This is a genomic window from Aeromonas sp. PS2Canimalfood6, from assembly GCF_048276795.1.
GTDB lineage: Bacteria > Pseudomonadota > Gammaproteobacteria > Enterobacterales > Aeromonadaceae > Aeromonas > Aeromonas caviae.
In genome coordinates, this window is record NZ_JBLUXC010000014.1 from 1 (window position 1) to 57,671 (window position 57,671).

At 64.4% G+C, this 57,671-nt stretch carries 45 protein-coding genes, 3 tRNA genes, 1 pseudogene and 1 riboswitch (1 of these 50 running past the window's edge); of the genes and pseudogenes, 29 read left to right on the top strand and 20 right to left on the bottom strand.

The features are described from left to right. Positions 1-26: 26 nt before the first annotated feature. Positions 27-114 (bottom strand) — tRNA-Ser (locus ACNPAA_RS08220). A gap of 270 nt (positions 115-384) precedes the next feature. Further along, the gene (gene dauA / locus ACNPAA_RS08225; RefSeq protein ID WP_041212899.1) at positions 385-2,121 is read right to left on the bottom strand and encodes a C4-dicarboxylic acid transporter DauA; all 1,737 of its coding nucleotides are present in this window, start codon (positions 2,119-2,121) and stop codon (positions 385-387) included. Between the two features lie 551 nt (positions 2,122-2,672). On the opposite strand from dauA, the gene ACNPAA_RS08230 reads away from it, so the two are divergent. The 18 genes from ACNPAA_RS08230 to ACNPAA_RS08315 all read left to right on the top strand — a co-directional run bounded on the left by ACNPAA_RS08230 (position 2,673) and on the right by ACNPAA_RS08315 (position 20,913). Then, a tRNA-Asn gene (locus tag ACNPAA_RS08230) sits at positions 2,673-2,748 on the top strand. A 2-nt stretch (positions 2,749-2,750) separates the two neighbouring features. Next, a tRNA-Asn gene (locus ACNPAA_RS08235) sits at positions 2,751-2,826 on the top strand. Positions 2,827-2,999: 173 nt separating this feature from the next. Beyond that, a complete protein-coding gene (locus ACNPAA_RS08240) occupies positions 3,000-4,010 on the top strand; it encodes an AraC family transcriptional regulator (protein WP_041212882.1) in 1,011 nt (336 codons plus the stop codon). Between the two features lie 178 nt (positions 4,011-4,188). Next, a complete protein-coding gene (locus ACNPAA_RS08245) occupies positions 4,189-4,323 on the top strand; it encodes a hypothetical protein (RefSeq protein WP_257707510.1) in 135 nt (44 codons plus the stop codon). Then, complete coding sequence (locus tag ACNPAA_RS08250; RefSeq protein ID WP_039038935.1) at positions 4,320-5,159, top strand: oxidoreductase; 840 nt, start codon at positions 4,320-4,322, stop codon at positions 5,157-5,159. Before ACNPAA_RS08245 ends, ACNPAA_RS08250 begins: the two co-directional genes overlap by 4 nt. 349 nt (positions 5,160-5,508) lie before the next feature. Then, positions 5,509-6,945, top strand: a complete 1,437-nt coding sequence (locus ACNPAA_RS08255; protein ID WP_041212881.1) for a circularly permuted type 2 ATP-grasp protein — start codon at positions 5,509-5,511, stop codon at positions 6,943-6,945. After that, positions 6,939-7,865, top strand: a complete 927-nt coding sequence (locus ACNPAA_RS08260; RefSeq protein WP_039038937.1) for an alpha-E domain-containing protein — start codon at positions 6,939-6,941, stop codon at positions 7,863-7,865. Before ACNPAA_RS08255 ends, ACNPAA_RS08260 begins: the two co-directional genes overlap by 7 nt. Next, positions 7,862-8,662: a transglutaminase family protein gene (locus tag ACNPAA_RS08265; protein ID WP_010674395.1), complete on the top strand. Its 801-nt coding sequence runs from the start codon at positions 7,862-7,864 to the stop codon at positions 8,660-8,662. The genes ACNPAA_RS08260 and ACNPAA_RS08265 overlap by 4 nt, the downstream gene beginning before the upstream one ends. Before the next feature lie 31 nt (positions 8,663-8,693). Then, entirely contained in the window at positions 8,694-9,395 is a 702-nt protein-coding gene (locus ACNPAA_RS08270; protein ID WP_417891677.1) for a peptidase, read from the top strand. An 82-nt stretch (positions 9,396-9,477) separates the two neighbouring features. Beyond that, complete coding sequence (locus ACNPAA_RS08275) at positions 9,478-9,963, top strand: YqhA family protein (RefSeq protein WP_010674393.1); 486 nt, start codon at positions 9,478-9,480, stop codon at positions 9,961-9,963. 118 nt (positions 9,964-10,081) lie between these two features. After that, entirely contained in the window at positions 10,082-10,531 is a 450-nt protein-coding gene (locus tag ACNPAA_RS08280; protein WP_412782191.1) for a hypothetical protein, read from the top strand. Positions 10,532-10,535: 4 nt separating this feature from the next. Then, positions 10,536-13,496 (top strand): YncE family protein, encoded by a 2,961-nt coding sequence (locus ACNPAA_RS08285; protein ID WP_043155620.1) that lies wholly within the window; start codon positions 10,536-10,538, stop codon positions 13,494-13,496. After that, the gene (locus tag ACNPAA_RS08290; protein WP_043155619.1) at positions 13,496-14,335 is read left to right on the top strand and encodes an FTR1 family iron permease; all 840 of its coding nucleotides are present in this window, start codon (positions 13,496-13,498) and stop codon (positions 14,333-14,335) included. Before ACNPAA_RS08285 ends, ACNPAA_RS08290 begins: the two co-directional genes overlap by 1 nt. A gap of 75 nt (positions 14,336-14,410) precedes the next feature. Then, positions 14,411-15,835 (top strand): FAD-dependent oxidoreductase, encoded by a 1,425-nt coding sequence (locus ACNPAA_RS08295; RefSeq protein WP_043155615.1) that lies wholly within the window; start codon positions 14,411-14,413, stop codon positions 15,833-15,835. Positions 15,836-15,882: 47 nt separating this feature from the next. Beyond that, the gene (locus ACNPAA_RS08300; protein ID WP_043155612.1) at positions 15,883-16,443 is read left to right on the top strand and encodes a hypothetical protein; all 561 of its coding nucleotides are present in this window, start codon (positions 15,883-15,885) and stop codon (positions 16,441-16,443) included. Between the two features lie 200 nt (positions 16,444-16,643). Beyond that, positions 16,644-17,906: a hypothetical protein gene (locus tag ACNPAA_RS08305; protein ID WP_417891686.1), complete on the top strand. Its 1,263-nt coding sequence runs from the start codon at positions 16,644-16,646 to the stop codon at positions 17,904-17,906. A gap of 69 nt (positions 17,907-17,975) precedes the next feature. Then, entirely contained in the window at positions 17,976-19,664 is a 1,689-nt protein-coding gene (locus ACNPAA_RS08310) for a hypothetical protein (protein ID WP_043155610.1), read from the top strand. A gap of 52 nt (positions 19,665-19,716) precedes the next feature. Next, entirely contained in the window at positions 19,717-20,913 is a 1,197-nt protein-coding gene (locus ACNPAA_RS08315; protein ID WP_010674385.1) for a Bcr/CflA family multidrug efflux MFS transporter, read from the top strand. A 59-nt stretch (positions 20,914-20,972) separates the two neighbouring features. Here ACNPAA_RS08315 and ACNPAA_RS08320 read toward each other — a convergent pair whose 3' ends face one another. The 3 genes from ACNPAA_RS08320 to ACNPAA_RS08330 all read right to left on the bottom strand — a co-directional run bounded on the left by ACNPAA_RS08320 (position 20,973) and on the right by ACNPAA_RS08330 (position 23,606). Then, entirely contained in the window at positions 20,973-21,539 is a 567-nt protein-coding gene (locus ACNPAA_RS08320; RefSeq protein ID WP_319874223.1) for a pyridoxamine 5'-phosphate oxidase family protein, read from the bottom strand. A 33-nt stretch (positions 21,540-21,572) separates the two neighbouring features. After that, positions 21,573-22,997 (bottom strand): sodium:proton antiporter NhaD, encoded by a 1,425-nt coding sequence (gene nhaD, locus ACNPAA_RS08325; RefSeq protein ID WP_417891678.1) that lies wholly within the window; start codon positions 22,995-22,997, stop codon positions 21,573-21,575. A gap of 135 nt (positions 22,998-23,132) precedes the next feature. Beyond that, positions 23,133-23,606 (bottom strand): DUF4357 domain-containing protein, encoded by a 474-nt coding sequence (locus ACNPAA_RS08330; protein WP_010674381.1) that lies wholly within the window; start codon positions 23,604-23,606, stop codon positions 23,133-23,135. Between the two features lie 152 nt (positions 23,607-23,758). Between ACNPAA_RS08330 and ACNPAA_RS08335 the strand changes: the two genes are divergently transcribed. The 3 genes from ACNPAA_RS08335 (at position 23,759) to ACNPAA_RS08345 (ending at position 28,110) form a co-directional block, all read left to right on the top strand. After that, positions 23,759-24,439: an ABC transporter ATP-binding protein gene (locus ACNPAA_RS08335; protein ID WP_041215391.1), complete on the top strand. Its 681-nt coding sequence runs from the start codon at positions 23,759-23,761 to the stop codon at positions 24,437-24,439. Positions 24,440-24,460: 21 nt separating this feature from the next. Continuing rightward, positions 24,461-26,896, top strand: a complete 2,436-nt coding sequence (locus ACNPAA_RS08340; RefSeq protein WP_417891679.1) for an FtsX-like permease family protein — start codon at positions 24,461-24,463, stop codon at positions 26,894-26,896. 173 nt (positions 26,897-27,069) lie between these two features. Continuing rightward, positions 27,070-28,110, top strand: a complete 1,041-nt coding sequence (locus ACNPAA_RS08345; RefSeq protein ID WP_417891680.1) for a lipocalin-like domain-containing protein — start codon at positions 27,070-27,072, stop codon at positions 28,108-28,110. Positions 28,111-28,806: 696 nt separating this feature from the next. On the opposite strand, the gene ACNPAA_RS08350 is transcribed toward ACNPAA_RS08345, so the two are convergent. From ACNPAA_RS08350 to ACNPAA_RS08370, 5 genes are read right to left on the bottom strand one after another with little or no spacing between them, the layout of a single operon-like run. Further along, positions 28,807-31,614, bottom strand: a complete 2,808-nt coding sequence (locus ACNPAA_RS08350) for an FAD-binding and (Fe-S)-binding domain-containing protein (protein WP_417891681.1) — start codon at positions 31,612-31,614, stop codon at positions 28,807-28,809. Next, positions 31,614-32,258, bottom strand: a complete 645-nt coding sequence (locus ACNPAA_RS08355) for a LutC/YkgG family protein (RefSeq protein ID WP_161646650.1) — start codon at positions 32,256-32,258, stop codon at positions 31,614-31,616. The genes ACNPAA_RS08350 and ACNPAA_RS08355 overlap by 1 nt, the downstream gene beginning before the upstream one ends. A gap of 1 nt (position 32,259) precedes the next feature. Beyond that, entirely contained in the window at positions 32,260-33,696 is a 1,437-nt protein-coding gene (locus ACNPAA_RS08360) for a LutB/LldF family L-lactate oxidation iron-sulfur protein (RefSeq protein WP_417891682.1), read from the bottom strand. Beyond that, positions 33,689-34,480, bottom strand: coding sequence for a (Fe-S)-binding protein (locus ACNPAA_RS08365; RefSeq protein WP_244812504.1), 792 nt, complete (start codon positions 34,478-34,480; stop codon positions 33,689-33,691). Before ACNPAA_RS08365 ends, ACNPAA_RS08360 begins: the two co-directional genes overlap by 8 nt. 12 nt (positions 34,481-34,492) lie before the next feature. Then, positions 34,493-36,190: an L-lactate permease gene (locus tag ACNPAA_RS08370; RefSeq protein WP_139700293.1), complete on the bottom strand. Its 1,698-nt coding sequence runs from the start codon at positions 36,188-36,190 to the stop codon at positions 34,493-34,495. 61 nt (positions 36,191-36,251) lie between these two features. Here ACNPAA_RS08370 and ACNPAA_RS08375 point away from each other — a divergent pair, with 61 nt between their 5' ends. Further along, a complete protein-coding gene (locus ACNPAA_RS08375; protein WP_080988704.1) occupies positions 36,252-37,229 on the top strand; it encodes a LysR family transcriptional regulator in 978 nt (325 codons plus the stop codon). A gap of 15 nt (positions 37,230-37,244) precedes the next feature. Here ACNPAA_RS08375 and ACNPAA_RS08380 read toward each other — a convergent pair whose 3' ends face one another. Then, positions 37,245-38,039, bottom strand: coding sequence for an alpha/beta fold hydrolase (locus ACNPAA_RS08380; protein WP_104452773.1), 795 nt, complete (start codon positions 38,037-38,039; stop codon positions 37,245-37,247). A 106-nt stretch (positions 38,040-38,145) separates the two neighbouring features. On the opposite strand from ACNPAA_RS08380, the gene ACNPAA_RS08385 reads away from it, so the two are divergent. The 3 genes from ACNPAA_RS08385 to ACNPAA_RS08395 are packed head-to-tail and all read left to right on the top strand — an operon-like array spanning position 38,146 to position 39,396. Next, positions 38,146-38,517 (top strand): MmcQ/YjbR family DNA-binding protein, encoded by a 372-nt coding sequence (locus ACNPAA_RS08385; RefSeq protein ID WP_039038958.1) that lies wholly within the window; start codon positions 38,146-38,148, stop codon positions 38,515-38,517. A gap of 3 nt (positions 38,518-38,520) precedes the next feature. Continuing rightward, on the top strand, positions 38,521-39,000 hold the full coding sequence (locus ACNPAA_RS08390) for a GNAT family N-acetyltransferase (protein WP_103243324.1): 480 nt from the start codon (positions 38,521-38,523) through the stop codon (positions 38,998-39,000). A gap of 60 nt (positions 39,001-39,060) precedes the next feature. After that, positions 39,061-39,396, top strand: a complete 336-nt coding sequence (locus ACNPAA_RS08395; protein ID WP_010674366.1) for a DUF3802 family protein — start codon at positions 39,061-39,063, stop codon at positions 39,394-39,396. 302 nt (positions 39,397-39,698) lie between these two features. Here the strand turns inward: ACNPAA_RS08395 and msrA are convergent, their stop codons facing one another. Then, on the bottom strand, positions 39,699-40,331 hold the full coding sequence (gene msrA / locus ACNPAA_RS08400; protein WP_010674365.1) for a peptide-methionine (S)-S-oxide reductase MsrA: 633 nt from the start codon (positions 40,329-40,331) through the stop codon (positions 39,699-39,701). 252 nt (positions 40,332-40,583) lie between these two features. Between msrA and argA the strand changes: the two genes are divergently transcribed. Both argA and lysC read left to right on the top strand, forming a co-directional pair. After that, positions 40,584-41,912 carry an amino-acid N-acetyltransferase gene (gene argA / locus ACNPAA_RS08405; RefSeq protein ID WP_041215931.1) on the top strand — a complete coding sequence of 443 codons (1,329 nt, stop codon included), beginning with the start codon at positions 40,584-40,586 and terminating at the stop codon, positions 41,910-41,912. A gap of 109 nt (positions 41,913-42,021) precedes the next feature. Then, positions 42,022-42,247, top strand: a riboswitch (Lysine riboswitch). Between the two features lie 87 nt (positions 42,248-42,334). Continuing rightward, positions 42,335-43,687, top strand: coding sequence for a lysine-sensitive aspartokinase 3 (gene lysC / locus ACNPAA_RS08410; protein WP_315627968.1), 1,353 nt, complete (start codon positions 42,335-42,337; stop codon positions 43,685-43,687). Between the two features lie 116 nt (positions 43,688-43,803). Here lysC and ACNPAA_RS08415 read toward each other — a convergent pair whose 3' ends face one another. After that, a complete protein-coding gene (locus ACNPAA_RS08415; RefSeq protein ID WP_161470427.1) occupies positions 43,804-44,898 on the bottom strand; it encodes a hypothetical protein in 1,095 nt (364 codons plus the stop codon). A gap of 251 nt (positions 44,899-45,149) precedes the next feature. Between ACNPAA_RS08415 and ACNPAA_RS08420 the strand changes: the two genes are divergently transcribed. Then, complete coding sequence (locus ACNPAA_RS08420; protein WP_417891683.1) at positions 45,150-47,420, top strand: LTA synthase family protein; 2,271 nt, start codon at positions 45,150-45,152, stop codon at positions 47,418-47,420. Between the two features lie 479 nt (positions 47,421-47,899). Here the strand turns inward: ACNPAA_RS08420 and ACNPAA_RS08425 are convergent, their stop codons facing one another. From ACNPAA_RS08425 to ACNPAA_RS08450, 6 genes are all read right to left on the bottom strand, one after another. Then, on the bottom strand, positions 47,900-48,217 hold the full coding sequence (locus ACNPAA_RS08425) for a heavy metal-binding domain-containing protein (protein WP_010674360.1): 318 nt from the start codon (positions 48,215-48,217) through the stop codon (positions 47,900-47,902). 378 nt (positions 48,218-48,595) lie between these two features. Further along, complete coding sequence (locus ACNPAA_RS08430; protein WP_010674359.1) at positions 48,596-49,888, bottom strand: NAD(P)/FAD-dependent oxidoreductase; 1,293 nt, start codon at positions 49,886-49,888, stop codon at positions 48,596-48,598. A 74-nt stretch (positions 49,889-49,962) separates the two neighbouring features. Beyond that, a complete protein-coding gene (gene ycfP, locus ACNPAA_RS08435) occupies positions 49,963-50,502 on the bottom strand; it encodes an alpha/beta hydrolase YcfP (RefSeq protein WP_417891684.1) in 540 nt (179 codons plus the stop codon). A gap of 184 nt (positions 50,503-50,686) precedes the next feature. Continuing rightward, the gene (locus ACNPAA_RS08440) at positions 50,687-52,495 is read right to left on the bottom strand and encodes a M3 family oligoendopeptidase (protein ID WP_417891685.1); all 1,809 of its coding nucleotides are present in this window, start codon (positions 52,493-52,495) and stop codon (positions 50,687-50,689) included. 78 nt (positions 52,496-52,573) lie between these two features. Further along, positions 52,574-54,364, bottom strand: a complete 1,791-nt coding sequence (locus ACNPAA_RS08445; protein WP_041212857.1) for a M3 family oligoendopeptidase — start codon at positions 54,362-54,364, stop codon at positions 52,574-52,576. 169 nt (positions 54,365-54,533) lie between these two features. Beyond that, entirely contained in the window at positions 54,534-55,445 is a 912-nt protein-coding gene (locus ACNPAA_RS08450) for a DUF808 domain-containing protein (protein ID WP_041212856.1), read from the bottom strand. Positions 55,446-55,651: 206 nt separating this feature from the next. Here ACNPAA_RS08450 and ACNPAA_RS08455 point away from each other — a divergent pair, with 206 nt between their 5' ends. After that, positions 55,652-56,254 carry a DUF924 family protein gene (locus tag ACNPAA_RS08455; RefSeq protein WP_053288514.1) on the top strand — a complete coding sequence of 201 codons (603 nt, stop codon included), beginning with the start codon at positions 55,652-55,654 and terminating at the stop codon, positions 56,252-56,254. Positions 56,255-56,308: 54 nt separating this feature from the next. On the opposite strand, the pseudogene ACNPAA_RS08460 reads toward ACNPAA_RS08455, so the two are convergent. Beyond that, positions 56,309-57,671 (bottom strand): annotated as a pseudogene (locus tag ACNPAA_RS08460) (methyl-accepting chemotaxis protein); it runs 257 nt beyond the window's last position.

The following is a 57,671-nucleotide window of genomic DNA, read 5'->3' on the forward strand; positions in this document are numbered from 1 at the left end:
CCCGTTGAAATTCAACGGGTTATATTTGGCGGTGAGGGAGGGATTCGAACCCTCGATACGTTGCCGTATACACACTTTCCAGGCGTGCTCCTTCAGCCACTCGGACACCTCACCAAATTTTCACTGCTTGAAGTGGCTTTCGGAGCACGCTGCGCGTGCATCTTGCCGACTTCGTCGGTGGGCAGCCACTCGGACACCGCACCCAATTTTGGTCTGTGCTTTAACGTGTTCAGCCAACACGAATTCGCTGCGCCGTTGCGCTGGAACGGGGCGTAATGTAAGGGATAGGCGCGAGGCGGTCAATGCAATTTTTTATCTTTTGCCACTGTTTGCTCAATAAGCGAACCAAGTGACTAAAAATATGCCATTTCCTATCCCTTTCCATCAATTTTCAACCGCTTCGTGCAAATGTTCTCCTCGAATCGCCTCTTCCAGCGAGCCGTAGAACTCCAGCTCTCCCGCCACCGGACGCACCTTGGCCCGCGCCAGGGTCTTGAGGGGCTGGAATTGCAATTCAGCCACCTTGAGACGGACCCCCGCCTTGGCCATGCGTTTTGCGAACTGCTGGAAGGCGGTGAGACCGCCAGCATCCAGGATGGAGACCGCCTCCATTTGCAGGATCAACTCCTTGTGGTCCTTCACCTGGGCAAGCAACTCGTCAAAGACCCGCTCGGCGGCGGCAAAGAACAGTGGCCCGTTGATCTTGTAGACAAGGGTCGAGGGGGACACCTCGCTGGCATAGCGCTTGTGATCCGCCAGGTTGTGCAGCCTGGTCATCTTGGCTATCTCGCGCATGAACAGCAAAGAGGCCAGGATCACCCCGAAGGTGATGGCGATGACCATGTCGAAGATGACGGTCAGCGACAGGCAGACCAGCAGCACCAGTACATCGGATTTGGGCGCCCGGCGCACCAGATCCACCACCTTGTGGGCCTCGCTCATGTTCCAGGCCACCAGCAGCAACAGGGCGGCCATGGCAGAGAGCGGCAACCAGGAGAGCCAGGGCGCCAGCACCAGGATGGCGGCCAGCACCACCAGCGCATGGACGATACCGGAGATGGGAGAAGTGGCCCCGGCCCGCACGTTGGCGGCGGAGCGGGCGATGGCGGCCGTCGCCGTGATGCCGCCGAAGAAGGGCGCCAGTATGTTGCCGAGCCCCTGCCCCAGCAGCTCGCCATTGGAGCTGTGCTTGCGACCCGTCATGCCGTCCAGCACCACGGCGCAGAGCAGGGATTCGATGGCCCCCAGCATGGCCATGGAGAAGGCGGCGGGCAGCAGTCTCTGGATGGCGGCCAGGTTCCACTCCACCGGTGCCCCGTCCGGCCCCGGCAGCGCCCAGGGCATCACCAGGGTCGGCGCGATGGGGGGGATCCCCATGCCCTGGGTACCGTCGGCCAAGGTATAGCTGAACTTGCTGCCGATGGTGGCCACGTCCACCCCGAACTGGTGCAGGCCAAAGCCCAGGCCCACCCCCACCAGCACGGCGGGCAGGTGGCCGGGGACCGGCAGACGCAGCCTAGGCCAGAGCAGCAGCACCGCCAGGGTCGCCACCCCCACCAGGGTGTCCCCCCACTGCCAGCTGGGCAGGGCATGAGCCAGCGCCTGCACCTTGCCGAGGTAGGTTTCCGGCATCTCGGGCACCTGCAGGCCGAAGAAATCCTTGATCTGCAGGGTGGCGATCACGATGGCGATACCGCCGGTAAAACCCAGGGTCACCGAGGGCGGAATGTATTCGATGAGGCGGCCGAGGCGCGCCATCCCCATGGCCACCAGGAAGCAGCCCGAGATCAGGGTGGCCATCAAAAGCCCCCCCACCCCGAACTGCTGGGCCACCGGGTAGAGGATCACCACGAAGGCGGCGGTGGGCCCCGAGATGGAGAAGCGGGAGCCGCCGGTCACGGCGATCACGATACCGGCGATGATGGCGGTGTAGAGCCCGTGCTGGGGCGGCACCCCACTGGCGATGGCCAGTGCCATGGCAAGGGGAATGGCGATGATGCCGACCGTGATGCCGGCGATGAGGTCGCGGCCAAAGCGCGCCACGCTGTAGGGTTCGTCAATGCAGGATTGGCGCAATGCGATGGCCAGCTTCACGCCTTGTAAGGAAGCTTGATTGTGCATGTCTAGGGTAATACCAGAAGAGGGAGACAAAGGCCGGGGTGAACCGGCACCCGATCATCATCAAGGGCCGGCAGAGCTGTCGACGCGGCGATGGTATCGAAGGCAACCATACCCGACCCGGCCAGATAATTCGATGGGCAGGATCAAGAAATGGCCATTACCCCGCATTATTGTCATCGATAGCTCGCATATCGCCGATTTTCCCTGCCATTCCTTTAATAGATCCCTGGTCATCGCGAACCGGCACCTCCCTCGCATCCCCCACACCTCAGAGGCAAGCCCATCGACAGGGGCGACATCGCCGATTTTCATCGGTTCCCGCCATGATCGGCTTATCCATTGCCTCGCCCCCTCCAGGCCGATGGCACCTTCATCGCCAGCCCGACCGTGGCCGCAGGCAGGGCATCTCAAGCTGCTGATTGTGCTGAAAATAGTCCACAGCGCCCAAGTTTTGGGCAAACGGGCCGAAAAGCCCTTTTTCCGTGGAGTGGCGGGTTGACACCCGTCCGGGGGATCATTAATATCCGCTGCGTCTCGACGAGACAGGCAATTCCTCCTTAGTTCAGTCGGTAGAACGGCGGACTGTTAATCCGTATGTCACTGGTTCAAGTCCAGTAGGAGGAGCCAATTCCCTCGTAGTTCAGTCGGTAGAACGGCGGACTGTTAATCCGTATGTCACAGGTTCAAGTCCTGTCGAGGGAGCCATATTCCATGCCTCAAAGGCCCGATCGCAAGATCGGGCCTTTTTGTTTTGCCTGTCTCTGGCATCCAATGCCACCACATTGGCGCCTTTTGCATGTCAATGCTCTCGCCCTGCCCCCTATACTGGTCCTCATTCCGCTAGCACTGACTTCACCTCGCACGGCAAAGGCGCACGCATGGCACACAAATCTCACTTTTCCCTGGACGTCGGATGGCAGCTACTGCTCAAAGACCTTGGCCTGCCATCCAGGCATGTCTTGCGCAGGGCACTGCTGCCGGAAGACACGTTGTCGCGCGAGAATCATGGGTTGACCACCGATGAGTATTTCCGTTTCTGGCGGGCGCTGGAGCAGGAAGCCAATGACGTCCTGTTTCCCTTGCGGCTCATCGAGACCGTTTCCAGCGAAGTCTTCAGTCCCCCCTTGTTTGCCGCCCTGTGCAGCCCGGATCTGATGCGGGCTGTCCAGCGGCTGGCCAAATACAAGGCGCTCGTTGCCCCCATGAGCCTCGAGATCTCGGTAGGCTCCTGGGGAGAGATGACGCTCTCCCCTCGCTGGCAAGGAGGGCACACCGAGGTCCCGGTCTCCCTGCAGGTGGTGGAACTCGCCTTCTTTGTCCGACTGGCACAGATCGCCACACGTGAGGCGATCTGTGCCGTGCGAGTGACACTGCCTGCGCTCCCTGCTGGAAAGGCACTGCAGCGCTACGAGCGCTTCTTCGGCACCGCCATCACACTTGGAACCCATGCCAGCATTACGTTTTCTGCCGTGGACGTGCTGCGCCCCTTTCTCACGAGCAACGAGGGGATGTGGCAAGCCTTCGAGCCCGAGCTGCGTCGCCAGTTGTGCGAAATGGACTCTGCCGCCACCACGGCGGAGCGGGTGCATGCCGTTCTGCTCGAGCTCTTGCCAAGCAACTCGGCCACCATTGAGGTGGCGGCAAGTCGCTTGGGCATGAGCAAGAGAACCCTGCAACGCCGGCTGGAAGAGGAAGGGGAAAACTTTCGAGCCCTGGTCAGCGAGACGCGAAGAAGGCTCGCCTGCCACTACCTTGAGCACACCACCCTGTCTGGAGGGGAGATAGCCTTTCTGCTTGGCTTCGAAGATCCCAACTCCTTCTACCGCGCATTCCAGGATTGGACCGGGCGGACGCTGGAAAGCACTCGCCAGTCATATCGATTCAACTGAGGTCAGCCTCATGACCACCCATATCAATCCCGTCGCGTGCTGCTCGCCGGGGCCACCTTCGCCGTCGCTGGCAGCCGGGAGGCATTTAGCGCCGTCGACTTCACGGCCAATCTGGCCGCCGCCAGGGCCGCGGTCAAGGACGGTGATCGCCGCACAGGCTGACTCGAAAGCAATAGGGATGGCGCAGTTCGATGGCGTCATGGCGCCGTTTGCCAGAACCATGGCATCACGGGTCGGATATGGTATCGATACCGCAGGCAAGCCGATTCTGGACTCGCATGCGATTCATTTTGCTCAAGGATCTTCCATATGAACTCAAACGTTGTGCTCGTCACCGGCGCCTCCTCCGGTATCGGAGCGGCCACCGCCATGAAACTGAAGGCTCTAGGATTCACCGTGTATGCCGCAGCGCGGCGCATCGAACGCATGCAATGCCTGACAGACGCGGGGATCCGCGTCATCGCCATGGATGTGACCCAGGATGCATCTATGCAGGCAGGAGTTGAGAGAATCATCACCGAAACCGGCAAGATCGACGTACTGGTCAACAATGCCGGGTATGGCTCCTACGGCTCGGTTGAAGAAGTCTCTCTCGAGGAGGGTCGCACCCAGTTTGACGTCAATGTGTTTGGCGCCGTTCGCCTCATCCAGCTGGTGCTGCCCCACATGCGCGCCCGACAGACTGGCACCATAGTCAACATCACCTCCATGGGCGGCAAGATCCACACCCCGCTAGGAGCCTGGTACCACGGAACCAAGTTCGCACTGGAGGCCATCAGCGATTGCCTTCGCATGGAGGTGGAACCCTTTGGCATCAATGTAGTAGTGGTAGAACCGGGTGGCATCAAGACCGAGTGGGCCGACATTGCCGCGCAAAAACTGCGCGAGGTCTCCGGCGAGGGGCCTTATGGTCACCAGGCCCTCCCCATGGGGGAGTCCATGATCGGACGCGCCAGCCGCCAGCGCCAGTCCCCGCCGGAACTCATCGCGGATACCATCGCCAAGGCGGTCCAGACCCGTCGCCCCAAGACCCGCTATGCCGTTGGTTTTGGGGCCAGGCCGATGATCTTCCTGCGCCGCTTGTTGCCGGATCGTGCATTTGACCGCTTCATGCGCCTTGCTACAGGGATCCCGCACCAACGCGGCTGACCCAGTCCACCGACACCTCACCCAGGATAGGCTTGCGCCTGAAAGCCCGGCCATCGGCCGGGTTCTTTCTTACCCCCTGCCCCACCTCGGGGCAAGGGCGCTCGCCTTCCACCCCCGCATCCCGCTGCGCCCGTCCCTTGCCCTCATGGCCTGTTGCCACAAGATAGCGCAGGCTTACCCTCTATGGGGTACCACTCTGGTGCGCCCTGCCTTGCCCCGTGATGACATAAAAGTCATCCATATGATTTTTGAATGAAAAATTACTGACACTGGCCTCGATAGCGACTCAATTGGCTGGCACAGCCCTTGCACTTTGTGATGTACGCAGGGACGTCACAAGGAGTTGCCTATGCTGCCCATCAAGCCCCCCGGACCCGGTTGTTACGACGAGATGCTGCTCACCGACAACCAGTTTCGCGATCATTACCACGCCTACCTCTCGTGGCTGCACCAGACCGACGAGAAGAGCATAGAGCGCAAGCGCGAGGAGGCCGACCTGCTGTTTCGCCGGGTCGGCATCACCTTCAACGTCTACGGAGACGGGGACGGCGCCGAGCGCCTCATCCCGTTCGACAGCATTCCCCGCATCATTCCCGCCCGGGAGTGGCAACACCTGGATCTGGGGATCCGCCAGCGGGTCACCGCCCTCAACGCCTTTCTGCACGACATCTATCACGATCAGCGCATCCTGAAGGCGGGGGTGATCCCGGCCGCCCAGATCCTCACCAATGCCCAGTACCAGCCCTGCATGCAGGGGGTCGACCTGCACCGGGACACCTATGTCCACATCACCGGGGTCGACATCATCCGCAACCACGACGGTGAGTACTATGTGCTGGAGGACAACCTGCGCACCCCCTCCGGGGTCTCCTACATGCTGGAGAACCGCAAGATGATGATGCGCCTCTTCCCGGAGCTGTTTCACAACCAGCCCATCGCCCCGGTGGAGCGCTACCCGGCCCTGTTGCTGCAGACCCTGCGCGAGAGCAGCCCTGTGGACAACCCCTGCGTGGTGGTGATGACCCCGGGACGCTTCAACAGCGCCTACTTCGAGCACAGCTTCCTCGCCCAGCAGATGGGGGTGGAGCTGGTGGAGAGCGCGGATCTGGTGGTCAAGGATGGCCAGGTGCTGATGCGCACCACCACGGGGCTGAAAAGGGTGGATGTCATCTATCGCCGCATCGACGACGACTTCCTCGATCCCCTCGCCTTCAACCCGGACTCCCTCATCGGCGTGCCCGGGCTGCTCTCGGTCTACCGCGCCGGCGGCGTGGTACTGGCCAATGCCATCGGCACCGGGGTGGCGGATGACAAGTCCATCTACCCCTATGTGCCGGAGATGATCCGCTTCTATCTGGGGGAAGATCCCATTCTCAACAACGTGCCCACCTGGCAGTGCCGCGAGCCGGCTGCCCTCTCCCACGTGCTGGCCAATCTGGAGGAGCTGGTGGTCAAGGAGGTCCATGGCGCCGGCGGCTACGGCATGCTTATCGGCCCCTGCGCCAGTCGCGAGGAGCTGGCCCGTTTTCGCGAGCTGCTCAAGGCGCGGCCGGACAACTACATCGCCCAGCCGACCCTCTCCCTCTCCACCTGCCCGACCTTCGTCGACGCCGGTATCGCCCCCCGCCACATCGATCTGCGCCCCTTCGTTCTCACGGGGCAGGAGCTGCGCCTGGTACCGGGCGGCCTGACTCGGGTCGCCCTCACCGAAGGCTCCCTGGTGGTCAACTCCTCCCAGGGTGGTGGCACCAAGGACACCTGGGTCATGGAGGGCAGCCCATGCTGAGCCGCACCGCAAGCGAACTTTACTGGATGTCCCGCCACCTGGAGCGGGCGGAGAACACGGCGCGCATGCTGGACGTCACCCAGACCATGTCGCTGATGCCCTCCATCGACGCCGATCACAGCGAGCTGGTGGCGCCTCTCACCATCAGCGGCACCCATGAGCCCTTCCTGGCCCGCTACGGCCAGGTGAACATGGAGAACCTGCTGCAATTTTTCTGCTTCGACGAGGAGAACCCGAGCAGCATCTTCAGTTGTCTGCGCATGGCCAGGGACAACGCCCACGCCGTGCGGGGCAAGATCCCCGGTGAGGTGTGGGAGAGCATCAACGCCGCCTGGATAGAGATCCGCCGGCGCCGCCAGGCGGGGCTCTCCAGCGGCCAGGCCCAGGAGTTCTTCGACTGGATCAAGGAGCGCTCCCACCAGTTTCGCGGCGCCACCTATGGCACCATCATGCGCGGTGACGTGCTCTGGTTCCTGCGCCTTGGTACCTTCATCGAGCGGGCCGACAACACGGCGCGCATCCTGACCGTGAAGTATCAGGTGATCCGGGAGGACGAGGACAGCGTGCGCGAGTTCTACCGCTGGAACGCCCTGCTGCGCTCGGTGGGAGCCTATGAGGCCCACCAGACCCTCTACAAGACGCTCTCCCATGCCTCCATCGCCGAGCTGCTGATCCTGCGCAATGAAGTGCCACGCTCCCTGCGGGCCTGCCTCGACGAGATGGAGCTGATCCTGGCCCAGATCGAGGGCAACGCCGGTCAGACGCCCCGGCGTCTCACCACCATACTCAACGCCCATCTGACCTATGGCGCCATCGACGATGTCTTTGCCCTCGGCATGCAGGCGTACCTGAGTGATTTCCTCAGCGACATCGGCGCCATCGGCCAGAGCATCCACGCCGCCTACCTGGAGGTATTATGAGACTCATCATCGATCACCAGACCCGCTACCACTATGCCGACGTGGTGCGCCGTAGTACCCAGTACCTGCGCCTGACCCCCCACAGCACGGCCCGCCAGCAGATCCTCTCCTGGGAGCTGGAGCTGCCGGGGGAGGCCACCTGCACCACGGACGGTTACGGCAACATACTGCACGTGCTGAGCCTGGAGTCCCCCCACGAGGGGATCCTGATCCGCGCCCACGGGGAGGTGGAGATCTGCGACGACGCCCCGGAAGATGAGGAGTCCTCCCTCATCTCTCCCCTGAGCTACCTGAGGCCCACCCCCCTCACCCGCCCGACCCCGGCCCTGCAGGATCTCGCGAAGGCCTGCCTGCCAGAGGAGCCGACCCTGGCCGACTTGCAGAGCCTGATGGCACGCATCCTGGTGCTGATGCCCTATCAGCCCGGCAGCACGGATGCCACCTTCAGCGCCGACGAGGCACTTGCTTCGGGCAGCGGCGTCTGTCAGGACCACACCCATGTCTTCCTGACCTGCTGCCGCCACGCCGGCCTGCCGGCCCGGTACGTGAGCGGTTACCTCTACAGCCAGGACAACAGCCACGTGGCGATGCACGCCTGGGCCGAGGTGTGGATCGAGGAGCGCTGGCACACGTTCGACGTCACCAACCTCACCAGCTCCACCAGCGAGCACCTCAAGCTCGCAGTCGGCATGGATTATCTGGATGCCTGTCCGGTGCGCGGCGTGCGCTATGGCGGCGGGTGCGAACAGTTGCAGAGCCAGGCGCAGGTGACCCGCCTGGATGGACAGCAGCAATGAAGTCCGGGAGAGTCCTGGCGGGAGTGCGGTCATGACCTATTGCGTCGCCATGTGCCTGCAAGACGGCATGGTGTTTGCGTCCGATTCGCGCACCAATGCGGGGGTGGATCACATCGCCACCTTCCGCAAATTGCACCTCTTCACCCGGGAGGACAGGGTGATAGTGCTGCAAAGCGCCGGCAATCTGGCCACCACCCAGAGCGTCATCAGCCTGCTGACGGAGGGGCAGGAGCTCCTTGCCCTCCCCAGCCTCTACGAGGCTGCCGCCCTCATCGGCCAGACCATACGCACCGTCATCAGCCGGGATGGGGGTCAGCAGCAGGGCCATATCAACTTCGGCTGCAACATCCTGCTGGGGGGGCAGATCCGGGGGGAGCGCCACCGCCTGTTCCATATCTACCCGGAGGGCAACTTCATCGAGGCGAGCGCCGACACCCCCTACTTCCAGATTGGTGAGAGCAAGTACGGCAAACCCATCATCGATCGCATCATCCACCATGAGACGCCGCTTCAGACCGCATTGCAGTGCGCCCTCATCTCCATCGACTCGACCCTGCGCAGCAATCTGTCGGTGGGCTTGCCCCTGGATGCCCTGGTTTATGCCGAGGGAAGCTTCTCGGCGGCACACCTGCACCGCATCACCGAACAGAACCCCCACTTCGTGGCGCTGCGAAAGGCCTGGGGCGAGGGGTTGCAACAGTTGTTCCAGGGTCTTCCCACCTTCCCCCTCTAGGCCGGGCGGGAGGCGCCAAGGCGCTTTCCCGCTCCTTTCTTTCCGGATATTCTGGCTGCCTTCCTTTTCGATGGAGTTTCCCATGCGCCGCTTCAACGTCATGCTCAACGGCAGCCGGTTGATGATGTTCCCCTTCTATGTCTGCATCCTTATCTGTGTCGCCCTCCTGATGGTGAAGTTCGCCATGCAGCTCTATGTGCTGTGCCGCGACATCATCGACATCCACTATCTGGATCTCATCACGGGGGTACTCACCCTGGTGGACTTCGTGCTGGTGGCCCAGATGCTGATCCTCGTGGCCATCTGCGGCTACGTGCAGTTCATCAAGACCCCGGAGCAGCGAGCGGCCCTCGGCGACAACTGGCTCAGCAAGATCAACTTCGCGTCCCTCAAGCTCATCGTCATCAACTCCCTGGTGACCATCGCCGGCATCGAGGTGCTCAAAGCCTTCCTCGACGACGGCACCGGCAACGAGATCGAGATGAAGTGGTCGGTCATCGTCTTCCTCGCCTTCTCCACCGCGGCACTTATCTATGCGGTGACCGAGCGGCTGGCGGAGCACAAATAGGGCCCGGCGCCATTCAGGGTCTATTCATCAAGAGCCGAATTGATAACTCTTTTCATTACCCTTACTGCATTGTAAACTTGCTCGCCCCGGGCTGAACCGCCCGGGAGCTGGAGCACCCATGACGAGTCTTTCCCTCTCACCACGACACTGCTGGCAGTGGCTGGCCTATCACCATCAGGCGGCCGAGGGTGCCCTTTATCTGATGTTTTTCTCCGGTCTGCTGCTGTGGGAACCCCTGACGCCGACCTGGTCCCTGGCGCGCTGGAACCTGTTTTTGCACGTCGCCCTCTCGCTCACCCTGTTCCCCTTGCTGTTTGGCGCCTTCTGGCTCTCCCATCGCAGCCTGCTGCGCAAGAGCCGCAAGCCTTTCCTGCGCACCACGGGGCGCATCATCGAAGCCTTGCTGCTGGTGTGCCTCGCCAGCGGGTTGCTGTTGGTGCTGCACGGCACCCCGGGCGATGGCATGGGCAACCTTGCCAGCTGGGCCCACTGGCTGAGCGCGCTCGCGTTGACTCCTCTGGTGCTGCGCCACGCCTGGCGCTGGACCATCTTGACATGGCGCACCTGATCTTATGTTGAAGTTGTTGTTATCCCTGATGTTCGCCGCCCTGTTGCTGGGGACCGCCTCGGCCCAGGAGATGGGCGCCGCCATGATTGCCTATGACGAGGGGAGCGCCCCGCGCCTCGTCACCGCCAACCAGAGTGCCGGCTCCGTCACCCTGCTTGAGCGTGATAGCGGCAAGCGGCTCAAGGAGGTGCAGCTGGGAGGCGATCTGCGCCAGCTGGCCCGCGCAGACGACGGCACCCTGCTGGTCACCGATTACAGCGGCGATCGCCTGCTGCTCTTGGAGGATGATCTCACCCTGGACAAGGCGATCCCCACCGGCCATAGACCCTATGGCGTTATCTTCGATCCCAAGCGTCAGTGGTTCTGGGTCACGCTGTTCGAGGGAGGGCGCCTTCAGGCTTATGACAGGGCGGGCAACCTCCAGCTGGATGCAAAAACCGCCGAGACTCCCCGCGGGCTGGCATTGACCAACGACGATCGCCTGCTGCTCACCCACGCCATGACAGGCCAGCTCGCCATCTATGATCTCGCCAAACTTGAGAAGGGCGCTACCCTCCCCAAGCCCAAGCTCATCACCCTGGCGGAAACCCACAGCGATACCCCGAGCGACTCCCAGGGCTTGCCGCGCCTGCTGGACGGCATCGCCCTCTCCCCCGATGGCAGCGAAGCCTGGCTGCCCCATGTGCTCTGGAGCTTCGACCACCCCTTCCAGTTTCAGAGCACCGTCTTCCCGGCGGTCTCCATCATCGATCTCGATGAAGAGAAGGAGCGGGTCGATGAAAGAAAACAGCTCTTCTTGCAGATCAACCTGCCCAGTGTCGGCAACCGCAGCCAGATCGTCTCCAACCCGTTCGCGGCGCGCTTCGCCGCCGATGGCAAGCGGGTCTACCTGACCCTGGCGGGTTCCGAAGACTTGCTGGTGTTCGACCTGTCGCGCAGCGGCAAGCAGAACAGCAACCGCCACCGCCGCAAGAAGTTTCAGGGGGGCGCCAAGGCGACCCAGCTCTTGCGTCACCTGCCGGGCCAGAATCCGCGCGATCTGCTGATCGATGGCGACCACATCCTGGTCCACAACGTCATGGGGCAGGATCTCACCCGTCTCAATAGCGGCGGCAGCGGCCCGTTTGCCCGGGTCACCGTCGATGTGCCCCACTTCGCCAAGCTGGTAGAGACCGATCCCCGCCCCAAAGCCCTCAAGCGCGGTGAACGATTGTTCAACCTGGGTAATACTGCCGCCAACAGTCGCTTCCCCATGGCGGGGGACAACTGGATGAGCTGCAACTCCTGCCATCTGGACGGGTTCAACTTCACCAACCGCTATCTGATGGCGGCCCATCGCCAGCAGAGCGGTGACAACGCCATCAACGGCCACGCCAACCTCGCCAACATGGTGGCGGGGGACTTTATCGGCGAATACCTGCGCATGACCCAGCAGACCCAGGGCGGCATGGGTCATGACACCCGCGATGGGGCCGAAGCGGTCGACCCCGCGAGGCCCCAGCCCGAGGTGCAGGCGATGATGGAGGATCTGCACGCCTTCGTGACCAGTGACGGCAACCTCCCCTATCTGGCCAACTGGCTGCGGCTCGATGCCCCGCGCAGGGATCCTGCCAAGGCGCCGACCACCCACCCGAAAGAGTGGCTCAACTCCGCCTCCTGCCAGAACTGCCACCAACAGGCGTTCAAGGACTGGAGCGAGAGCAACCACCGGCTGATGGGCAACTCCCACCCCTACTACAAGGTGGTGCAGGCACTGGCCCGCGAAACCGAGGGCGAAGCCTTCGGCCAGTGGTGCCAGGGCTGTCACATGCCCCAGCAGGTGATGAACGGCCAGACTGATCTGCCCAAGGGCTCCCACATGTTCGAGCAGGGCGGCGCTTCGCTCATTGCGGCCCACCAGAAAGGCGAGCCCGTGGTGGAAGAAGGCACAGGCTGCGTGCTCTGTCATCGCATCACCAAGCTCGAGGATGCCGGCGGCAACAGCGCCTTTACGGTCAATTTGAAAGACCGCGAGAGCTATGTGTTCGAGGATGCCCCGGGAGGCAGCCTCCAGCACTGGCTGGCGGAGCGGCAGATCAACGCCCGTCCCGCCATGCACAAGGCCTCCTACCAGAAGGATTTCTACCGGGACGCGGCCCTGTGCAAATCGTGCCACAACGAGTTCGCCCCGGGCACCGGCGCCAATATCGTCAACACCTGGGACGAGTGGGAAAAATCCAGCTTCGCCAAAGCCGAAGATCCCGCCAAACGGCGCACCTGCATCGACTGCCATATGAACCCCGAGCCGGGCAATGGCGGCGCGCCGGTGGCGGGCCAGTCCACCGAAAACGGCACCGTGAAAGAGCGGCTCTATCGCCACAACTTTACCGGTGCCCAGCACCAGCTGGTGGGGCTGAGGAGTGCAACCCTCGAGCAGGAGAGCCTGGCGCTGCTGCGTTCAAGCGCCACCCTCTCGGCCCGCATTGAAAACCAGAGTGGCCAACCCGCGCTGGTAGTGAGAGTCGCCAATACAGGCGCCGGCCACGCCCTGCCCACCGGGGTCGCCGATTTCCGTGAACTCTGGCTGGAGCTGACCGTTACCGACGCCAGCGGCAAGCGGGTGCTTGAAAGCGGCCAGCCGGTGGATGGCGCCGTCCCTGAAGATGCACGACTGTTCAGAAAAGTGTTCGGCGACGCCGAGGGCAAGCCGGTGGGGCTCAAGTTCTGGCGCTACGCCAAGCTCCTTGAAGACACCCGCATCCCGGCCGATGGCTGGCGCGATGAAGTCTGGCCGCTGCCCGCTGATGCCCAGGGGCCCTTCAAGGCCGATATCAGACTCAATTTCCGCACCTACCCCAAGTGGGTCAATGATGCGGTGCGCGCCGCCGAGCCGAGCTTGCCGGAGCCACCCATAGTGCAACTCAATCGGCTGCAACTCACCCTGCAGCCCCTCCCCCTCACGCCCGATACGGAGCCTCAATCCTGATGTTCGCAAGTTTTCTCATTACCCTGCGCGAGGGGCTGGAAGCCTTCCTGCTGGTCGGCATCAGCCTCTCCTACCTCGCCAAGCTGGGGGCAAGCCGCTACAACAAGTTCATCTATCTGGGGGTGGGGCTGGGTCTTGTCGCCTCCCTTGTCATCGCCTTCCTGTTCCAGGTGGTGGTGAGCCAGTTCGAGAGCGAGCGCTACAACCATTTGCTGATGGCGGGGATCCTGATTTTTGCCACCCTGGTGCTCACCTATATGGCTATCTGGATGCAAAAACAGGCCAAATCCCAGGTGGGGGCCATGACGGCGCGCATCGATGCCGCCATCGACGGTGGCAACCTGTTTGGTCTGGTGCTGCTCGCCTTTCTGGCGGTGATGCGCGAAGGCTTTGAAACCGTGCTGTTCTTCTCGGCCCTGGTTTACTCCGGGCAAGGGGTGGATCTGCACCAGGGGCTGATGGGGGCGCTGGCGGGGCTGCTGGTCTCTGTGGTGCTGGTGTGGGGGCTGCTGCGATCCACCCGCAAGGTGGCGCTGGCCCCCTTCTTCCGCTGGACCGGCCTGCTCATCATCATCATCGCAGCAGGCTTGCTCTCGTCCGCCGTCAACATGTTGCAGGCAGCGGACGTCATCACTTTCTGGACCACGCCTGTCTTCAACATCAGCCACATCCTCGACGATAAGGGGGTATTCGGCACCTTCCTGCGCGCCCTGTTTGGCTACAACGCCTCACCGGCGGGCCTGCAGTTGCTGACCTGGGCAAGCTACCTCATCATCTTTGTCACCCTCTGGCATCGCAGCTATCGCCCCCAAGGGAGCGCCGCCCCGACCAGGGGCTGAGCCCGGGGATCACACTCTGTTCGGGAGCCGCGCACAGGCGCGCTCCCCCAGCTATCACGCCGTTTCGGAACACTCATGAACGACAACAACAAGAAGCACATTGCTGTGCTGGGCGCCGGCCCTGCCGGTCTGATGGCCGCCTGGCGCCTGCGCCAGGCCGGTTTTGCGGTCACCCTGTTCGAGCAGGAGCCGGTCGTCGGCGGCATGTGCGCCACCCAGACCTTCAAGGGGCGCGACGGCGAGTATCGCTTCGACTACGGCGGCCACCGCTTCATCACCAAGAACCCCGAGCTGCTCGCCTTTATCGACGAGCTGATGGGGGACGATCTGCTCCACGCCGAGCGCAAGAGCGTGATCCGCTTTGGCGGGCGTACCTATGACTACCCCTTGAACCTGCCCAACCTGCTCAAGACGGCGCCGCTGGCACTCATGGCCGGTGCGGTGAAGGATCTGCTGCTGTTGCCCTTTGCCAGGAAGCCCACCGATTTTGCCAAGGCGAGCTTTGCCGAGTGGATCCAGAGCCACTTTGGTCGCACCCTCTACCGCCAGTTCTTCGAGGGCTACACCGGCAAGTTGTGGGGCATCAACCCGGACAAGCTCTCCGCCGACTGGGCTGGCCAGCGCATCAGCCTGATCGATCTCAAAGACGTGGCGCGCCGCCTGTTGCCAAGGCGCAACGGCAGCATGTCGGTGCGCACCTATGCCCGCAAATATCGTTATCCAAAGTATGGCTTTGGCCAGATCTTCACCACCCTGGGGGAGCGGCTGGTGACAGAGGGCGTCACACTCAAGACCGGCGCCACCATCACCCGCCTTGAGCAGACCGATGGCCGCATTGAACGGGTGTATTGGAAACAAGATGACGTGGAGCAGAGCGAGCGCTTTGATCAGGTGATCTCCACCCTACCGCTGCCGCTCACCTGCCAGCACCTGGGCTTGCCGTGCGATCTCCACTACCGGTCGCTTCGCTTCGTCAATATGCCCCTCAAACAGGAGAACCTGTCGGACAACACCTGGCAGTACCTCTCCGACCCCCATATTCTGGCCACCCGCTTGCAGGAGCCGCGCCGGCGCAGCCCCTTTATGGCGCCTCAGGGGCAAACATCCGTGATGCTGGAAATCCCCTGCAATCCAGGGGATGCCACCTGGCAGGCACCGCTCTCTGATCTGCGCGGTCGGGTCACCGCCGATCTCGACAGCCTCGGCGTCGATACCCAGACGCTCGGCGATGAGACTTTTGAAGCACGTAGCGAGTACGCCTATCCGCTGATGGATCTCGGCTATCAGGCCCGTCGCAACGAAGCCATCAAGGCGCTGATGCCCATCACCAACCTCATCATGACCGGCCGTCAGGGGACATTCCGCTACATCTTCACCGACACCGCCATGGAGATGGGGATGATGGCCGCCGACATGGTGATCGACGGGGTGGACAGACGCCACGCCATCTTCAATCATCGCAACGAAAACACCGTGATCGAAACCCAGAGCGTGGCCTGAGTGCCGCGCCATGGGCATAACCTCTTGGCATAAGTAAGGAGAACAGGATGACCATACGCCCGGGTTTACTCGCCCTCACCCTGCTGCTGACCCTCTGCGGGCAGGCGCAGGCTTACTCCTACGCCGCCGCCGGCAAGGAGCCGCTGATCGATGCCCGCGAGGCACTGCTGGGCGCAGCCACTGACGGCAAGGAAGCCAGCGCCACCTTGAGCGAGATTGCCGAGGAGCTGACCTATCTGGAACAGCACCACAAGGTCGAGCTGCAAGCACCGCTGGCAGCCGCCATCAAGGCCAAAGACGCCGCAGCCACCGCCGCCCTGCTCAACCGGGCCTACAAGGCGGAGATCGAGCGCCGCCTCGAGGGGGCCAGCCAGAACCTTGGCGACTACCAGACCGCCAAGGTTCTGGTGGTCAAGAGCAAGCGCTTCCTCGATTTGATCCTCCCCTCCCTCGATGAAGGGGATCGCAAAGCCGCCGAACAGGCGCTGGCCAAGGTGCTGGATGCCATCGGCAACCCTGGGGTGTTCGGGGTGGGAGCCAAGCCCGCCGACGCCGCCGCTTTCACCGAGGCCGAAAAAGCGCTGATGGCCGTGCTGGCACCGCTTTGATGGCCACCAGCCCATCATTGCGCCAATTCGTTGTGACAAACGGTGGGTTTCGCTGCACTCTCCCCACCCTACGCACGGCCTGCCGATAGATGCACCCGGACGCCGGTTTGCCCCCTTCTCCCCTTGCGGGAGAAGGGCTGGGGATGAGGGGGAAGGCAACGTATCGGCGTTGGGCTTCCACCAGCTCAATCACCATGTGGCTGCTTGCCCTGCTGCAACTGGCCTGGCTTGGCTGGCTACTGACCTTCCCCGTGGCGCTCGATTCCGACGATGCCCTGAACTTCGCCCACGGGGTGACTCGCTTTAGCGTGCTGGAGTTCTCCCCCCACTTTCCGGGCTACCCCGCCTTTATCTGGCTGGCGCGACTGATCAATCTCGCGGTGGACGAGCCGGCCCGCGCGGTGCAGTGGGCCAGCCTCTTGGGGAGCAGCTTGCTGGCGCCGCTCGCCGCCTTCCTCGCAGTCAGATTGTGGCAGCGGCCCGGCCTGCTGGTGCCGGTCTGGCTGCTGGTATTGGCCCTGCCGCTCACCCCGACGCTCGCCCTCTCCGGACTATCGGACGGGCCGGCGCTCGCGGCCTGGCTCGGCACACTCTTGGCCTTGCAGCAGCGCAAGATAGCGCTGGCGGGTCTGCTGCTGGGCCTCATGCTGGCGCTACGTCCCTCCTACTTCGTGCTGACCCTGCTGCCCCTTTGGCTGGGGATGGCGCAGCAGGGCAACCGCGTCAGATTTGTGCTCCCCATCGCGCTGGTGGGGCTAGCCTGCCTGCTGTTTGTCTGGCAGGCCGATGGCTGGGCCTATTTTGCCGAGGGGCGGCGCTTTACCGACGGCCACTTTACCCTGTGGGGCAACACGGCGGCAGCCCACGGGGATCGGCTGCTGAGCTGGGCGAATACCTTCAACGATCAGTTCACCCCGCTCTGGCCCCTCTTGATGGGGGCCTTGCTGGTACTGCCGCTCTGGCAACGGTCAAAAGATCACAATGCGACCCCCTCCGTGCTCTGGACGCTCTACTGGCTCGCCCTGCTGCTCTGGACCCTGGTTGGCCAGAATCCGGACAATCCCCGTCATCTGGCGCCCATCACCCTGCTCGGCCTCGTGCTGCTGGCAGGCTGGCTGCCACGCCGAGGAGTTGGACTGGTCGCGTTGGCCGGATTGCTGCTGCTCGCGGTGACCTTCACCCCACCCCGCCCATCCGCCATGGTGCAGGCGGCCAGAGTCGCCGAAAAAAACTGCCCGGCGCTGGTGACCCAGTGGGGAGTGAGGCTGCTTAGGGAAACCACAACCCTGCCCGTCACCGACGGCTGGTACCGGGGGGATGCCGCCCTTGCGCTCACCCAGGGGGCCTGCCGCCTCAGCCGCCGCCCCCTGGGGGCAGAGGCGCTACCAGGCCCTTATGACACCCTCTGGTTTGCCCCCCGCTTTCACGCCGAACCCGGCCTCTGGCTCGCCCTGCCTCGCTAAACCGGGCACTTGCGAGGGCATCGCACGACTCGTCTACACTCACAGCCGGGTCTGTCAGGAACCAGTGCAATGGAAAGAAACACGAGCGGAACCGGGGAGGGGATCCGGGTCGCGCTGGCCCTGTTGCTGGCCTGCGCCCTGCTGATGCTGCCGCTCTGGTGGCAGGGGGGCAGCCAGGGACACGATCTGTTTCATCACCTGCTATCCGGCCACTACTTTGCCCGTCAGCTCTGGCAGGGGGAACTCTATCCCCGCTGGCTGATGGCCATGAACGGCGGCTTCGGCAGCCCCACCTTCTTCTTCTATCCCCCGCTCCCCTACTACGTCAGCGCCCTCTTTGCCGGGCCCGGTGCCCACCCCCAGCAGGCCATCTACCCTTTGCTTGGCAGCGCCACCCTGGCCCTGCTGCTCTCCGGGGTGTTTGCCTATCTGTGGCTGCGTGCCACCACGCCCCCTGGCCGGGCCCTGGCCGCCAGCCTGCTCTATCTGGCGCGGCCCTATCATGTCGCCATGGATCTCTATGCCCGCTTCGCCCTGGCGGAGTTCTGGGCCTTCGCCTGGGCTCCCCTTATCCTGCTGGGGCAGGATCTCGCCCACCGCGGACGACCTCAGGGGTTGCCCCTGCTGATCCTAGGGCTGGCGCTGCTGGCCTTCTCCCACCTCCCCAGCCTCTTGCTCATGATGGGGCTGGTCACCTTGCGCGCCTTCTGGTTCGCCAGACGCACCCGCACTCTGACGCCCTGCTGGCAAGCCCTCGGCGCCCAGGGGGTGGGGCTTTGCATGGCAGCCGCCCTGCTGCTGCCCGCCCTGGCGGATCAGGGGGCCATCTCCATGGAGCTGATGCGTGGCGGCATGTTCGACTACAGGCGCAACTTTCTCGACCGCCTGCCCAGCGCCTGGGAGGACTGGCGTTTTCGCGGTCACCTGGCGTGGCAGAGCATGCTGACCCTGGTCCTGCTGCTCATCGCCTGGGCCGCCGCCCGGGAGCCGCGCCACCCCGAGCTGCTGTGCTGGGGGGCGATCGGCGTCGTCGCCTTCCTGATGATGCTGCCCCCGAGCCAGCCTCTCTGGAGCCTGCTTCCCCCCTTGCAGCGGGTGCAGTTTCCCTGGCGGCTCAACCTGGTGCTCGCCCTTGCCACGGTCGCCGTGGTGGCGCTCGGCACCCAGCCCCATCGTCTCTGGCAGGGGCTCTGGTGGGGAGTATTTCTGCTGACCCTCCTCTCCACCCTGGCCTATGTGCGTCACGCCCCCCTCACCCAGGCCCCCGAACGGGAGGCCATGGCATTCGAGTTCGACAGCAAGCGCAGTGCCCGGGAATACAGGCCAAGGCAGGTGCCGGGGGGCATGTTCGCCCCGACCCTGCTCGCCTGGAAGGAGGAGTTCCAGCCGCCTGTCAGCGCCGAACCGCCAGACGCAAGCTGGACCCTGACCCGCTGGCAACCCCGCGCCCTGGCGCTGGAGATCAAGGCCCGGGTGCCGACTCGGCTGGTCCTGCACCAATACCATTACCCCGGCTGGGAGGCCCGCCTCGACGGACACCTGGCGCTGACGGTGAGCGCCAATCGCCAGGGGTTGATGCAACTCTGGGTTCCGGCGGGCCACCACAGCCTCACCCTGACCCTGGCGGCACGCTGGCCGGAGCGCACCGGCAATGCCCTCTCCCTGCTCGGATGGCTTGCCTGGCTCTGGCTGCTCTGGCGCCACACCAGACAAAAGGGCATCGGGCAGGATGCACCTGATCGCGCCCGCCAAAACTGATAGACTCAACACCTGCCTCTTAACCCGGCCCAGCCCACGACTCGGATACCCTATGCCCCAAGCCAGCTCCCTCTCCCCCCGTTTCCTCTTCATCCTGCTCGGTGCCCTGGCGGGCCTGACTCCCCTCGCGGTGGACATGTATCTGCCCGCCATTCCCGCCATCGCCCGGGATCTGGCTACCAGCATCGACGGCGCCCAGCTCACCATCAGCGCCTTCCTGGGGGGCTTTGCCATCGGCCAGCTCTTTTACGGGCCGCTCGCCGACAGCTTCGGCAGAAAGCCGGTGATCCTGGCGGGCCTGACGATGTTTGCCGTGGCCTCCGTGGGCTGCGCCATGGCGGACTCCCTGCCTGAGCTCCTCGCCTGGCGCATGTTGCAGGCCGCAGGGGGCGCCGCGGGTTCCGTGGTGGTCAACGCCCTGCTGCGCGACCTGTTCGAGAAGGATGCGTTTTCCCGCGCCATGTCCTTCGTCATCCTGGTGATGACCCTCGCCCCCCTGGTGGCCCCCGTGGTGGGGGGGTATATCAGCGCTCACAGCGACTGGCGGGTCATCTTCTGGCTGCTGGTGGCCATCAGCCTGCTCATCTGCCTGGTGATGCAGTGGAAGATTGAGGAGACCCTCAAACCCGAGCACAAGCAGCCCCTGCGACTCGGGCAGGTGCTTCGCAACTACTGGGGGGTGCTCTCCCACCGTGGTGCCATGGGCTATGTGCTGTGCGGCGCTCTGTCGAGCTCCGGCATGTTCGCCTTCCTGAGCGCCTCCCCCTATGTCTACATCGAGTATTTCAAGGTGCCGACCGAGCACTACGGCTGGCTCTTTGGCCTCAACATCCTGCTGATGATGGTGGTCACCTTCGCCAACAGCCGGCTGGTGAAAGGGGTGGGTGCCGAGCGCATGCTGCGATACGGCCTGACCGTGCTGCCGCTCGCCGGGGCCCTGCTGATCTACAACGCCTGGAGCCAGACCGGGGGCCTGTGGGGCATCGTCATCCCGGTCGTGCTCTTCGTCGGCCACATCAGCCTGGTGGGGGCCAACGCCATGACCGGCCTGATGGGCCACTTCCCTCAGTCCGCAGGCACCGCCTCGGCGCTGGCGGGTACCCTGCGCTTTGGCCTTGGGGCCCTGGTGGGGGTGCTGGTCAACCTCAATCCCCCCGAATCGCCGCTCCCCATGGCCATCGCCATCGCCGGTTGCGGCCTGGGGTCGGCCCTCAGTTACTGGCTGCTGAGCGGCAAGCGCGTCCCCTGATGCCCTGCTATGAAAAAGCCCTGTCCATGGACAGGGCTTTTTGCATCGGGGCGCAGGCCTCAGTCATCTGCCTGCAACCCGCTGCGCGCCAGGATCTCGCTCTCCAGCCCATCCAGGCTTAGCTGGTTCTTCTTGCGCCAGTAGGCCTCAATCCCCTCCCGGCCCTGCCGCTCGGACCAGTTGGCAAGATCTTCCCTGTCCCCCTGGTACTCATACAGAGGCACCGACATGCCGCACGACGTCTGGACCCGTTCAATGTCCAGCAGGAAGATCTGGCGAGCCGCGACGCTTGGGGGGAACAGCGCCAGCAACGACGGCCACTGCGGATCAGTGCGGTGCAGCACCCGCGCCTGGCCATAGGCCCGCAGTATCATGGGCGCCCCCTCGAAGGCGCAGAACATCACCGTCATGCGCGGGTTCTGCAACACCTGGGCTGCGGACTCGTTGCCGCTGCCGGTCAGGTTGAGCCAGGCCAGGGTATGGGCATCGATAATGCGCAACGAATCCCCGCCCTTGGGGGAGAGGTTGACCGTGCCCTCCCCCGCCGCCGTGCCGACAAAATAGATCTTCTGTGCCTCAATAAAGGCCACATGGCGCGGCAAAAGCGCCTCGAACAGTTGTCCCATCCTGCCTCTCCCTGGTGCCTGGAACCGGGTTGCCTAAAACAGGGCGCTGTTGAGCCACAGGTGCGCCCCTATGCCGACCATATAACCAAGCAAAATGGCAGGCAACCACTTGAGGTGCCCGACGAAGGTATACATGCCCCTGGCCTGCCCCATCAGGGCCACCCCGGCGGCGGAGCCGACCGAAAGCAGACTGCCCCCCACCCCGGTGGTCAAGGTCACCAGCAGCCACTGCCCCGTGCTCATCTGCGGCTCCATGGAGAGCACGGCGAACATCACCGGAATGTTGTCGATCAGGGCGGAGAGCAGGCCGATGGTGACGTTGGCCAGGGTCGGATCGCCACCGTCATAGAGGAAATGGGAGGCAAGCGCCAGATACCCCATAAACCCGAGGCCGCCGACGCACATCACCACCCCGTAGAAGAAGAGCAGGGTGTCCCACTCCGCCTTGGCAATCTTGTTGAACACATCGAACGGCACCACCGAGCCCAGACGCAGCAGCCTGGCCTCGTCCCCGGTGCGCTCATACAGCGCCCGTGCCCGGGCCAGGGTGACGGGCTGGGTCTTTCGCAGATAGAAACTGAAAAATTGCAGGTAGCCCAGCCCCATCATCATGCCGAGCACGGGGGGCAACCCCAGGAAGTGATGGCAGGCGACGGCGGTCACTATGGTGAGCACAAAGAGCAGCACGATGACAAAGGCGCCGCGCCTTGGCACCACCATCTCGCCCGGCATGGCGGGCACCAGACGGGGCACCATCAGGCTCATCAGGGTGGCCGGCACCAGGAAGTTGAGCAGGGCGGGGATGAAGAGCAGCAAGAACTGCTGGAACGGCACCTTGCCCGCCTGCCACACCATCAGGGTGGTGATGTCGCCAAAGGGGCTGAAGGCGCCGCCCGCATTGGCCGCCACGACGATGTTGATGCAGGCCAGGTTGATGAAGCGGCGCTCCCCGTTGGCCACGTTGAGCACCACTGAACACATCAGCAGCGCCGTGGTGAGGTTGTCCACCACGGGGGAGATGAAAAAGGCGAGAAAACCGGTGAGCCAGAAGAGCGTACGCAGGCTGAAGCCCGCTTGCACCAGGCGTACCCGCAGCACGGCGAACAGCAGTCTGTCCTCCATGGCGTTCACATAGGTCATGGCCACCAGCAAGAAGAGCATCAGCTCGGCATACTCCAGCAGGTTGTGGCGAAAACCAGCCTGAACCAGCTCGCTGTGCCCCTGCCCCGTATAGACCAGGCCGATGGCTATCCAGATGATGCCGGCGGCCACCAGCACCGGCTTGGACTTGCGCAGCTTCAGGTACTCCTCGGCCATCACCAGGGCATAAGCCAGGGCGAAGATGGCGAGGGCGAAGAGCCCGACCCCGCTGTGGGTCAGATCGAGGGGGCCGTTGCCCGCAGCGGCGGGGGCACTGAGCAGGGCCGCCCCGGGCACGAGGCGAAGGAGTCCAGACATGGCGGCATCTCCTGGCAGGCGTCTGGCATTGAGGCTAGCAGCGCAAAGGGAAGCCGCCCTCCTTGTCATCCTGATGAGCGGCCCGCCGCGGGCACTCAGGCAAACATGAGCGAGGCCCGTTGCCAGGCCCCGTCATCAGGAGGTCTTCTTGCCAAAACCCGATTGCTTGAGGGTGTAGCCTGCGCTGTTTTGCCAGGCATCCAGCCCGCTTCGGTTGTTGCCCGCCACCAGGCTCGCGGCCAGGCTCGGGCTGTTGAACAGCTGATCAGCGGTAAAGATGAAGCCCCCTTCGGGGTGGGGAACGAGCACCCCCTTGCCCAGCAGCTCCTGGCGCAGCTCGATCACCGCCTCGCGCAGGGAGGCCGCATCCTCGCCGTTGGCGGTGGAGCCCGCCTGGACCATGAAACCGGGGTTCTGCCGCTTGCCCACCGGATAACCATGGGCCTCTGCCCCCTTGCCGTTGAAGTGGTAGAGCTCTCGCTCCCCCGGCTTGTTGTCGGAGAGGGCCTTTTGCAGGGTCATCAGCTCGTTGTAGATATCGATGGGGACCACGGCAGCCTGCTTGACGCCCTTGCTGTCGACGATAAAACTGACTTGCTTGTGTAACATCCTTGCTCATCCTGTGACCCATGGAAGGCCCTATTCTAACCACCTCAGGCAAGCGGGATCCAGCGAGGATCCCCATCCCTTTTGCAGGCGCGATCACTAACTGGCATAGTGACGGACATTGTGAAAGCCATTGACCATCAAACGGTTATCCCATGCTTAGCCTGCGCAACCTCAGTAAACGCTTCGCCAACGGCGGCGAGACGCTCCCCCTGTTCGAGGGGCTGGATCTCGCCCTCACCCCGGGGGAGACCTGCCTGCTGCTGGGGCAAAGCGGCTGTGGCAAGTCCACCCTGCTCAACCTCATCGCCGGTCTCATCGCCCCGGACGAGGGGGAGATCTGGCTGGAAGAGACCCGCCTCGACACCCTGCCGACAGACGAGCGGGCCCGCCTGCGTGGCCGCCATTTCGGCATCGTCTATCAGGATTTCAACCTGCTGCCGACCCTGACCGTGGCCGAGAACCTCGCCCTGCCCCTTCAGATAAACAACCTGCCCCAGGACGATGGGCGCCTCGATGCCCTGCTCGCGCGCCTTGGCATGAGCCACAAACGCCACGCCTGGCCGGAACAGCTCTCCGGCGGCCAGCGCCAGCGGGTGGCGCTGGCCCGCGCCCTCATTCATCAGCCCCGTTGGCTGCTCGCCGACGAACCCACCGGGAGTCTTGATGAACACAACGCCGAGCAGGTGATGGCCCTGATGATGGCGGCGGTGCGCGATACTGGCGCCGGTCTCTTGCTGGTGAGCCACAACCCGGGCTATGGCGACCTGGCGGATCGGGTGCTGCGCCTTGAAGGGGGGCAGCTGGTCGAGCTCAAGGGGCGCCGCCATGGCTGACTTCTGCCGGGGGGCCTGCTGATGTTGCCGCTCAAGGCGCTGCTGCGCCTCTATCGCGCTCACCCCTGGTTGCTCTTGATGAGCCTGGCCGGGCTCACCCTCGGGGTCACCCTGGTGGTGGCCATCGAGCTCTTGAACCACAGCGCCCGCACCAACTTCGTCGCTGCCCGCAGCCAGCTCGCCGGGGAGGCCAACTACCGCCTGGCCCCCCAGGGTGGCCTGGATGAGCAAGTCTACGTGAGGCTGGTGCGAAGCCAGCCGAACCTTGACGCCATGCCAGAGCTTCACGCCTGGCTCAAGGACGCCCAGGGGCGCAGCTTCCAGTTGCTGGGGATGGATCTCTTCAACCCCGGCCCCCTGCGCCGCCTCTTTGGCGATGCGCCAGACAGCCAACCCGATGTCTCGTTGAATCGCGCCGACAGCGTCTGGCTGGCCGCCCCCGAGGCGAGGCGCCTTGACTGGCAACCGGGCCAGTCGCGAACCTTTGTGCTGGGGGGCGGTGAAGGGGCGCCGCCCCGCCCGCTGACCCTCACGTTGGCCGGCACCTTCGAGCCCGGCGCCGTGCCCATGGAGCGGCTGCTGGTGACCGACATCGGCCTCGCCCAGCCCCTGCTTGGCAAGGAAGGACGGCTCGATCGCATCGTCTTCAAGCTCAGCGAGCAAGAGGCCAATACCTTGCAAAGAGCCTTGCAGGCGGCCCTGCAATCCTATGCCCCCCATCAGCCCCTCTGGCTTGAGCCCATCAGCCCGGCGCTCGATGCCAGCCAGCTCGGGGATGCGCTGGCGCTGAACCTCACCGCCCTCTCCCTGCTCGCCATGGCGGTGGGATTGTTTTTGGTGTTCAACGCCCAGCGCTTCGTGCAGAGCGTGCGCCGCCCCCTGCTCGCCCAGCTCATCATCCTCGGGATGCCGCCGCGCCGGGTGCTGCGCTGGCTGACCCTGGAGATCCTGATCCTCGCCACCCTCGGCACTCTGCTCGGGCTGCTGCTGGGGAGCCTGCTGGCCCTCGCCCTGATGGGGCAGCTCACCCAGGCGCTGGCCGACCTTTATGGCCCCAACCCCATCGACCTGCTGCGCCTCTCCCCCACCAGCCTTGGCAAGGCGCTGGTGATTGGCCTTTTGGGGATGCTTGCCGCCAACCTGCCTGGCTGGTGGCAACTGCTGCGCCAATCCCCCCTTGCGCTGCGAGAGGGCAACAGCCGCCCGCCGGCTCATCCCTGGCAACGTCGGGGGCTCGCCATCGCCATTCTGCTGCTGTGCGCCCTGTGTCTGTGGCAGCCCTGCACTGGCCTTGGCGGCGCCCTCTTCGTGGCCGGGGGCTGGCTGCTCGCCATGGCCCTCCTGCTGCCCGATGCCCTTCGCTCCTTGCTGGTGCGGCTGCGTGCACGCGGCCCCCTCACCGCCCGGCTCGGGGTGGCCGAAACCCTCTATCACCTGGATCGCACCGCCATTGCGGTGATGGCGCTGCAACTGGCCATCGCCGCAGCCATCGGCATCGGGGTCATGGTGTCGAGCTTTCGCTCGAGCGTGGAGATCTGGCTCGGCCAGCGTCTGGCCGCCGATCTCTACGTCACCGCTCCCAAGGGGGTGGCGGGTAGCAGGGGCGCCCTCGGCGAGCAGACCCTCAACACCATCCTCGCCTCGCCGGATGTGCGCGCCGCCTCCCGCCGCGCCGTGCTCCCCGCCCGCTGGCAGGGGCAGCCCATCGAGTGGGCGCAGATGGACTTTATCCCCGAACTCAAAGCCGCCTACCCCTTGCTCGCCGGGCGCTGGCCCGCCGCTCCCGACGAGGTGCTGGCGAGCGAACCGCTGACGGTGCGCCTCGGGGTCAGGGTGGGCCAGCGCCTCGAGGTAACCAGCGAAGGGGGGCCGAGGGCTTTCACCGTCACCGGCGTCTATCAGGATTACGGCAGCGACAAGGGGCAGATACTGCACGCCTTCGAAGGGAGCAAGGTGCAATCCCTTGCCCTCTTCAGCCCGGATCCCGAGCACCTCGGCGACAGGCTCAGGAGCCAGTTTGGCGAGCAGGTGAACCTGTTGCCCGCCCCCGCCATCCACGCCGCCGCCCTCAGGGTGTTCGATCAGACCTTCGTGGTGACCGAGCTATTGAAGTTACTGATTTTGGGGATCGCTTTCGTCGGCATCGGCTCGGCCTTTATGGTGCTGGGGCTGGCCCGGCGCGGCGAGTTGCAGACCCTGCAAAGCCTTGGCCTGAGCCCGCGCCACTGCCGCCGGCTGCTGGTGTGGCAAGGGGCAGGCCTCGGGCTGCTCACCGCATTGTTGGCCCTGCCGGTGGGCTATGGCCTTGCCTGGGTGCTGATTGAGGTGGTCAACCCCCGCGCCTTTGGCTGGCGGCTGGCCTTCGAGGCCGCCCCCCTGCACGCCGTCACGGCGCTCCTGCTCGCCCCCGTCTGTGGCGCGCTCGCCTCCTGGTATGCCGCAAGGAGAGTGGTATGAAAGATTGGTTGGCGCACTGGCTCAGCCATGGCTTGACGTTCCCATTGACCAGATCTCTATCACCGCCCCTGATTCAGCGCAGAGAAGCGCACAGAGCTGCCGCGAACCATCCCCTCTCCCTTCGGGAGAGGGCCAGGGTGAGGGGAATCTTGTCCTCTTGGCTTGCAGCCCTCTTGATCCCGCTTGTTGCCATAAGCGGCCACGCGCAGGCCAGCGATCTGGGGAGCATCCTGGGTGACGGCAACGATCACTTCAAAAAGGCCCTGCCGGGTCAGTCCATCAACCTGCCCGCCGATCACGGTGCCCACCCCGACTACCGCTCCGAATGGTGGTATCTCACCGGCAACCTGAAAGACGAGCAGGGACGCGGCTACGGCATGCAATGGACCCTGTTTCGCCAAGGCATTGAACAGGAGATCACCTCGGAGAACCCCTGGCTCACCCCTCAACTCTGGTTGGCCCAGTTTGCCATCACGGATGTGAGCAAAGGCAGCCACCAGCAGGACGAGCGCACCAGCCGCCAGGGGCCAGGGCTCGCCGGTGCCAGCGGCGGTGAGTATTGGCTGAAAGAGTGGGTGCTTACCTCTCAAGGGGAATCGCTCTTTCCCGCCACCCTCAAGGTGCGGAGCAAGGCGGGGGATCTTGATGTGAAGGTGAGCGCCGCCAAGCCCGCGGTACTGCAAGGTAAAGCGGGTTTCAGCGAGAAGAGCCCGGGCAACGCCTCCTTCTACTACTCCTACCCGCGCCTGACCATCAGCGGCACCCTGATCTTGGATGGGGAGACCCGTAACGTCAGCGGTGAGGGCTGGTTTGATCACGAGTGGAGCAGCTCGGTATTGGCCCAGTGGCAATCGGGCTGGGACTGGTTTTCGCTGCAGTTTGAAGATGGCCGCGAGTTGATGCTGTTTCGCCTGCGCACCAAATCGGGACGCTCTGAGCCGGAGAACCGCTACGGCATCCTGATTGAACGAGACGGCAGCAGCCGGGTGCTGAATCCTGCGCAGATCCGCCTCACCCCCGGCAAGACCTGGCGCGGCCCCAAGGGGCAAGCCTACCCCATCGAGTGGCAGCTGGCAGCCGGCGATATAAGGCTCACCATCCAGGCGCGCCTGCCCGATCAGGCCATGACGGGACGCTTTGACTACTGGGAGGGGGCGGTATCCGTCTCGGGGAATGCCAAGGGCGTCGGTTATCTGGAGATGACGGGCTACTGAGTCTTACCCCGTTCGCCATCGCGGATGAGCAGGTTCGACTCATGGATGTCAGCATCGGTGCGCGTTTGGCGATGCTGTTGGCCGCCTTCTCGCTGTCACAGGCGGACAGGGCGGCGGTGCAGGCGATGGCCAGCATGGCTTAGTGGTGCATTCAATCGCCGCTGAATTTACTGGAGGAAGGGTTCGCCGGTCGACGCAAGATCTGTAACCAGCTGTTACAAGGCATTGATGAGCAAGAGATAACACATGACTTGGTTGGCCGGGCGGTGTGGCAATGAAGAGAAGCCATCTCCCCTCCCCCCGTTTCTCTTGACCTTTCCCTGTAAAAATCTGACCACCATCAAGATTTCATTCAAATCCCACGGAACGGCTGTGTTTTTACTCAACAGGAGCGGTCGGCCTTTGATAGGCTACTACTCATCCGGCCCTTATAGCCCCAGAGGCATCCAGAGAGTGGCAATGTTCAATCCTATTTTATTCAGCTTGAAGGCAGCACAACGGAAGCTGAAATCCGTGCGGTAGGGAAGGTGCGAATAAGTCATATGGCACGAGAGCATTTACTGGTAACCCATTGATATTAAATGACTAAAATTTTCATTTTTTGTTCGTGGGATACTTGTTCGCACTTTCCCTAATAAGTTACCTTAGTAACCCTATTGAAAACGGCAGGATATTTATCCTGCCGTTTTTATTTTTCTATCTCGCCGCCTGATCCACCAGATAGAGGATGCTGTGATAGGGAATGCCAGCGTGCTGGCTGAGCCCCATTTCACAGGTGCGGCTGTTGCTGAATCCCTGACGGCAATCCCTGGGGACCTGGGCGGGCAGGCTGGCGAGGGCCGCGGCGTTGAGCTCCGGGGTCATCAGCCCCTTGTCGCCGGCAAAGCCGCAGCACTGGATATGCTCAGGGATTATCACCTCCCGGGCACAGGCGCGTGCCACCGCCAGCATCTTATCCCCCAACCCCATGCGCCGGCTGCTGCAGGTGATATGGAGCATCACGGTCTCATCAATGGGGGTCAGCTCAAGGTGGGGCAGCAGGTATTCGAGCACAAAGGCGGAGGGCTCGAACACCCGAAGGCCCTTGCCGAGCGCCCTCGAGAGCAGTCGCTGCACGCAGGGGCTGGTGTCGAGCAGCACGGGCCAGCGCCCCTGCTCACTTGCCTGCCACAGGGCCTCGGCCAGCTCACTGCGCTTGGCTCCCGCTACCTCGCTCATCCCCTTGCTGTCATAGGGCATGCCGCAGCAGAGCCCCTCGATACCTTGCGGCACTATGACCCGGCAACCCGCTTTATTGAGGAGGGATAACACCACGTCCGGCAGTGACGGGGCTTCCTCCTGCTGGCCGAATACCCGGCTGGCGCAAGAAGGCAGATAGACCACGGCGCGATCCTCTCCAATGCCCTCACTGGAGCCGCCATGGCTCCCCTCCCCTTGCGGCCATTGGTAGCGGCTCGGCCCCGGCAGTGTGGGCAACCAGGCGGGGGTGCGCTGGCCGCTCAGATGGCGAACCCCGTTCACTAATCCTGCCAGCGCCTTGTCTCCCAGCACCTTGCCCGCTATGGCTTTGAGGCCCAACGCACTGCGGGCGGTGCGGGTAACGCCGACGAAGTGATCGGCGCTCCAGCGGGCGATGGGCACAAAGCGCTGGTACTTTTCGCTACGCAGCTTCTTGATCAGGCTGCCGGTGTTGATGCCCACCGGGCAGCGATCGGCGCACAGCCCGGTGGCGGCGCAGGTATCGATGCCCTGATAGTCAAATAGCCGGGCCAGCTGGTTGGAGGGCTCATCGGCACGATTGCGGCGGGCCAGTTCGCGGTAAAGCACGATGCGCTGCCGTGGCGACAGTGACAGGGTGCGCGAGGGGCAGACCGCCTCGCAAAAGCCGCACTCGATGCACGGATCCACGATGGCATCGCTCGCCGGCATGGGCTTGAGGTGGGCCAGGTGGGCGTTGGGGTCGTCGTTGATGATGACGCCGGGATTGAGCAGTTTATCGGGGTCCAGCAGCGCCTTGATGCGGCGCATCAGCGCCACCCCCTCCGGCCCCCATTCCAGTTCCACATAGGGGGCCATGTTGCGCCCGGTACCGTGCTCGGCCTTGAGCGACCCGCCAAAGCGCACGGCGACGAGCTCCGCCACCGCATCCATAAAGGCACCGTAGCGGGCCACCTGCGCCGGATCATCGAACCCCTGGGTAAAGACGAAGTGCAGGTTCCCCTCCAGCGCGTGGCCAAAGATGATGGCTTCACCGTATTCGAAGCGATCGAACAGTTGCTGCAGCCCCGCCACCCCTTCGGCCAGACGCTCGATGGGAAAGGCGACATCCTCAATGATGACGGTGGTGCCGGTGGTGCGCACCGCCCCCACCGCCGGGAAGAGCCCCTTGCGAATGGCCCAGAGCCCAGCACTGTCGCCGGTAAAGGGCACAGAGGCGACCTGGGCGAACTCGGCCGCCATGGCCATCACCTGCTCGCAGCGATCCACCAGCTCCTCTTTCGATTCCCCATGCACTTCGATCAGCAAGGCGCAGACAGCCAGATCCAGCGCCTTGATAAAGTCCGGCAGGCCGGGCTTGCCCGCGACCGAGCAAAGGGATCGTCCATCCATCAGCTCCACCGCCGCCACCGGCGCACTTTTCAGGCGCGAGGTGGCCAGACAGGCCTGCTCGGCGTCCCGGAACACCAGCAGGGCCGAGGCCTTGTGGGGGTATTCGGGCACGGTATCGAGCACCACCTCGGCGATAAAGCCGAGGGTCCCCTCCGAGCCGATCATCAGGTGGGTGAGGATATCGACGGGGTCCTCATGATCGAGCAGGGCATTGATGGCGTAGCCGGTAGTGTTCTTGAGCCGGTACTTGTGGCGGATCTTGGCGGCAAGCTCGGCATTCGCCAGCACCTCGACGCGCAGGGCGGCGAGCCCCGTGAGCAGCTCCGGACGCTTGGCCGCCAAGGCGGCGCGGCTGTGGGGATCGCCGCTCTCCAGCACGGTGCCATCGGCCAGCAGCAGGGTCATGGCATGCAGGGTGTGATAGCTGTTGTGGGCGGTGCCGCAGCACATGCCGCTCGCGTTGTTGGCGGCGATGCCGCCGAGCTTGCAGGCATTGATGGAAGCGGGATCCGGCCCAATCTTGCGGCCCATAGGCGCCAGATAGCGGTTGGCATCGGCGCCGATCACCCCGGGTTGCAGGGCAATGCGCGCCCCCTCGTCCATAATGCGGTGGCCGCGCCAGCTGTCGGTCAGGGTGATGAGCACCGAATCGCTCAGGGCCTGGCCCGAGAGGCTGGTGCCGGCGGCGCGAAAGGTGCACGGCAGGCCCAATTCGCGGCACACCGCCAGCACGAAACGCACTTCATCCAAAGAGTCGAGGCGCACGATGCGCTCGGGCACCAGCCGGTAGAAGCTGGCGTCCGTGCCGTGGGCCAGCCGAAGATCCGGGTCGCTCACCAGCCGCTCCGGCGGGATGCGCGAGAGCACGGCGGCGTCAAATTCATTCCAGCGCATCAGCAATCCTCCACCAGCACCACCAAGAGGCGGCTCGGGCCGTGGGCGCCGTAGGCCAGGGTCTGCTGGATGTCGGCGGTCTTGGAGGGGCCGGAGACCAGCAACAGATTGGTGGGCATGGCCTGCTGCCAGCGCCCGATCGCCACCAGCCCCGCCAGGTTGTCGGCGATGGTTGAGGCCGCCAGCAGGGCGATATGGCAGGGGGGCACAAGCGAGAGGGTGCGCGGCTCGCCGCCATCGGGCAGCAACACGAGCGTGCCGGTGTCGGCGATGGCGCCCGCGCAGTGGGTGATGCCCGCCTGACAGACGTCGAACAGATCGTCCTTCCAGCTCGCGAACTCGCCTGCGGGGGTCAACACAGATCGCCCGGCGCAAGCGGCCGCGACCTCCTCCTGCCAACGGCCGCCCTGACCACAGGCCAGACTCGTCACGCCCTCTTCATCCAGCCAGACGGCCAGATCCCGGGCCAGGGTTGCCTGTTGGACTGTGAGGATCTCGGCGTGGCTGGCGCTGATCCCGGCAACAAAGCGCTCACGCCGCGCCTGATCATCCTCCCCGCGCCAGGGCTGCCAGCCATGGGGGGCGTGGGCCATGGGGGTGGCGGCGCCGCGCAGGCGGCTTAATATGGCCTCTTTGCTCGACATCTCAGGACTCCTTCTTCTTCTGGCGCAGCAGGGCGTGCAGGCTCTGGGGGGCGGGTTTGGGGGCTTCGCGGCACTGGGTCCAGGGGCCCAGGTGTTTGGGCATCAAGCCCCGCAGGCGACCGGCCACCCCGGTTGCGGCGTGGTAGAGGCGCGGGTGGGTGGCGGCAAAGGCAAAGCCCTGCATGGCAAGGGTTTCGAGCCGGCTCCTGGCCGCCCCCTGCCCCGCCAGCGGTTCGTGGCCGGGCTGGGCGTCGTGCTTGGCCTCCCGGCGCAGGCGCTGCAACAGGTCGGGAATGGGGATGCGGACCGGGCACACCTCGCCGCAGGCACCGCACAGGCTCGATGCGGTCACCAGATCGCTCGTGCTCTCTAACCCCAGCAGGTGGGGGGAGATGATTTTGCCGATGGGGCCCGGGTAGATGGTGCCGTAGGCGTGGCCGCCGATGCGGGTGTAGACCGGGCAGTGGTTCATGCAGGCGCCGCAGCGGATGCACTGCAAGGTCTTGCGCAGCTCTTCGTCCCGGTAAGCCTGGCTGCGGCCGTTGTCGAGCAGCACCAGGTGCACCTCGTCCGGGCCGTCCAGCTCCCCAGCCCGGCGCGGGCCGCTGATGACGTTGAAGTAGGTGGTAATGGCCTGTCCGGTGGCCGAGCGGGTCAGGGCGCTGTAAAGCGGCGGCACATCGGATAAGCACTCCACCACCTTCTCGATGCCGGTGATGGCCACGTGCACTTTCGGCACAGTAGTGCACATGCGCCCGTTGCCCTCGTTCTCGACGAGACACAGGCTGCCGGTCTCGGCCACCGCGAAGTTGACGCCGGAGAGCCCCATGCCGGCGCGGCGAAACTCTTCACGCAGGGCCCGCCGCCCGGTCTGGATCAGGGCGTCCACGTCGGTGGTGGGGGTGAAGCCTTCCAGGTTGCCGGCGAAGGTGTCGCTCACCTCCTGCTTGTTCTTGTGGATGGCGGGCATGATGATGTGGGATGGGGTGTCGCCGTCGAGCTGGACGATAAACTCCCCCATGTCGCTCTCAAGGCAGCGGATGCCGTGGCGCGCCATCTCGTGGTTGAAGCCCACCTCCTCGCTCACCATGGACTTGCCCTTGACGATGCTGCTCACCCCGTGTTGCTGGGCGATGCGAAGGATGATGGCGTTGGCCTCGTCCGGCGTCTGGGCCCAGTGCACCTTTATGCCGTTGCGCTCACAGTTGGCATCGAGCTGCTCCAAAAGATCGGGCAGACGCGAGAGACAGCGCTGGCGAATTTGCTCCGCCGCATCGCGCACCGCCGCTTCTTCGGTGGGGTCGGCGAAGGCATCCCGGCGCTTGGCGCGCAGGTAATCCATGGCACCGCGAAAATTCTGGCGCAGCACCGGGTCGGCCAGGGCCGCCTCGGCCTGGGGATGGAAGCGGCGCGGCGAATACTTGGCGTGCTCACTCATGATGGGCCTCCTGTTTTTGCGCTTGTAAGCCCTGCGCCACTGGCTCGCTATGGGCGAGCAGGAAGCTCGCCAGATGGGTGGCGGGAAGCGTCTTGCCCTGATAGGCCAGGGATCCCTTGATGTTCAAGAGGCACCCCCAGTCTGCACTCACCAGGGTGTCGGCGCCGGTGGCCAGCAGGTGGCGGGTCTTGTCCTCCACCATGGCCTGGCTGATGTGGGGGTGGCGCACCGAGAAGGTGCCGCCAAAGCCGCAGCACTCGCTCTCGTAGGCCTGTTCATGCAAGGTGACGCCATCGAGCTGGCCCAGCAGGCTGCGGGCCGTGGTGTGTACCTGCATCTCGCGCCGGGCCGAGCAGGAGGTGTGCATGACGATGCTCGCCTCCCCAACCCCGTGCCAGCGCACCCGGCAGATCCGAGCCAGAAACTCGGTGAGCTCGAACACCCGATCGCAAAAATCGGCCACCTCGGGGCTCTCGGGGAAGAGGCGGCGGTAGTGGTGGTGCATCATGCCGCCGCAGGAGCCCGACAGCACCACCACCGGCCAGGGCTCGGGGAAGAGCGCCATCTGGCTTTGCGCCACCTTGCGCGCCTCCTCCTCGTGACCCGAGGTGTAGGCCGGCTGCCCGCAACAGGTCTGTTTCTCGACAAAGTGCACCCTTATCCCTTCCCGCTCGATCAGGGCGATGGCATCGAGCCCCGCCACCGGGTCGAACAGGTCCACCAGACAGGTGGCGTAGAGATAGACATCGGCCGGCTTGGCCGGGTAGACCCGCATTACCTTCATCACTTGCTCTCCTTACTTGAGCTGCAGCAGTGCGTCCGAGATGTGGAAGCTGTACATGAGCGCCAGCCCGATAAGGCCGGTGACCAGCAGGTAGTAGAGGGTCGGCAGCGCCGTCTTGCGCAGCGTCGCCCCCTCACGACCGAGCAGCCCCACGGTGGCCGAGGCCGCCACCACGTTGTGAATGGCAATCATGTTGCCGGCCGCCGCACCGACTGCCTGCAGGGCCAGCATGGCGGCGGTGGAGACCCCCAGGGTCTGGGCCACCTCGAACTGGAACTGGCTGAACATCATGTTCGATACCGTGTTGGAGCCGGCGATAAAGGCCCCCAGCGCGCCGATGGTGGCGCTGAGGGCCGGGAAGAACTCCCCCACCAGCCCGGCGGCAAAGTTGGCGGTGGTCACCGGCATGCTGGCAAGATCCGCCCCGTTGACGCCGGAGTTGATGAAGATACGCACCATGGGCACGGTGAAAATCAGCACGAAGCCGGCGCCGATCAGGGTGCGGCTGGACTCCCCCAGCGCCCGCCCGAAGGGGGCGAGGGAGCGCGATTGCAGCCAGGTGGCGAGCAGGGCGCAAAGCACCAGCAGGCCCCCCGGCAGGTAGAGCGGCTCAATGGAGGCGCTGACCCCCTTCTCACCCAGCAGATCCGTGAAGGCGAGGCTCACCGACAGGAGGCTGGCCTTGAATGCCGGGCTCACCCGGCTCGCCACCAGCAGGAGCGCCAGCGCCACATAGGGGAGCCAGGCCAGCATGAGCGACATGGGGCGGCCGGCGGCCTCTTTGAGATCGAGCTTCAAGGAGCCCAGCCACTCGGCGGGCCACTCGTTCTCGGGGGCGAAATCCCAGGAGTTCTTGGGCACCAGAAAACCGGCTCGCGCCGCCGTCACCACCAGGGCCAGCCCCACCAGACCGCCGATGAGGGACGGGAACTCGGGGCCGAGCAGCATGCCGGTGAGGGCATAGGGGACGGTGAAGGCGAGCCCGGCGAAAATCGCGAATGGCAGGATGGAGAGCCCCTCGGTCCAGCTGCGGTTGCGGCCAAAGAAGCGGGTCAACATCATCACCATCAGCACCGGCATCAGGGTGCCGACAGTGGCGTGAATGAGGGCCACGTTGGTGGTCACCTGTTGCAGGTAGATGTCCCAGCTGCTGCCACCGGCGCTCAGGGTCTGGCCGATGGCCTGGTTATCCAGCCCCTTGTTGATACCCACCAGGATGGGGGTGCCCACCGCGCCGAACGACACCGGGGTGGACTGGATCATCATGCCGAGCAGCACGGCGGCGAGCGCCGGAAAGCCGATGGCCACCAGCAGCGGCGCGGCGATGGCGGCCGGGGTGCCAAAACCGGAGGCCCCTTCGATAAAGGCGCCGAAGCACCAGGCGATGATGATGGCCTGGATGCGCCTGTCCGGCGAGATGTTGGTAAAACCGCCGCGAATGGCGGTGATGGCACCGGTGTGTTTGAGGGTATTGAGCATCAGGATGGCGCCGAACACGATCCAGAGCACGGTCACCGTGATCACCAGCCCCTGCAGGGTGGAGGCGAAGACCCGGGTCGGGCTCATCTGCCAGCCCCAGAGGGCGATGAACACGGTCAACAGGAAGGCGACGGGCATGGCGCGCTTGGCGGGCCAGTTGAGGCCGACCAGCAGCACGGCGGCCACCAGGATCGGCGAGAAGGCCACCAGGGCCAGCAGGGTGTCTGTCATCATTGCGTCCTTGTCCAGAGGGGTGCAGAGGCGCACCTTGTTGTTGTTTTGTTAAGCGGACGTGACCTTACCCTGTTCCTTTTTCGCGATATATGGAAATAATGAACAACATTCGTTCCAAAAGTTGATCAATATGGCCAGTACCGACGACCTCATCCTCTTCGCCCAGGTGGTGGAGGCCGGCTCCTTCAGCAAGGTGGCTGAACAAAATTCCCTGACAAATTCAGTGGTTAGCAAGCGGATCGGGCGTCTTGAAGAGGAGCTCGGGGTCCAGCTCCTCTATCGCACCACCCGCCGGCTCACCCTGAGCGAGGCGGGCAAGGCGCTCTATCAGGGTGCCAAAAATGTGAAGGCCGCCGCACTGGACGCCTTCGACGCGGTGGCGGGATTTGGTGAAAAGGTGAGCGGTCATGTGCGGATGTCGGTGCCCACCATCTCGGGGGAGCTCTTGCTCGCCGATGCGGTGGCCGATTTTTGCCAGCAGCACCCGGGGCTCACGGTGGAGATGTCGCTGGACAACCGCTTCGTCAATCTGGTGGAAGAGGGATTCGATCTGGTCATTCGCACCGGCTATCTGGATGACTCGAGCCTGATTGCCCGCCACATTCTCGACTCCCAGTGGGTCATCTGCGCCGCCCCCGCCTATGTGCGCCGCTTCGGGGCGCCGCGCGAGCCGTCAGACTTGCTCACCCACAACTGCCTGCGCTACGCCTACCAGAGCACGGGGGCCTCGGAGTGGGCCTTCAAGGGGGAAGAGGGCAACTATCTGGTGTCGGTGTCGGGGAGCTTTTCAACCGACAACGCCGGGGCCCTGCGCAAGGCGGCGCTGGGGGGGCGCGGCATCGTCTATGTGCCGCGCTGTCTGGTCTATCACGACCTGATGCAGGGGGATCTGGTGGACTTGTTTCCCGACCGGGTGGGCAAGAAGCTCGGCATCTACGCCGTCTACCCCTTCACCCGCCAGCCGCCGCGCAAGATAAGGCTGCTCATCGAGCACATCCGCCAGCGCTATCTGGAGATTGGCCACTACTTCATCTGAGGCCCTTGCCGGGCCTCAAAGGGCGGATGACGCCGCCTGACGGGAGAGAAACGCCAGGGACTGGCGGTTGAAGTGATCCGGCTGCTCCACGTTGCAGACGTGGCCGCACTTTTCGATGATTTCGAGGCAACTGTAAGGGTCGCGGGCTACCTGCTCACGCACCGGGGCGAGGAACATGTGATCCTCCTCCCCCATCACGTAGAGGGTGGGAATGGGCAGGGCCCGCTCGCGAAAGTAGCGCATCAGGGGGTTCACCTCGGTGGCGAGACGGAACCAGCGCTTGAACTCCTTCTGGCACAGCTTTCTGGCCTCGCGCACGAAGAGGTTGCGGGACTCCTGATGGTGCTGGCGCGGCATGATGATGAAGGCGAACAGGCGGTAGAGCCACATGTAGGGCAGGAAGTGCTGGCCGAGGCGACCAAGCTGCACCAGCACCCGGGAGCGGATGTCGAGACGCAGGATGGCACCGCCGAGCACCATGCTCTTGACCCGCTCGGGGCGAAGCTCCGCCAAATGGCGGATGAGGATGGTGCCAAGGGAGATGCCGACAAAATGGGCGTGGGGGATGCGCAGGTGATCCAGCAGGCGCAGGATATCCTCGGTCACGGCCCGAAAGCTGTAGTGCCCCTTTACCACCTGCTGCAGCTGGTTGGACTGGCCGTGACCGCGAAGGTCCAGCAGCAGCACGTTGAAGTGCTCCCGGTAGGCCCGCAACTGCTTGAACCAGATGGAGGAGCTGCCGCCCGCACCGTGCACGAACACCACCCAATCCCGATCGGGACCCAGTTCAAAGGTCTTGTGGTACAACATCTCATGGGCTCCCGGGGTGATGGGGGGTATACTCGGCGCGCATATTAACAGAAGGCTCACCCCGGTGAACATGCTTCCACCATGATCGGACCAGCCTGGAGTCCCCATGACCCTCGTTCAATTGCGTGAATTTTTGCTCAGCCAGCCCGGCGCCACCGAGGACACCCCCTTCGGCCCGGAGATCCTGGTCTACCGCATCGCCGGCAAGATGTTTGCCCTGGTGGACTGGCAGGCGGAGCCCCTCTCCATCAACCTGAAGTGCGAACCCGAGCTCGCCCTGCTGCTGCGGGAGATCCACCCCGAGGTGAAACCGGGCTGGCACATGAACAAGCAGCACTGGAACACGGTGACCCTGAGTGAAGGCCTGTCTGACGATCTCTGGCAGGGCTGGATAGTCCACTCCTATGAGCGGGTGGTGGCGGGTCTGCCCAGGGCGAAGCGGCCCCAGGCCCCCCGCGCGACCATCAGGGAGGGTTGACCCATGCCGTCTCCTTCTTCTCCTCGCATCGTCCCCCTCGAGGAGGCACACATACCAAGGCTGCTGGACCTGTTCGAGCAGTCGGTACGCCGCCTGGGGCCTGCACACTACAGCCCGGAGCAGGTGGAGCAGTGGGCCAGGGGTGCCCATCACCCGCGGCTTGCCAGCCAGTTGCGCGAGCACCATGGCTGGGTCATCGAGCAAGACGATGTGCCCCTTGGCTTTGCCACCCTGAGCGATGACGGTCATCTCAGCCTGCTCTACGTGAGCGCGGATCATCCGCGCCAGGGGCTCGGCACCCTGCTGCTGGAGCGGGTGCTGGCAGCCGCCAGCCAGATGGGGCTTGGCAGCCTAACCACGGAGGCGAGCGCCTTCAGCCTCGCCCTCTTCCTGCGTCACGGCTTCCTGCTGACCGGATTGGAGACAGTGGAGCGCGGCGGTGTCCAATTTATCCGCCATCGGCTCCACTGCCGCTTGCCATGACGGGTTCAGCCACTAAAATACGCACCATTTCCCCAAGGCAATGAAGAAAGGGCAGCCATCATGGTGGTAGAGAGCGACGGTTACATTGCGCTGATCGAGTATCTGGTAGAGAGTCTGGGTCTGTTCGAGAGCCAGCAACAAGGCGGCGGCGCCCAGACCATCGAGGATCTGGTGAGCAGCCGGGTGGCCGACAACCTGATGGCCATCTGCGAGCAGAACCCCCAGCTCGACCCCAAGGTGCGCTTCCTGATCATGCAGGAGGCCGATGCCGTGGTCGCCGACCTGGAAGAGGTGCTCTCCGCCGTCTGGTTGTCCGCCCCCAGCGAAGCCCAGCAAGCCTTCCTCATCGAGTTCATCGACCTCATCAAGAACCTGTTCGACAGCACCATCAGCTGACCCCGCCCCTGCCGTGACGGCAAGGGGACGAGATGCAATGAGGCGAGGAGTGAGGCGGGACGCCCAATGAAAAGGGCCGCCTCATCGGGCAGCCCTGCTTGCTAGCATTGTCAATTCATCGCGCTTGTCAGAGTAATGAATTTCGGGGCAAAAAATGTGTCTGGTCTTGGCAACCATCCGTGGTCGCTACCCTGTTGGTCAGCCAGGGTTCAGTTTAGTTCCCCACCTGACGCATTTTTTTCAATTATTTTTCATCACAATGACACGGGGGCCTGATGGCCCCCGTGGTATGCAATGACGCCTCAGCGATTCAGGCTGGGAGGCAGGCAGACGCCGATGCCCCCCAGGCCGCAATACCCCTCGGGATTCTTCTCCAGATATTGCTGGTGATAATCCTCGGCATAGTAGAAGGGGGCCAGCGGCAGGATGCGGGTGGTGATGGTGCGCCCATCACCGCTCGCCGTCATGGCCTGCTGGTAGGCGGCCAGGCTCTGCTGGGCAATCGCCTCCTGGGTGTCGTCCCCGACGAAGATGACGGAGCGATACTGGGTGCCGATGTCGCCACCCTGGCGCATCCCCTGGGCCGGATCATGGTGTTCCCAGAACAGCTTGACGAGATCCCCATAGCTGATGACCTTGGGATCGAACACCACCTGCACCGTCTCGGCGTGGCCGGTCAGGCCGCTGCACACCTCCTTGTAGGTGGGATTGGGGGTCAGCCCCCCCTGATACCCGGCGGCGGTGGAATAGACCCCGGGCTGCTGCCAGAACAGACGCTCCACACCCCAGAAACAGCCCATGCCGAACCAGGCAAGCTCCATCCCCTCGGGCCAGGGCCCCTGGGTCGGGTGGCCGTTTACTGCATGCACCTGGCCAATCTCCAGCGCTTCCCGCCGTCCCGGCAGCGCCTCTGCCGGTGAAATAATCTGCTCCATATGCCCTGTCCTTGTATAAAACCCCGCGCAATGCGGCTGACGAAAAGGAACACCGAAGATATCAGGTTATAAGCCCGGATCAACCAGGGAGCGGCCCCCGGGGCGACCCTCCCGCCCTCGCCTGCGTCTCCCCCTCCCCGCCCGCACTGGTCAAAATGGCGACAAAAAAACATCAAGTCGATATTTAGTCTTGATTTGTGAATTTATTTTCATATATTGGGCGAATTGCTGCTTTTTTATGGAATGAAACACGTGCGTGAACGCGAACCCAGCCTGGTCCATGCCTTTCGGCAATCCACCCCCTATGTCAATGTGCACCGGGGTGCCACCTTCGTCCTGATGATCGGCGGGGAAGCCATTTGTCACCCCAATTTCGCCAACATCGTCAGCGACATCGCCCTGCTGCAGACCTTGGGGATCCGCCTGGTACTGGTGTTTGGTTCGCGTCCGCAAAATGACGAGGCCCTGGCCCGTGCCGGCATCCAGGCCCAGTATCACAAGCGGATCCGGGTCACCGACGATGCCAGTTTCGCCATCATCAAGCAGGTGTGCGGCGGTCTGCAATACGACATCACCGCCCAGCTCTCCATGGGGCTCGCCAACACCCCCATGCAGGGGGCCCGCATCAGCGTGGTGAGCGGCAACTTCGTCACCGCCCAGCCGCTGGGTGTGGATGACGGCATCGACTTCTGCCACAGCGGCCGGGTGCGTCGCATCGATGTGGAGGGGATCACCCGCCAGCTGGATCAGCACGGCCTGGTGCTCATCTCCCCCATCGGCTGCTCGGTCACCGGCGAGAGCTTCAACCTGAGCTCGGAAGAGGTAGCCCGCCGGGTGGCGGTGGATCTCAAAGCCGACAAGCTCATCTGCTTCAGCAGCACCCAGGGGGTCATGGACAGGCACGGAGAGGCCATCTCCGAGCTCTTCCCCGAACAGGCCGAAGAGCTGCTGGTGGCGCTGGAGCAGGCGGGTGAAGAGATGTCAGGCACCGCCCGCTACCTGCGCGCGGCCATCGCCTCCTGCCGGGGTGGCGTGCCCCGCTCCCACCTGGTGAGCTATCAGGACGACGGCGCCATGCTGCAGGAGCTGTTCAGCCGCGAGGGGCTGGGTACCCAGATCGTGCGCGAAAGCGCCGAGCGGGCCCGGGCCGCCACCATTGAGGACATCGGCGGCATCCTGGATCTCATCCGTCCGCTGGAGGAGGAAGGGATCCTGGTGCGCCGCTCCCGGGAGCAGCTGGAGATGGAGATAGACAAGTTCACCATCATCGAGCGGGACGGCCTCATCATCGGCTGCGCCGCGCTCTATTGCTTCATGGAAGAAGCCATGGCCGAGATGGCCTGCGTCGCCATCCACCCGGAGTATCGCAACTCCAACCGGGGAGACACCCTGATCGCCAAGGTGGCCGAGCGGGCCAAGCGGCTCGGCATCCGTCGCCTGTTCGTGCTCACCACCCGCTCCATCCACTGGTTCCGGGAGCGGGGCTTCGATCCCCTGGAAGTCGAAGATCTGCCGGTGGAGCGCCAGCGCTTCTACAACTGGCAGCGTCGCTCCAAGGTTTTGTCCAAGACCATTTCGTAACTGATTGATCTTGTGCCTGGTTACCGTCAATTTTGTTCTTTTTTACGAACTCGATTGACAGTGCAATCCAGACCAAGGTATTTGTACATGCACGCCACCTGTCACAGGTGGCACCAGAAGAGGAGCGCTGCCCAGGCAGCCCAGGGGAGGACACCAGTGTCCGGTGAACTTGGGTCAGGGGGAGCAGCGCCGAGACGAGGCGAGTGACTGGACACCGCCACGTCGGCTGCGGGGGCTGAATCCCCCGGGTTGTCATCGGTAGTGGTCATCCCACACCGCGCCCCACCTTGGGGCGGGTACGGGATGGGCTCTGCAGGTGGAGTGCTTCTGGCCGGGATCCTCGCGTTTTCCTGCCATTTTTTGCCTCCTCCTCTCTATTTGCCCGATGAAACCGGATTTTCACCTTGAGACAGGAGTATGCAATGAACCCGATCAATGTCGCCAAGTTTGGCGGAACCAGCGTCGCCAATGCCGCGGCCATGAACCACTGCGCCGACGTGGTGCTGGCCAATCCGGCGACCCGGGTGGTGGTGCTGAGCGCCAGCGCCGGCGTCACCAACCTGCTGGTGAGCCTGGCTCAGGGTGAACTGGACGAAGCCGGACAGGATGCCCAGCTCGCCAGGCTTGCCGACATCCAGCTGGCCATTCTGGCCGCCCTTGGCAACCCGAGCGACGTGAGCGCCCTCATCCATGCCCAGCTCGGCGACATTCGCACCATGGCCCGTCAGGCCAGTCAGCACACCGACGCCGAACTCGCCGATCGCCTCATCGCCTGCGGCGAGCTGATGTCCACCCGTCTCTTCACCGAACTCCTGCACCAGCGCGGCGTCAATGCCCAGTGGCAGGATGCGCGCCAACTGCTGCGCACCGACAGCCGCTTTGGCAAGGCCACCGTGGATCTCGCGGCGACCCGCGCCCTCTGCCAGCAGGCGGTGGGCCCGTTGCTGGGTGACAGCCTGGTCATCACCCAGGGCTTCATCGGTGCCGACGGCGATGGTCGCACCACCACCCTCGGCCGTGGCGGCTCCGACTACAGCGCGGCCCTCCTGGCCGAGGCACTGGACGCAGGCAGCATCGAGATCTGGACCGACGTGCCCGGCATCTACACCACGGATCCCCGCCTGGTCACTCGCGCCCGCCCCATCCCCGAAATCAGCTTCGTGGAGGCGGCGGAGATGGCCACCTTCGGCGCCAAGGTGCTGCACCCGGCCACCCTGCAACCCGCGCTGCGCCAGGACATCCCGGTGTTCGTGGGCTCCGCCAAGGATCCCGCCGCCGGTGGTACCTGGATCCGCGCCACCACCCGCAGCAACCCGCTGTTCCGGGCCGTGGCCCTGCGCCGCCAGCAGGTGCTGGTGACCCTGCACAGCCTCAACATGTTCCACGCCTACGGCTTCCTGGCCGAGGTGTTCGGCATCCTGGCCCGTCACCGCATCTCGGTGGATCTCATCACCACCTCCGAGGTGAGCGTCTCCCTGACCCTGGATCACACCGGCAGCCAGAGCAACGGCGAACCCATCCTGAACGACAAGGTGCTGGCGGAGCTCGGCCAGCTGTGCAAGGTCGAAGTGGAGACCGACTTCGCCCTGGTGGCGCTCATCGGCAACCGCATGAGCGAGGCGGCCGGGGTAGGCAGCCAGGTGTTCGACGCCATCCGCGAGCACAACATCCGGATGATCTGCTACGGCGCCAGCGCCCACAACCTCTGCTTCCTGGTCAAAGAGGACGAGGCGGGCCACATCGTCAACTGCCTGCACCGGGAACTGCTCGACTGAGTCGCCCCGGCGCTGGCGCACAGCGCGCCTCGTCCGCCCCATCACACCCGGGGCGGCCTTCCCCACTCAGCAAAGAGGGGCGCCGCGGCGCCCCTCTTGTCACTCTTCTTCCACCATCAGCTGGTGACCAGGGTGGCCCGGGTGGGCAGCAGATTGGCCCGGATCTGCTCGCGCAGCCCTCCCAGCCGTTGCAGCAACCCGGCCTGACCGAGCCCCGCTTCGTCAGGAGCCAGATTGTCCACCAGGGCCGGGAAGTGCTCCCGTACCGCCTGCTCCAGCCAGTCGAGACGGCGCAGGGTGAGCGGGCCGCAGCTCTTGCCGCTGAGATCGTCCAGGATGTCGAGCCGATGGCTGCGGTACATGTCGCGCCACCAGTTGGCCGCCAGCGCCTCGTCGCTTGCCAGCGCCGCACTCCACTCCCCCACCAGTCCCTGCATCCGCGCCAGCACGGGGGCGCTCGCCCCCTCCCGCGACAGGTATTGCAACTCTCCCCTGGCCCAGGCGAGGCAGAGCTCGCGCCAGCGGCGAAACAGCGGCAAGGGATCCGCCTCGTCCAGCCAGAGCCCGGAGAGGGTGCGGGTTTCCAGCCGCTCAGGCACGTGGAAGTCGGGATCGGTGAGGCCGTTGGAATTGAACTCGTGCAGGGGATCGAAGGGCCACATGTAGCCAAAATCGAACACCGAGATATGCTGGCCGTCATCCAGCAGGTTGCCCGGGCTCGGATCCCAGTCAAACCAACCCCAGCGGGCCAGCTCCGCCTCCACCGCCAGCATCTGCGCCAGGTTCCGCTCGCAGAGCGTGCGCACCGGCTCCCCCCGCAGCCAAGGGGAGACCAGCACCCCGGCCCGGGCGGAGCCGAAACTGGTGCAGACCACGTTGGAGAGGATGGTGGGGTGCAGCTCCCGCAGGCTCTCTATCTCCCGGCGCCGCTCCAGCTCGGTGAGAAAGGCGGTCTTGCCGTCCACATTGGCCACCAGAGAGTCCTGGCGGCAGCGTTTCAGGCACCAGTGGTGCCCCTCCACCTTGAGATGGAACACCTCGGCGGTGAGCCCGTGACCGTAGACCTTGACGACGTCCGGGTGAGCCTCGGTCAGCCGGACGAGCTGGGGCAGCGGCAGGGGGCAGTCCCGCTCCCGCCCGATCCGGATCTCTTCTTTGCTCTCCAGCATCTGGAGCAATCTGGCCTGACGCGCCGCAACTTTGGGATTCATACATGTACCTCCAACCGTTACTGAGAGACTAAACAGCGCCCCCCTCCCAGACCAGCAGCAAAGGCTCATGATGACGCTTTCATCACAGAATGAGTGCCCCTGGCGGATCGGGATCACAAATTGCTTCACTGTGCTCATCACGGAATATTCATCTTGTTGTCATTAAATTGACATCAAGGAACAAGCCACGCACCATCGGGTCAAAATAGAGGCAGTCGTCGCTGCCATGACCGCTCCAAGGATGAGCCCTTATGAATGCCCCCGTCACCGGCCACCGCCCCGCCTCCCAGCCCCTGGCCGGGCTGTTGCTGGGTCTGCTGACCGCCCTGCTGCTGCTGACCCTCGCCCTGCCGCTGCTCAACCCCGTCAGCTGGCTCGGGCGTGCCGCCCCCCTCATTCTGGGCCCGGCGGATCAGCCCATCGCTACCCTCAATCGCTACAGCCTGCTCTACAAAAGTGACAACCGGGGCTTCTATCTGGTGGTGCGCAGCCAGTGGCAACTGCTCAAACCCCTGCAGGAGGGGGACAGGGTGCGGGTGGAGCTGCTCAACGACAAAGGGGTGCGCATCGATCAGCTGAGCCAGGCGGTGGACAAGCGCCAGAAGTGCCGCAAGGAGCGCTGCACCCTGAGCCTCAACAGCGCCCTGCGCGCCCCCGACGACGCCCTGGACAGCCGCTACCAGCTGCGCATCGGGCTGCTGCTGGCAGACAGGCCGGAGAGCGCCGAATACAGCCAGATCCTCCAGACCCTGCCGGAGCGCGGTTTCAACCTCCTCTACCTGATGACCAGCCTGCTGCTGGTGCTGCTGGTGAGCGCCGCCGTGCTCAAGACCCTGCTGCCGCGGCTGCGCCGAAGCTACCGCGCCCGGGTGGCAGGCAGCCTGCTGCTCGGCAACCTCACCTTCGTGCTGCTGCACGGCTTCGTGGTGTTCAAGCTGGGGGAATTCCTGTTCTGGTCGGGCTTTCGGCCCGAGCACTACTACCTCGCCTGGGGCAGCATGGTGCTGGGCTGGAGCCTCTGCGCCCTCGCAGGCTTCAGCCTCTATATGGGGCTGCTCTTCACCGCCCTCTCGGGCATCGGGCTGCTCGCCAACTTCATGAAGATCGCCATCTACGGGGTGCCGCTGGGGGGGGACGATCTGGGCAACCTGCTGGCCCTGCTGCACATCCTGCTCGATCAGCACCCTGTGGTGCCGGTGCTCGTCGTGCTGGGGCTCCTCTTTCTGGTGTGGCGCTTCGCCCTCTCCCGCTGGATCCTGCGGGGCTTGCTGCGCACCGCCGCCGCCACCGCCGCCTTCTTTGCCCTCTGCGTGTTCGCCACCCAGACCGGCAACAAGCTGCTCGGGGCCAACATCCGCTATGTGGACAGGGCGGTGAACTACCACAGGGACATCATCCGCGCCGGCCCCGGCCTCTACCTGTTCAACCTGGTGGACGAGATGCTGCAAAGCGGCAACGTGTTTCGCTACCCCTTGCAGATCAACGAGCGCACCCCGGAGCTGAGCCTGCCCGCCCAGCCCAGGGCTCCCCGCTTCGATCTGGTGATCGTGCTGCAATACGAGTCGCTCTGGCTTGACTGGCAGGGCCGTCTCTGCGCCCCCGCCCCCACCTTGAGCCTGCCCGCCAGCGTGGCCCAATGGCGCAAGACCATCCACTCCCCCACCACGGGGGGCATGACGGTGCTGGCGGAGTTCGAGATGAACACCGGCCTGCCGGTGGGCCTGCTCAAACAGGGGGTGGTGCCCTACTACTACCTCTCGGACCGGGTGCCCGGCCTTGCGCGCAGTGCAGCCCAAAGCGGCTACCAGACCCTGTTCGCCCACCCCTATGTGGAGAAGTTCTGGGGCCGCGCCAAGGCGATCCCGGCCCTCGGCTACCAGGAGCGCTGGTTCGATACCCGCTTCACCGCCCTCGAGCACAAGGGGCTCTATATCTCCGACGATGCCCTCATCGATCACCTGCTCAAACGCAGCAACCAGGACGATCAGCCCCTGTTCGCCTACGCGGTCACCATGCAGGGGCACGGCCCCTTCGACGGGGATCGCTACCGGGCCCAGCAACGCAGCGGCGCCTGCCCGGATCAGAGCCCGGCGGATACCCAGTTGCTCAACACCTACTACACCGGGGTGGTGGACGCCATGGCCTCCCTGGAGCGGCTGCTCAAGACCCTGGACAACTCCGGCAAGCGCTACCTGGTGGTGGCCTTCGGGGACCACCAGCCCTTCCTGATGTCGGCGGGCAAGGGTATCCACGGCGCCAAACCGCCACGGGATGCCAGCTACCAGATCCCCATGATGGCCTTCACCCGGGCCGGGGACGGGCTGGATCTCGCCCGCCAGTTCGACCCGGTGCGCCAGCTCTACCAGATGGGCCAAGCCACAAGGCAGCTGCTGGCGGGGGACCTCACCCCTATCCGGGACCAACCCCTGCTCCACCCGGTGCTCGGGGAGGAGAAAGGCTTCGCCCCCTCACCCCTGGTGCCGCAGATCCGCGCCAGCTTCCGGCCCGATGCATTGCCCTGATCGATTGAGACACGAGGGACACAGATCCTTGCAACACCTTCCGGGCCGATGCCCTGCCCTGATCCGCAGCGAACTAGCAGACGAAAAAGAGGTCGCCCGGGCGACCTCTTTTTATGGGCGGGATGCGAGTACAGTGCCGCCTGCACCTCGCCATGTTCGTCCCGACCTGGGCTCTGCGACCCCTGACAGGTCATTTTTTGTTTAGATATATCAAACGATAACTCATTATCGAATAGCAAAATTGAACAACTTTGCCGACCTTCAGGCCCTGTGCCTCCCCATGTTCCCGCACCTTCTCCGGGCCGGGCCATTTTCTCCCTCATTCCCGGCCAGCCCAGAATCATCGGAGCGTTCGATACGTTCAGGCCTTGAGCCCCACTCACTTGCGCCCACCTTTGCGCGTCACACCCAACAAAAAGCCGACCTCGGGGTCGGCTTGTGACGGGGCGTTTGGCCATGCAGGGCCGGGCACTGGCGGGCTAGATCACCACGGCGGTGCCGCTGATGCTGACCATCAGCATGCTGCCGTTCTGGCCCACCACCTCGTAGTCGATGTCGATGCCCACCACGGCGTTGGCCCCCAGCGCCTGGGCACGCTCCTTGAGCTCCTCGAAGGCGATCTCCCGGGCCCGGGCCAGCTCTTTTTCGTAGGCGCCGGAGCGACCGCCGATGATGTCGCGGATGCCGGCGAACAGATCCTTGAAGATGTTGGCGCCGAGGATGGCTTCGCCCACGACGATGCCGCGGTACTCGCGAATGGTCTTGCCTTCCAGGGTGGGGGTGGTTGAGAGGATCATGAGGTCTCCTGTGAGTTGGGCTGGGTGCGCGAAGCACCGTTGCCGTCATGGTAGCAAGGCGCTGGCCAAAGCATAAGCCCGGCGTGGTCAGGGGCTTCAAGCACAGCGTCCGCCAGGTTCATCAAGGAGCCATCCATAGGGCCTGTGTCGTGCCACTTTCCCCGCACAGCGACCTTGGGCACCGGTGCTGGGGAGAGGGCTTCCGGGCCACGATGAAAGCGGGGCCTTGATGATGCAGACACGACTGCAGTTGCCTAGGCCCTCTGCGTCTTCGCCCTGGACGGCGGCAGGCGCTGTCAGGAGCGACTCGCGTCGGCCATAAAAAAAGGAGAGGCAAGCCTCTCCTTCTTGATGTTCGCAGCGGCAGCCGCCATGCACTCAGTGCAGCTTCATGCTCGGGCGCAGCACCCGGTTGATGCGGCCCACCAGCATGATGAGGCCGGTCTTGATGTAGCCGTGCAGGGCCACCTGGTGCATCCGGTACAGGCTGATGTAGACGATGCGGGCGATGTAGCCCTCCACCATCATGGAGCCGCGCATCAGGTTGCCCATCAGGCTGCCCACGGTGGAGAAGCGGCTCAAGGAGACCAGGGAGCCGTGATCGTGATAGCGGTAGGGCTTCATCTCGCCGCCGTTCATCTTGGCCAGGATGTTCTTGAACGCCTGGGTCGCCATCTGGTGGGCGGACTGGGCGCGCGGCGGCACGAACTTGCCGTCCGGCTGCGGGCAGGCGGCGCAGTCGCCGATGACGAAGATGTTCTCGTCGCGGGTGGTCTGCAGGGTCTCATGCACCACCAGCTGGTTGATGCGGTTGGTTTCCAGACCCGCGATCTCCTTCATGAAGTCCGGCGCCTTGATGCCCGCGGCCCATACCATGAGGTCTGCTTCAATCAGCTCCCCATCCTTGGTGTGCAGACCCTCGGCGGTCGCTTCGGTGATCATGGTGGCGGTGCGCACGTCCACGCCCAGTTTCACCAGCTCCTGGTGGGCGGAGCCGCTGATGCGCTCCGGCAGCGCCGGCAGGATGCGGGGGCCCGCCTCCACCAGGGTCACCTTGAGGCTGTCGGTGGTGAGATTCTTGAAGCCGTAGGCATAGAGCTGCTCCACCGCGTTGTAGAGCTCGGCAGAGAGTTCGACGCCGGTGGCGCCGCCGCCGACGATGGCGATCTTCACCTTGTCACCGGGTTGGTATTCGGTGGCGAACTGCAGGAAGCGGTTCATCATGCTGTTGTAGAAGCGGTGCGCCTGGGAGGGGCTGTCCAGGAAGATGCAGTGATCCTTGATGCCCTTGGTGTTGAAGTCATTGGAGACGGAGCCGATGGCCATCACCAGGATGTCGTAAGGGACTTCCCGCTCGTTGACCACCAGGGCGCCACTGTCGTCGTGGATGGGGGCCAGCACGATGCGCTTCTCGTCGCGCTTGATGTCGGTCAGGCTGCCGAGCTGGAATTCGAAGCCGTGGTTCTTGGCGTGGGACTGGTAGCTCAGGGCGTCGATGCCCGCATCCATGGAGCCGGTGGCCACTTCGTGCAGCAGGGGTTTCCACAGGTGGGTGCGGTTGCGATCCACCAGGGTGACATTGGCCTTGTTCTTCTTGCCCAGCTTGCGACCCAGGCTGGTCGCAAGCTCGAGACCGCCGGCGCCACCGCCTACAACGACAATATTCATCATGATGATTTTCCTTGGTTCCTCAAAACGAAAGGGAGCCATTGGCTCCCTAAAACGAAATCGGTTGACGTGATGGCTCAGGCTTCCTTGAAGGCCTTCATCCGTTGCAGATGGTGCGAGATGTTCTTGAACTTATGGGTCTCGCGCTCATCCCATACGATGTCGTAATAGTTCTTCAATTCACGTTCAGTGTCCCGATTATCGCGGATTTCATCCCGGACGGAAAGGATGCACAGGCAGTTTCCTGAATTTTTATTACGAAATTCGGTTACACACTTGGTGCCGATGTCCTCGTACTCCTCCGGCCTGTCGATCTTGCCCTGCATGTTCTCTTCCGGGTGCAGGTTGGGGTTGAAGACCACCTGCTTGATGCCGCACAGAAACCCGATCCGCTCGCTCCAGTAGCCACCAAGCCCCACGCCGCAGATGAGGGGTTTGGGATCGGTGCTCATGTCGAGCTGCTTCTTCACTTCCTTGAGCAGGTGGCTCATGTCGTGGCGGGGGTGAACCGTGCTGTAGTGCACGAAACGCACATCATCATCGATAAACTGCAACTGCAGCACTTTTTCATGATTGCCGGGGCTGGTGGCATCAAAGCCATGCAGATAGATGATCATGGACAAGACCTCAAAAACTGTGTCGGTTCTATCGAAACTACCCCAGCGACAGGGCCTTGCGCCACCAAAACATCCCACTTTCTTGCTTTGGATCACGCCCCTTCGGGCCACCAAACCGCGCGTCGGGGCGGCTGTGGCAGCGCCATGCCCCGGCGGGACATGGCGCAAACCTGGTCTGGCGAGGTTAACTGCCGCACTGGGCGAAGCGCGCCACCGCCGCTTCCACCAGGGCCAAGCTCCCCTGCCAGAAGGCGGGCTCGCGAATGTCCTGCCCCAAATGCCGTTCGACCAGCTCTTCGGCACTCATGCGACCTGTGTCTCGCAGCAGAGCGCGGTAGGCCTTCGCCACCCCCTCCTCCCCTGCGGCCTGGCGGCTCATCAGCTGCTGATAGACCCCGAGGCTGAACAGATAGCCAAAGAGGTAGGGGTAGTTGTAAAAACCGAAGCCCGCGATGGAGAAGTGCGCCTTGGCGGCCCAGAACAGGGGGTGATAGCGGTCAAGGCTCTGCTCGTACCAGCGCCCCCAGGCCTCGTCGGTGAGCCCCTTGAGCCGGGCCGACGACACATAGCCCTGCTCGCGCTCGGCCACCAGGGCCCGCTCGAAGTCGAAGCGGGCCGGGATGTTGACCAGGAAGGTGGCGGCGCCATCGGCATCCGCCCAGGCAATGGCCAGACGCTCCTCGGCGCTTCGGGCCTGCTCGTAGAGGGCGCTGCGCACCAGGGTCTCGGCGAAGATGGAGGCGGTTTCCGCCAGGGTCATGGGGTAGCTGCGCTGGCTCATGGGCAAGTCGCGGATGAGCCAGTTGTGCCAGGCGTGACCGAGCTCGTGGGCCAGCGTGATGACGTTGTCCATGGTGCCCGCATAGGTGATGAAGACCCGCGGCTCCACCGGCTCGGCAAACTTGGTGCAATAGGCCCCGGTGCGCCGGTTGGGGGTGGGGGCGGCATCAATCCAGCCGCGCTCGGCCATCATGCGGGCAAAGTCCCCCATCTCGGGGTCAAAGCGCGCGAAGGCCAGGGCGATGATGTCGACCGCTTCCTCGAAGGGGATCTCCCGGCGGCTGGCGGCAGGGGGTGGCGCAAAGAGATCCTCCGGCCCCAGCACCTCGAGGCCGAGGTGACCGGCCATCAGCCCCAGGGCCCGCTGGCCCAGATGGCGGGCCTGCCAGGTCTCCGCCATCAGGGTATCCAGGGTCGCCCGCTCGATGTGACTCTGGTGGCAGGAGAGATCCAGGGCATCGAGGCGCCGGTGTTTGCCGCGCTGGCGCGAGAGCTCCAGGCGCCAGCCGTTGAGGGCGTTGAGGATGGCTGCCACCGTCTCCTGCTCCCCTTCCCAGCCGGCGCTGATGGCATCGAAGGCCTCTTTGCGCAGGGCACGATCCGGGCTGGAGAGCAGGTTGCTCGCCTCCGCCAACCCCATCTCGCGACCCGCGATCACCAGCCTTATCTTGCCCACCAGATCGTTGTAGAGGTTGCCCCAGGCGTGCAGGCCGTCGGTGCCAAGGCCGATGACCAGCTGCTCCGCCTCCACCGGCAGCCGCTGATCCTGCAGGCGACGCTCGTGGCGCAGCCGGTACCCCTCCTCCCCGAGCAGGGGGTCGGCCATCAGTTGCTCAAACTCGGGCGCAGGCAGCCCCAGCATCAGATCTTCGATGGGGGCAAGCGTCTTGAACAGATCCGCATTGAGGGCCCGGGCCCGGGAGGCAACCTGCTTGGCGAGGGGATCCCGGGCGTCCTGGCTCCCCTTGCAGGCGGCCAGCACGGCGATGTTCCAGCCGATGTCGCGAATGCGCCGGGCCCGCAGGCGTACCTCCCTGAGGAAGTCCTGCAAGGCGCCTGGGGTGCGAGGAACCTGGGCCAGTCCCTCGATAAAACCGCTCAGCTCGGCCAGGCTGGCGCGGGCCAGGCTCATGTCCGCCTCGAGGACACAGCTGTCGAGGGAGGGGTAGATGTGATCATTTTGCCACTGCTGTGGATAGACTCGTTGTTGCATCGAACGCTCATCGTCAGGGACGGGCCTGGCCCGTCGTGAAATCCAGGTGGCCAGAGCCACCACCTTCGCGTGCAGGCATCACACCAGCCGCTCGAGGCGCACCACCGCCTCTTCCACATAGCGCAGGCTCTCCTGCCAGAACCCGGGTTCGCGGATGTCGACCCCCAGGTGCTTCTCCACCAGCGCCTCGGCGCTCATGCGGCCGGTATCTCGCAGCAGGGCGCGATAGGCGGGCACAAACTCGCCCCCGGCCCGCGCATGCTGGGCATAGAGCCCCAGGCTGAAGAGATAGCCAAACAGATAGGGGTAGTTGTAGAACCCGGACTCGGCGATGGAGAAGTGACCCTTGCTGGCCCAGAACAGCTCGTCATACTGGCTGAGGGCGTCACCATAGCACTGCTGCTGCGCCGATTTCATCATCTCCCGCATCTGGCTCGCCCCCACGTAACCCGCCTCCCGCGCCGTCACCAGGGCGCGCTCGAAGGCAAAGCGGGCGGGGATGTCGAGAAGCAGGCTCGCGGCCCGCTCCCCGTCCAGCCAGGCGATGGCCCGGCGCTGCTCCACCTTGTCGGTGGCGGCCAGCAGGGCATCGCGCACCAGGATCTCGGCAAAGAGGGAGGCGGTCTCCGCCAGCGTCTTGGGGTAGCCCCGCTGTTCGAAGGGAAGATCCCGCAGCAACCAGCTGTGCCAGGCGTGGCCGAGCTCATGGGCCAGGGTGATGACGTTGTCCATGGTCCCCTCGAAGGTGAGGAAGACCCTTGGCTCGGGCGGATCGGCATACTCGGTGCAATAGGCGCCACTTCGCCTGTGCTCGCTCGGGGCGGCATCAATCCACCCCTTGTCGGCCATCATGCGGACAAACGCCCCCATCTCGGGATCGAAGGCGGCAAAGGCCTCCATCACCAGATTCAGCGCCTGCTCGAAGCCGAACTTGCCGTGCACGGCCTGGGGCGCCGGGGCAAAGAGATCCCAGGGGGCGAAGTCGGTGATCTGCTGGGCACAGGCCATGGCCCTCAAGGCGCGGCGCCCGAGCTCCCTGTGCTCCCCGGCCGCCGCCATCAGGGTCTCCAGGGTCGCGCCCGTGATGTGCTCCTGATGGCAGGTGACCTCGAGGGCATCCAGCCTGCGCCCCTTGCCACGCTGGCGGCCGAGCTCGTTGCGCCAGCCGTTGATGGCGTTGAGAATGGCGGTCACCGTCTCCTGCTCCGCCTCCCAGGCACCCTGGATGGCGTGCCAGGCACTGGCGCGCCGCGCCCTGTCCGGGTGGGCGAGCAGGTTGTCCGCCTGGGCAAGCCCCATGGGCACCCCCTCCACCACCGGCAGCAGCCGCCCCACCAGGTTGTCATAGAGATCCCCCCACCCCTGCAGGCCGTCTACCGCCAACCCCTCGATGAGCTGCTCGCTCTCGAGCGAAAGCCACTGATCCTGCTGCGCTCTGTCGTGATGGATGTGGTAGGCCAGCTCGAAGAGTTCGGGATCTTGCAGCAGGGTGCGCACCAGTGACTTGGGGGCGCGAACCCAGAACAGGTCCACCGGCTTGCTGCGCTGGGCCAGGGTCGCCTCCAGCTGCTGGCCCCGGGAGAGCAGTACCCGGGCCTCCTCGTCGCGCCCGTTCTGGCTCAGCCGGTTGTAACCATAGACCTGACTGTTCCAGGCCAGGCTCTTCACCCCGTTGGCCTCGCGGCGGATGGCCCGCAGCAGGTGGCGCAGGGCATTGGCATCCGCAACGGGATGGGCGGGATCCGGCAGGTCCGCCAGGAGGGCGTCAAGCCGGGTGAGGGCGCGGGCAGCCTCCTGGAAGGCGGCCTCGATGGCAGGATCGTCGGGGGCGGCATAGATGTGATCATCTCGCCAAACGGGTGGTTTCATGGTTGTCCTTGTCTGTTTGCGTCCATATCGGGTCACCCCGCCTCTGCGGGCGGGTGAAACCGGATAGTACGAAGGGGGCCAGGCACTTGCCTAGCCCCCATTCGAGGCAACCGGCAGAAGAGCGCCCCCGGGTGCGACGGCCCCTGTCGGCCCTCCCCCGACAAGCGACCTATTTGGCGGGCTGAAGCTTGCTCACCAGGGTCATGGCCACCACCAGCACCAGCCCTGCCACCACGCCGGCCAAGGCGCTCAGCAGGGTGGGCGTCACCACGGCCAGTACCCCGCCGACCCCGGGCAGAGCGGCCACCGTGTCCGCCGTCCCTTCGATGAGATGATGGAGGAAGGGCCAGCCATGGACCAGAATGCCGCCGCCGACCATGAACATGGCGATGGTGCCCACCAGGGCAAGCAGGTGCATCAGACGGGGCGCCGTCACCAGCAGCCCCTGCCCCACCGCCCGGCGCACGGCGCCGCCATCGGGCTTTTGCAGCAGGTGCAGACCGATGTCGTCGAGCTTGACGATGAGCCCCACCAGGCCATAGACCCCGACGGTCATCAGCAGGGCGATGCCCGCCACCACGGCGATCTGCAGGCCCAGGCTCGACCCCTGCACGGTGCCGAGGGCGATGACGATGATCTCCGCCGAGAGGATGAAATCGGTGCGAATGGCCCCCTTTACCTTCTGGCGCTCATAGGCCGCCAGATCCTCGGGCACCGGCGCCGCCTGATGCGCCTCTTCCTCGTGGGGCAGGAACTTGTGGACCAGCTTCTCCGCCCCCTCGAAACAGAGGTAGGCCCCCCCCAGCATCAGGAGCGGGGTGATGAGCCAGGGGATAAGAGCACTGATGGCGATGGCGGCAGGCACCAGGATGAGCTTGTTGCGAAACGACCCCTTGGCCACCGCCCACACCACCGGCAGCTCACGCTCGGCCCGCACCCCGGAGACTTGCTCTGCATTGAGGGCGAGATCGTCCCCCAGCACCCCGGCCGTCTTCTTCGCCGCCACCTTGGTCATCAGGGCGACATCATCGAGCACGCTGGCAATATCATCGAGCAGGGTCAACAAACTGGCTCCGGCCATATCTGGCATTCCTTCTATTGAGTGGGACACATCCGGGCTGCCCCGGTCAGGGTGATGAGGGGGTCAGGGGACCACGGGCCCATCCGGGGATCACCCTTTGGGGCAAAAGATGGCACAGTGTAACGGGAAGCCGCCACGGCGGCAGCCCCCCATGGCAGATCCCCTGCTCCGTTTTCACCTCACGGCCACCGGCCCAAGGAGTTCCCATGCAACCCTGGCAACCTCTGCTCGATTTCTGGTTTGGCGATGACGCAGACGACGCTCCCCGTGCCGCCCGTCAGGCCCCCCTCTGGTGGGGCAAGAGCAGCGAGACCGATGCCCTGCTGGCCTCACGCTTCGGCGAACTGGCGGCCCGTGCCGCAGCGGGCGAGCTCGCCCGTTGGGAGGACGATCCCGCAGGGCGCCTGGCCCTCATCCTGCTGCTGGACCAGCTGCCGCGAAACCTTCACCGCCACACCCCCGCCGCCTTCGCCCAGGACGACAAGGCCAGGGCGCTGTGCCTCAAGGGGCTCACCCTCGGGGTCGACAAGGGGCTCTCGCCGCTGGCCCGGGTCTTCTTCTATCTGCCCCTCGAGCACGCGGAGTCCAAAGAGCAGCAGGCCAGAAGCGTCGCCCTGTTCGAGGCCCTGGCCGACGAGCAGGCCACAGACCCGGCCCGGACCACCTTCGAAGGCTTTGCCGACTTTGCCCGCCGCCACCAGGTGATCGTCGATCGCTTTGGCCGCTTCCCCCACCGCAACGCCATCCTGGGCAGGGCGAGCACGGAGGAAGAGGCCGCCTTCCTGCAACAGCCCGGTTCGGGGTTCTGACATAAAAAAATCCCCGCCATGGGCATGGCGGGGAGAGAACAACCGATCCGCACCTCACTGGATGCGATAGCGGGAGATCTGCTGGTGGATATTCTCCGTGGTCACGTTCAGCTCCTCTGCGGCGGCGGAGGTCTCCTCCGCCGTGCTGCTGGTCTGCTGCACCACCTGGGCTATCTGCTCGACCTGGAGGGCGATGGATTCCGCCGCCGAGGTCTGCTCGCGGATGGCCAGGGTGATCTCGCCGACCTGATCCATGACGCGATGGGAGGCCTGGCGGATCTGGGTGATGATGGCCCCGCTTTCCGTCGCCATGGCCACCCCTTGCGCCACCTTCTCCTCCACCAGGACCATTCTGGCCACCGTGGCCTCGGACCCTTGCTGGATAGCCTCCACCGTCCTTGAGATCTCCTGGGTCGACTAGGCCGTCCGCTCCGCCAGCTTGCGCACCTCGTCGGCGACCACCGCAAAGCCGCGTCCCTGCTCACCGGCCCGCGCCGCCTCGATGGCGGCGTTGAGCGCCAGCAGGTTGGTCTGCCCCGCCACATCGTTGATGACGTTCACCACCCCACCGATGCGGGAGATCCCCTCCCCCAACGCCGTCACATCGCGGGAGGCCTGACGAATGGCGTCGGCGATGTCGTTGATGGCGAGCACAGTGCGCTCTATGGTGGCCCCGCCGTCACTGGCGAGCTTGCCGGATTCATTGGTGATGCGGCTGGTCTCCTGGGTGCGCTGGGAGATGTCCGTGATGCTCACGCTCATCTCCTCCACCCCGGCGGCGATAAGGCTGGTGGCGTCATTGGCCTGACTCGCCGACTCCGCCATGTGCTGGGCCGCCTGGGAGAGGGACTCTGCCGTGCTCTTGATCTGCAGGCTGCCCACTGAGAACTCGGTGAAGGTCTGCTGCAAGGTGTCCAGCAGGCGGTTGACCGCCGTCAGCGTCTGGCCGATCTCGTCCTGCTGGCTCACATTGGCCCGCAGGGTGAAGTTCAGGTCGCGCTGGATCTCGGACAGGGTCGCCATGGCCAGACGGAGGGGATTGGCGACCTGCCTGAACAGCCAGAGAAAGAGCACCAGCGTGAGGGCACCCGCGCCCACCGAGATGAACAACAGGGCCTGCATGCTGCTATCGGCATTCTGCTCGCCTCGCAGCTTGACGGCGTCACCTTGCTGGATGTTGAAGTGGACGTGCTTGTCGATGGCCTGGGAAAGCTGCTCAAACAAGGGGGCAAGCTCCTTGTCGATCGCCTCTCTGGCCTCCACATTCTTGTTCTCGCGGGACAGGCGCAGGACGTCTTCAGAGGCCTTGCCGTACTGGGCAACCAGGCGCCGATCATCGGCGACGAGCTGCCTGTCCTCCTCATTGGAGATCATCCCGCTTTCATACTGGCTCAGCAGGGCGTCCATCTTGGTGTGA

Coding starts and splice junctions, on each gene's coding strand:
- dauA (WP_041212899.1), bottom strand. CDS start 2,121: ATGCACAATCAAGCTTCCTTACAAGGCGTGAAGCTGGCCATCGCATTG.
- ACNPAA_RS08240 (WP_041212882.1), top strand. CDS start 3,000: ATGGCACACAAATCTCACTTTTCCCTGGACGTCGGATGGCAGCTACTG.
- ACNPAA_RS08245 (WP_257707510.1), top strand. CDS start 4,189: ATGGCGCAGTTCGATGGCGTCATGGCGCCGTTTGCCAGAACCATGGCA.
- ACNPAA_RS08250 (WP_039038935.1), top strand. CDS start 4,320: ATGAACTCAAACGTTGTGCTCGTCACCGGCGCCTCCTCCGGTATCGGA.
- ACNPAA_RS08255 (WP_041212881.1), top strand. CDS start 5,509: ATGCTGCCCATCAAGCCCCCCGGACCCGGTTGTTACGACGAGATGCTG.
- ACNPAA_RS08260 (WP_039038937.1), top strand. CDS start 6,939: ATGCTGAGCCGCACCGCAAGCGAACTTTACTGGATGTCCCGCCACCTG.
- ACNPAA_RS08265 (WP_010674395.1), top strand. CDS start 7,862: ATGAGACTCATCATCGATCACCAGACCCGCTACCACTATGCCGACGTG.
- ACNPAA_RS08270 (WP_417891677.1), top strand. CDS start 8,694: ATGACCTATTGCGTCGCCATGTGCCTGCAAGACGGCATGGTGTTTGCG.
- ACNPAA_RS08275 (WP_010674393.1), top strand. CDS start 9,478: ATGCGCCGCTTCAACGTCATGCTCAACGGCAGCCGGTTGATGATGTTC.
- ACNPAA_RS08280 (WP_412782191.1), top strand. CDS start 10,082: ATGACGAGTCTTTCCCTCTCACCACGACACTGCTGGCAGTGGCTGGCC.
- ACNPAA_RS08285 (WP_043155620.1), top strand. CDS start 10,536: ATGTTGAAGTTGTTGTTATCCCTGATGTTCGCCGCCCTGTTGCTGGGG.
- ACNPAA_RS08290 (WP_043155619.1), top strand. CDS start 13,496: ATGTTCGCAAGTTTTCTCATTACCCTGCGCGAGGGGCTGGAAGCCTTC.
- ACNPAA_RS08295 (WP_043155615.1), top strand. CDS start 14,411: ATGAACGACAACAACAAGAAGCACATTGCTGTGCTGGGCGCCGGCCCT.
- ACNPAA_RS08300 (WP_043155612.1), top strand. CDS start 15,883: ATGACCATACGCCCGGGTTTACTCGCCCTCACCCTGCTGCTGACCCTC.
- ACNPAA_RS08310 (WP_043155610.1), top strand. CDS start 17,976: ATGGAAAGAAACACGAGCGGAACCGGGGAGGGGATCCGGGTCGCGCTG.
- ACNPAA_RS08315 (WP_010674385.1), top strand. CDS start 19,717: ATGCCCCAAGCCAGCTCCCTCTCCCCCCGTTTCCTCTTCATCCTGCTC.
- ACNPAA_RS08320 (WP_319874223.1), bottom strand. CDS start 21,539: ATGGGACAACTGTTCGAGGCGCTTTTGCCGCGCCATGTGGCCTTTATT.
- nhaD (WP_417891678.1), bottom strand. CDS start 22,997: ATGTCTGGACTCCTTCGCCTCGTGCCCGGGGCGGCCCTGCTCAGTGCC.
- ACNPAA_RS08330 (WP_010674381.1), bottom strand. CDS start 23,606: ATGTTACACAAGCAAGTCAGTTTTATCGTCGACAGCAAGGGCGTCAAG.
- ACNPAA_RS08335 (WP_041215391.1), top strand. CDS start 23,759: ATGCTTAGCCTGCGCAACCTCAGTAAACGCTTCGCCAACGGCGGCGAG.
- ACNPAA_RS08340 (WP_417891679.1), top strand. CDS start 24,461: ATGTTGCCGCTCAAGGCGCTGCTGCGCCTCTATCGCGCTCACCCCTGG.
- ACNPAA_RS08350 (WP_417891681.1), bottom strand. CDS start 31,614: ATGCGCTGGAATGAATTTGACGCCGCCGTGCTCTCGCGCATCCCGCCG.
- ACNPAA_RS08355 (WP_161646650.1), bottom strand. CDS start 32,258: ATGTCGAGCAAAGAGGCCATATTAAGCCGCCTGCGCGGCGCCGCCACC.
- ACNPAA_RS08360 (WP_417891682.1), bottom strand. CDS start 33,696: ATGAGTGAGCACGCCAAGTATTCGCCGCGCCGCTTCCATCCCCAGGCC.
- ACNPAA_RS08365 (WP_244812504.1), bottom strand. CDS start 34,480: ATGAAGGTAATGCGGGTCTACCCGGCCAAGCCGGCCGATGTCTATCTC.
- ACNPAA_RS08370 (WP_139700293.1), bottom strand. CDS start 36,190: ATGACAGACACCCTGCTGGCCCTGGTGGCCTTCTCGCCGATCCTGGTG.
- ACNPAA_RS08380 (WP_104452773.1), bottom strand. CDS start 38,039: ATGTTGTACCACAAGACCTTTGAACTGGGTCCCGATCGGGATTGGGTG.
- ACNPAA_RS08385 (WP_039038958.1), top strand. CDS start 38,146: ATGACCCTCGTTCAATTGCGTGAATTTTTGCTCAGCCAGCCCGGCGCC.
- ACNPAA_RS08390 (WP_103243324.1), top strand. CDS start 38,521: ATGCCGTCTCCTTCTTCTCCTCGCATCGTCCCCCTCGAGGAGGCACAC.
- ACNPAA_RS08395 (WP_010674366.1), top strand. CDS start 39,061: ATGGTGGTAGAGAGCGACGGTTACATTGCGCTGATCGAGTATCTGGTA.
- msrA (WP_010674365.1), bottom strand. CDS start 40,331: ATGGAGCAGATTATTTCACCGGCAGAGGCGCTGCCGGGACGGCGGGAA.
- lysC (WP_315627968.1), top strand. CDS start 42,335: ATGAACCCGATCAATGTCGCCAAGTTTGGCGGAACCAGCGTCGCCAAT.
- ACNPAA_RS08415 (WP_161470427.1), bottom strand. CDS start 44,898: ATGAATCCCAAAGTTGCGGCGCGTCAGGCCAGATTGCTCCAGATGCTG.
- ACNPAA_RS08420 (WP_417891683.1), top strand. CDS start 45,150: ATGAATGCCCCCGTCACCGGCCACCGCCCCGCCTCCCAGCCCCTGGCC.
- ACNPAA_RS08425 (WP_010674360.1), bottom strand. CDS start 48,217: ATGATCCTCTCAACCACCCCCACCCTGGAAGGCAAGACCATTCGCGAG.
- ACNPAA_RS08430 (WP_010674359.1), bottom strand. CDS start 49,888: ATGATGAATATTGTCGTTGTAGGCGGTGGCGCCGGCGGTCTCGAGCTT.
- ycfP (WP_417891684.1), bottom strand. CDS start 50,502: ATGATCATCTATCTGCATGGCTTTGATGCCACCAGCCCCGGCAATCAT.
- ACNPAA_RS08440 (WP_417891685.1), bottom strand. CDS start 52,495: ATGCAACAACGAGTCTATCCACAGCAGTGGCAAAATGATCACATCTAC.
- ACNPAA_RS08445 (WP_041212857.1), bottom strand. CDS start 54,364: ATGAAACCACCCGTTTGGCGAGATGATCACATCTATGCCGCCCCCGAC.
- ACNPAA_RS08450 (WP_041212856.1), bottom strand. CDS start 55,445: ATGGCCGGAGCCAGTTTGTTGACCCTGCTCGATGATATTGCCAGCGTG.
- ACNPAA_RS08455 (WP_053288514.1), top strand. CDS start 55,652: ATGCAACCCTGGCAACCTCTGCTCGATTTCTGGTTTGGCGATGACGCA.